Source organism: Amycolatopsis sp. NPDC043889 (assembly GCF_056435645.1).
This window is the reverse complement of sequence record NZ_JBWKEC010000001.1, coordinates 187,072-243,515: the sequence shown is the minus strand read 5'-3', so window position 1 is coordinate 243,515 and position 56,444 is coordinate 187,072. Positions and strand designations below refer to the sequence as shown.

Sequence of the window (56,444 nt, the reverse complement as noted above, 5' to 3'; positions counted from 1 at the left end):
TCCGGACCTGGCCGGAGCGGACGACGGTGATCCGCACGCCGAACTCGGACAGGGCCTCGCCGAGGCCCAGGTAGAAGCCGTCGAAACCGGCCTTGGAGGAGCCGTAGACGAAGTTCGACCGGCGGACCCGCTCACCGGCGACCGACGACAGCGCGATGACCTTGCCGTGGCCCTGCTTCTTGAGCTTGTTCGACAGCGCGACACCCACCGAAACCGCGGCCGAGTAGTTCACGGTGGCCGCCTCGACGGCCTTCGCGTGGTCCTGCCACAGCTCTTCCTGGTCGCCGAGCAGGCCGAACGCCACGACGGTGACGTCGATGTCGCCACCCTCGAACGCCTTGTCCAGCACGGCGGGGTGGGTGTCCATGGCCTTGGCGTCGAAGTCCACAGTGGACACCTCGGCGCCCTTGTCCTTCAGGCGCTGCGCGGCCGCGTCGAGCCGCGGCGACTGGCGTCCGGCCAGCACGACCCGGAGGGGCTTCTCGGACAGGTACTTCTCCGCGATCGCGAGCGCGATGTCGGAGGTGCCGCCGAGCAGCAGCAGGGACTGGGGGTTGCCCACAGCGTCGATCACAGTTCCAACCTTCGGGACATGTCAGAGGCGAAAACGCCTTCGGGGTCAACGGAAGCGCGAACCTTGCGCCACTCTTCGAGCCGCGGGTACATCTTCGCGAAGTTCTCCGCCGAGGTGCGCGAGTCCTTCGCCGTGTACAGACGGCCGCCGAGCGCGAGCACGTCCTCGTCGAGTTCCTGGCAGAACCGGCTCAGCCCGTCCTTGATCGGGAAGTCGAGGCAGACCATCCAGCCGGGATGCGGGAACGACAGCGGCGCCGCGTTGCCCTCGCCCATCTGCTTGAACACGTTGAGGAACGACACGTGCCCGGAATCCGCGACCTTCTGGATGATCCGGCGCAGCGGCTCGTGCGCGTTCAGCGGCGTGCTGAACTGGTACTGCAGGAAACCCTTGGTGCCATACGCGCGGTTCCACTCGCCGAAGAGATCCAGCGGGTGGTAGAAGGCGGTCAGGCTCTGGATCTGGTCGCGCGCGTTCTTCGCGGTCTTGCGGTAATACAGCTCGCCGATCGCGGTGAACGACAGCTTGTTCGCCAGCCCGTTCGGAAAGATGTCCGGCAGGGTCGCCAGGGTGCCCGGGTTGAACTTGAGCGGGTCGGCCCGCAGCTTGGGCGGCAGTTCGTCCAGCTTGGCGAGCGAGCCGCGCTGGAAGGCGGCGCGGCCGAGCTTCGCGCCACGGGAGATCGAGTCGAACCAGCCGGACGAGTACGTGTAGTTGGCCTCGGAGCCGTCGGTGACCAGCGCCAGGGTCTCGTCGAGGTTCGCCGTGCGCTGGATGTCGGCCTTGAAGTAGGCCGTCTCCGTCTTCGTCATCCGGATCTTGGCGCGGACGATGATGCCGGTCAGGCCGATGCCCGCCACGGTCGCCCAGAACAGCTCCGCGTCGGGGCCGTCCGGCGTGATCGTGCGCACCTGCCCGTCGGCGGTGACCAGGTCCATCGACACCACGTGGTTGCCGAAGCTGCCCGCCGAGTGGTGGTTCTTGCCGTGGATGTCGTTGGCGATCGCGCCGCCGATGGTGACCTGGCGCGTCCCCGGCAGCACCGGCACCCACAGCCCGTAGGGCAGGCCCTCGCGCATCAGCTTGTCGAGGCTGACGCCCGCGTCGAGGTCGACGATGCCGGAATCCGGGTCGACCGAGTGGATGCGGTCCAGCGCGGTCATGTCGATGACCAGGCCGCCCGCGTTCTGCGCCGGGTCGCCGTAGGACCGGCCGAGACCGCGCGCGATGACCCCGCGTTCCCCGGCCCGCGTCACCGCACGGGCGATGGCTTCCACATCGGGGGTGCTCAGGACGTCCGCGATACTCGGCGACGTCCTCGCCCAGCCCATGAGCGACTGCCGCTGTGTCTTGGGTGCTTGGGTCACGCCGACCAGGGTAACCACGCCGAACAATGCCCGGAACGTGACCCTGAAGTGCTCGCTTCTACACTTTGCGCATCAGCCCCAGCAGTTTATGAGGTAGAGCAGTGGTGGCGACCGACCCGAAAGCCGGCGTGACGGCAGCAGCGCCGTCCTCTCCTGGGCTGCTCGGGCAGCTCATCCGCTTCGGCCTCATCGGCGGCTTCTGTGCCCTGGTCGATTACGGTGTCTACCAGGGGCTTCGCGCCCTCGGAATGGACGCGACGCCGTGGGTGGACATCGCCCGCGCGCTCAGCTTCATCGTGGGCACCACGACCGCCTTCTTCCTGAACCGCAAGTTCACCTTCGCCGGTGGACGCCAGGAGGGCGCGCGTCAGATCGGTAGCTTCGTACTCCTGTACGCCGTGACGTTCCTCGTCGCCGTCGGCGTCAACCGCACGATGCTGCACGTCCTGCCGGAGTCGGCCTGGAAGGCCACCTTCGGTTGGGTCGTTTCGCAGGCAACCGCGACCATGATCAATTTCGTCATGCTCAAGTGGGTCGTCTTCCGTGAGCCCCGCGCCATCGCCACCAGCAAAGAGGAGAACTGAGGATTCATGCCCGGTAAAGCCGCCGTCACCGGAGAGGCCCCGAGCGCCATGGTGAGCACTGTCGACGACACCCGCTTCGCGGAACGCACCCCGCAGGGCCGTCTCACCGCGCAGCGCGGGCTCTATGCCGGCCCGGCCCCCATCGTCAGCAAGGACCTCTACGCCGAACTCGAATGGGGCACCGCCGTGCGCGAGCGCGCGGGCATCTCCATCGAGCCGGCGTCGAAGGTGTCCGGCAACACGTATTTCGGCCGTTTCCCCGCGAGCTACTGGCAGCGCTGGACCGACGTGACCGAGGTCCAGGTCGAGGCCGTCGTCACCGGTGACGGCCAGCTGTCCGTCGGCGCCTCCGACATCGAGGGCGACTCGCGTGTGGTCGCGGCCGAAGTCGTCGCGGGTGCGAAGCAGCGGAAGGTGACGCTCACCGCGAAGCTCGACAAGTTCTATGACGGCGGCGCGCTCTGGCTCGACCTCGAGACCGAGGGCGGCCAGTCGCTGCGTGTCGAGAAGGTCCGCTGGACGGTCGAAGCGCCGGAGAAGATCCGCCCGACCGCGGTGACCATCTGCACGATGAACCGCGCCGACGACTGCCTGTCGAACCTGCAGGCGCTCGCCGCCGACGTCTCCTCGCTGGAGACGCTCGACGCGATCTACGTCGCCGACCAGGGCACCGACCTCGTCGAGTCGCGTGACGGCTTCGAGCAGGTCGCGAAGGACCTCGGCGACAAGCTGCACTACATCAAGCAGCCGAACCTCGGCGGCGCCGGCGGGTTCACCCGCGGCCTCTACGAGGTCGCCGGGCACACCGAGACCGAGCACGCGAACGTCCTGTTCATGGACGACGACGTGCTGCTGGAGCCGGATCTGGTGATCCGGATGACCGCGTTCTCCAACCGCACGGTCAATCCGGTCATCGTCGGCGGGCAGATGCTGAACCTGCTGCACCCGAACCAGCTGCACGTCGGCGCCGAATACGCCCGGCTGAACACGCTGGAGCCCGGCCAGCCGGTGCAGCACTCGCTCTCGACCGCCGACCTGCTCGGCGTCGACGAGGAGACCCTCAAGCCGAACCGCCAGGAACGCCGCCTCGACGCCGGGTACAACGGCTGGTGGTCGTGCCTGATCCCGTACGAGGTCGTCAAGGCCACGGGCTACCCGCTGCCCTTCTTCTTCCAGTGGGACGACGCGGAGTACAGCTACCGTGCCCGCGCGCACGGCTTCCCGACGGTCACCCTTCCGGGCGCCGGCGTCTGGCACGCCGACTTCCACTGGAAGGACTGGGACGAGTGGCATCGCTACTTCAACCTGCGGAACTCGATCATCACCGCCGCGCTGCACTCGCCGTTCAACCTGAACCTGCTTTCGCGCGTGCTCATCGCGCAGCTGGTCCGGTACCTGCTCGGCATGCAGTACGGCCTGTCCGCCACGCTGATCAAGGCCGTCGAGGACTTCCTCGAGGGGCCGGAGGTCCTGCGTGACGGCGGCGTCGCCGCGATGAAGGAGATCCGCCGGATCCGCGACGAGTACCCCGAGACCAAACGGCACAAGGCCACCGACGTCCCGGGTATCGCGTCGAACGACATCGGCATCATCAACAGCGCGCCGCGGCCCAGCATGCAGCGCCTGGTGCTGATCAAGCGGATCCTCGACCGGGTGCTCGGCCGCAGCCGCCACTCGCTCGGCGCGATCCCGATCGACGAGGCCCACTGGTGGCACGTCGCGACCTTCGACACCGCCGTCGTCACCGACGCTTCGCAGGAAGGCGTGCGGGTCCGCTCGTACGACCGCGCGAAGATGTTCGACCTGGCGCGCCGGGGCGCGAAGGTGATCCAGCGGCTCCGCAAGGAAGGCGCGGCGGTGCAGGAGCAGTACAAGCGCGCCATGCCCGAGCTGACCTCGCGGGACAACTGGAAGCGCCTCTACAAGCTGTAGCACCCGCTTCGCGCGGCTTCGATGTCCCCAATGTCGCATTAGAGACGCTCAGTGTCTCCAATGCGACATTGGGGACACTGCTATCTGGGGGCTAAAAGGGGAGCAAGGGACCTTTAGTAACGCTAGCTTTCCTAGCGGCGCTAGACTCGCAACAGGTCAAGTAAGGGTAGCCTTACTCTCATGACGGATCTGGTCGCTCGAGCCCACGCCCTCGCCGATGATCTCCTCTTCCCCGCAGCCACCGAAGTCGACCTCAAGGGCGAAGTGCCTTCAAGTCACTTCGACGCCCTCGCGGCCGAAGGCTTCTACGGCCTCGCGGCGCCCAAGGAAGCCGGCGGTCCGGGTGCAGAACTCCCGGAGATCGTCCAGGTTCTCGAGGCACTGGCGGGCGGCTGCCTCAGCACGATGTTCACCTGGATCCAGCACCACGGCCTGGTCACGGCACTGACCGGCGCCGTCGACACCGAACTGCGTGATCGCTACCTCCCGTCGCTGATCAGCGGGGAACTCAAGGCCGGCGCCGCGTTCGCCGCGGTGATCCCGACTCCGCCCAGGCTGCGTGCGGAACGCGTCGACGGCGGCTACCTCCTCGACGGCGAGGCCCCCTTCGTCAGCGGGTGGGGCGTCATCGACCTGCTTCAGCTTTGCGCCCGCGACGGCGACACCGTCATCGGCGCGATCATCGATCCGGTCGCGGGGGAGCGGCTGGAGGTCCAGCCGCTCGACCTCGTCGCGGCGCAGGGCACGTCCACCGTGCACCTCGGCTTCACCCGCTTCTTCCTCGCCGACGACCGCGTCTACGGGAAGACCCCGCACGCGGACTTCGTCGCGGGCAACACCTTCGCCTCCCGCCTCAACGGCTGCGCGCCGCTCGGCCTGGCCGCCCGCGCCGCTCGGCTCATCGAGGACCTCGGGAAGGCCGACGTCGCCGCCGGGATCCGGGCCGAGATCGACGTCGTCCGCGGCAGGCTCGACGCGGCGCTCGCCGACCCGCCGTCGCTGCCCGCGGCCAGGGCGGCGGGCGCGGAACTCGCGTTCCGGGCCGCGGGCGCGCTGGTCGCGGCCAACGGCAGCACGTCGGTACTCGTCGGACGACACCCCCAGCGGCTCGTCCGGGAAGCCGTCTTCCTGATGGTCGCCGCCAGCCGCCCGGAGATCAAAACCGGTCTGCTGGAGCTCTTCTCCCGGAGTTGACCGCCTGGGCGAAAGCGCGAGTGCGGCGCCGCCACGTGGTCTAGTGGAGGCCGAACACGCGAGTCTTGCGGTTCAGGTCGTCGATGTAGGCGGCGGCGACGTGGGAGAAGTTGATCGCCACCTCGGAATCGTCTCTCGTCCGGATCGTCTGTACCGCGCCGGTGCGGACGAAATGCGAGAGATCCTTGGTCAGCCGTTCGGTTTCGTCCGCCGTGAGCGCGAAGAGCAGCGGCTCGCCGCCGGCGGCGAGATGGAGGACGAGCGCGGGTTTCTGGTCTGTCATGAATCCATGGCACCAGCGTTGATCACGGCCGGGCAAGCGGGTTCGCTGCGGGCGTATCGGGTGCGTGGACTACGTTCATCCCGACGAACAAGACACCCGCGGGGGGAAATGGCGATGCCGCATTCGTTCTCGCTGTCGCTGGCGGCGGTGGACATCCTGCTCGAACACGGCCGGTTCGGTCCGGCGCCCGTCCCGTTCGAGGTCCCGCACATCGGCACGACGACCGATCAGCGCGCGATGGTGCGCGAGGCCGTCTTCCGCGACCTCGAAGGCCGCGGCATGATGCGCGGCGGCAGGCTCGACGCCGACGTCGAACTCGCGCTCGCCACGTTCGTCACCCCGCAGCTCGCGGTCTGGGCGGTCGCGCAGATGGACAAGGACAAGCAGCTGTTCGCGCGGGCGGCGACGAACGGGCAGTTCGCGGTGCTGGTGCGCCAGGACGAGAACCTGCTTGTGTTCGAGGAGACCCGGCCGACCGCGATCGTCGCGTCGATCGTCGATCTCCTGCCCCTCACCCCGGCGGGCCCCGGCCAGTCGGTCACCATCGCGAAGCCGGTGAGCGCGCCGAAGCGCCCCCGGAACGACGACGCGTACGACCCCTTCGCGCAGGTCAGCGGGCCCCGGTCCCACGGATCGAACCCGCAGCAGCGGCAGGTGGAACGGATCTTCGAGAAGCCGATGAAGCGAGTGGGCCAGTTCAGCGTGTTCATCCGCGGTGGCCAGGTCTTCCCGCCGTTGGCGTGGTTCGACACCGAAGCGGGCCGGTTCATGATGACTTCGCGCCAGGCGACCGACGGGCAAAGCTGGCTGACCTACGCTCCCGCGGACAACGCGAGGATCGCGCAGCAGCTGTACGCCCAGCTCGAAGGCCAGTTCTGAACCTTCGGGAACCGGCGTGACGCCCGTTTCGTCACAGTTCCGGCGGGATCTCCGGTGATCGGGGAATCACCGTTGCGCTGAGTGCCCGGCTAGTAGACTTCCGGGCGAACGCACGGGCGAGCAGACGATGCAGTGGGGCGGGCGATGGCTTTCGAAGCGGACGGCGGACAGGCGGCACCGGACTTCTCGATCGGCTCCGCCATGGGGGCGGCGGCCAAGTACGTGGAGGCGGGTGGCCTGAACCAGGCCGCGATCGCCAAGGTGAGCGCCGAGACCCAGAAGCTGGTTTCGGCCGCCAAGAGCGGCGGCTTCAAGATCACCGCCGAAGGCGTCAAGCCGCTGCGTGAGGCGCTCGCGAACATGTCGGAAGAGCTCAGCGCACTCGGTAACCGGACGACGCGGCTTTCCGAGGCACCCCAGCTCGGCGACCACCCGTACGGCAAGGCCGTCGCGGCCCACGACCACAAGGGCGCCGCGCAGGCGAGCAACTCCGCGAGCGCGGTGCTCGAACAGTTCAAGCAGGTCGTCCGGGACGCAGACGAAGCGCTGGCCAGGGCCGCGGGGCTGTACAAGGGTGTCGAAGACCGCGCGATCGACGCCACCAAGAAGATTCAGGCCTGAGGGACGATGAAGAAACTCTGCGTGCTGCCGCTCGCCGCGGCCGCCCTGGTGTTGGCCGCGTGCTCCAGCGAGAAGCCGGGGAGCGCGAGCCCGGCACCGTCGGCGCCGCCCGCCCAGACCGGTGGATCCAGTTCGGCGCCCGCCACCGGCGGTGGTGACACCAAGTCGATCGATCCGTGCTCTCTGCTCAGCGCGGCCGACCTCTCGTCCTACGGGGCGTTCAAGGATCCGGTGACGCTGAACGAAGGCGGAGCCCGCGCCTGCCAGTTCTCCAAGGAGGCGGCGAGCGCCTCGGACAGCCTGACCGTCTCCGTCGACCTCCGGGACACGCAGAACATCGACAGCGTCAACGACGGCGGGAACGGCAAGACCACCGGGAACGTGAACGGGCGCAAAGCGGTGCTCGTGCCGAAACCGCCGTCCGGCTGCTTGATGGCACTCGAGCTCACCGCTTCGGCGCGGGCCGATGTCCTCGTGGACGCCACCGACCCGAAGCAGGCCTGTGAGGTCGCCGAGAAGGTCGCCGACACCGTCGAACCGAAGCTTCCGAAGGGCTAAGGGGGAACCAGGATGACCACCAAGACACCGAACCTGACCGAGCAGCAGGTCTCCGACCTTTCGCCGGCGGCTCGCGACGCGTACTTCCAGCAGAAGGCACAGGAGGGCGTCGACCCCAGTGACGGCTGGCTGTTCGGCGCGGTCAATCAGTTCATCGCCTCCGGCAGGGCCCACCAGCAGTCGCAGGAGGTCGGCGACAAGAATGTCGACCAGCTGACCAAGAACAAGGACGTCCAGTACGTCGAGGGCCTGGAGCCGTCGAACGCGGACTACCAGGGCTACGACCACGAGAAGCTCGAACAGTTCGTCAACAGCAATCTGAACGTCGAACAGGTCTCCGACGTCTCGACCGCCTACCACGAGATTCACAAGGCCTTCGACACCTTCGCGAAGACGATGGACCAAGCCGTCACCGCGTCGCAGGGCACTTGGGAAGGCGACGCGGCGGGCAACGCGCAGGGCTACTTCAAGAGCCTCAGCAAGTGGTCCGAGACGAACTCCCAGAACGCCAAGCTCGCGTCCGAGACGATCTACGACCAGGGCACCGCGGCGTCCACCGTGAAGAACACGATGCCCAAACCGATCCCCTTCAGCTGGAAGGAAGAGGTCGGGGGGTGGATGACGTCGAACCCGTTCAACCTCGGCGAGAACATCGACAAGTCCATCCAGAAGCAGAAGGACAGCCAGGAGGCGCACACCGAGGCGGCCTCCGCCATGCACAGCTACGACAAGGCGCTGTACGACGCCGCGTCGAAGCAGCCGGCCTTCGCCGAGCCGCCGAAGTTCGGCGAAGGCGGTGGCGAGGGGACAGGCAAGCCCGGCATCTACGAACTCCCGCCCGGGTCGAAAATGCCCTGGGACGAACAGCCTGGTGGCGGCAACACCTACATCCCGCCCGGCAGCGGCGGCGGGGGTAGCGGCGGCGGTGGAGGCGGTGGTGGCGGTTACGGCTCGCCCAACCTCCCCGGCCCCGGCAGCAGCACCGGCTCCGGCAGCATCCCGTCGGGGACGACGCCGTCCGGCTTCCAGAACGGGCCGGCGCCGATCAGCACTCCCGGCCCCAACAACAACACCGCGATGCCGGTGAGCCCCATGCCGATGGCGCCCATGATGGGTGGCGGCATGGGCGACTCGGACTACAACAGCCGCACCGGCCGTGGTGGAGGCGGAAGCGGGTTCGGTCCCGGCAGCGGTGCGGGCGGCTCCACGCCCGGCTCGGGCTCCGCGTCCGGCGCGGCCCGCCCCGGTGGTATCGGTGCCGCCGAAGCGGCGGCAGGCCGCGGTATGGGCGGTCTCGGCGGTGGCGCCGCCGGGCGCGGCGGACCGGGTATGGGTGGCGGCATGGGCGGCCGCGGTCAGCACGCGGACGGGGACGAGGACACCGAGCACCAGCGTCCGACGTATCTCGTCGAGGGTGACCCGGACGAGGTCTTCGGGACCGACATGCGCACCGCTCCGCCGGTCATCGGCGAGTAGACGTGACAGAAAGGCCCTTCCTCGCGCCACGCGCGAGGAAGGGCCTTTCTGCTGCCGACGGGTCACACGTTCGGCTGGTTGTGCCGGAGTTTTCCGGCGAACGCGCCCCCCATGCGGTTTGATGGTGCGGAAATTGACCGATGGGACAAGTGGCCGGTGCGGCCGATCGGGGTTGTGACGGTGAAGTGCACCGACCGGTGGCCGGCTCGATCGTCAGCGTCCATGCTGTGCGATGTACGGATCGCGGTCGTAGCGCAGACTGGACCGGCCGACCGAGTGCACGAGGTTGTTCCAGAACCGCTCTCCGGTCAGCGGCGCTCGCACGGAAGCCAGCATTTCCTGGATCTCGGGCCTGGCGAGGGAACGCCTCGCGGACGCGATCTCCTCCGCGGGTACCACCCCCTCCGTCGCCGCGGACAGCTCTTCCGGAGTGCCCCGGCCGGCGTCCGCGATAGTCCAGGCGACCGAGAGCAGCTTGTCGTGGCCCATCGGCCAGCCCGGGACCGAGATCGAGTGCGAGGCCAGCGGACTTGCCAGCCCGAGGTCGTCGACCACCTTGTTCTCGTAGGGCAGCAGCATGCCGGGGAAGCCGAGCGCGCCGGGAGACGAGACCACGGTCCGCTCCCGTGCCGGCACGACGAACCACCGGCCGCCGACCGACACGGCGACGACAGGCCCCTGCTTGCCTTCCATGGCCTTGGCCAACTCCGGCAGGTAGCCGGGGATCTGAGCGGCGTCCTCGGCCAGGATCGGGTGGGACCTGCCCGTGGTGTCGGCCCAGAAGACGCGGGAATCGGTGATGGCGTTGGCGCCGATCTTGTGCGTGATCGCCGAGGGCGCTCTCAACCAGCCTCCGCTCACCACGGCCCAGACGCCGAGCACCAGCAGGGGCACCGCGGTCCACTTGCTGAGTGGTACCGCGAGCACGGGGAGAAGAAGCAGCAAGAGCGACGGAAGCAGCATGCGGCCGTGCATGTAGTCACCGCCGACGCGGGTGACGTAGAAGAGCAGGCCGAGCGCCGCGACGACGGGCATCAGGACGACGATGGTCGTCGCGCGTGTCAGCTTCCGGAGCACCAACGCCGCGACGACCACCAGGGTGAGCAGCGGGATCACCAGCAGGTACGGGTCGAGCAGGTCGGCGATGTAGAAGAAGCCCCGGTCCCAGCGAGCCTTCGAGGCTTCCTTCGCCAGGGCGGTGTTCGGCGTGATCAGGCCGTAGTAGCCCATCCGGAAGATCTGGTAGCCGACCGGCAGGACGCCGGCGACGAGAATCCAGAGCAGGGCGCGTTTCCAGCCCGGCTTGACGATGAGAAGCAAAGCGACGCCGCCGAGCGCCGTCACCAGAGCGAATTCGGGGCGGACCAGCGGGCCGAGGCCGAGAATGAAGACCGTCGCCCAGGGGCGTGTGTCAGGACGGGTGGCATGGCGGACCAAGAGCCACCACACGCCGGCGAGCCAGCAGGTGACGAGGCCGGTTTCGAGACCGGATGTCGCGAAGTCCCAGAACGGGGAGAGGCCGAGAAGCACGAGGGCTCCGGCCGGGAGGATCAGTTTCGAGGGATGCAGGCGCCGCGCGCCGTCGAGGCCGAGCGCCATGCCGGCGACCGCGAAGAGCAGGCCGAGGATGACGGCCGCCCATTCGAGTCGTACGCCGAAGAGGCCGACAAGTGCGAGGATGTATGTCCACAGCGTGCTGGTGTTCGACTCGACGCGTTCACCGGCGTTGAACACCGGACCGTTGCCGTCCAGAAGGTTCTGCACCGTCCGCAGCACGATGAGTCCGTCGTCGCACACCCATCTTCGGTTCCACGCGATCACCGCGAAGAGGCCCACGACCAGCCCGATGGTGACGAAATTCCAGTCGAATCGAGATCTGGGTCTGTGTCTCGATCTAGGTCTCGCTTCGGGCGTTTCCGGAGCGAGTACGGTTGCGTCCACGATCTAACCCCTTAAAAGGTCCGAGCCTTGTACAAAGTGCTGTGCTGGTGCTCTGTGTTCACGACCGGAGCCGGACACAGGTTGCCTGTCCGCCGGATGTCCGGCGAACAGCTCCGGTTCCGTACGGCTCCCTGAGCGACAGCAGCCACCCGTGCCGCCGAGTTCCCTCGCCGGCACGGGTGGCCACTGTGATGTTCCCGTGTATCTCAGTAGCGGTAGAACTTCTCCCTGCGGCCCTGGCGCACGAGCTTGAGCCACTGCAGGAAAGCCTTCGGGTCCCGCTTCACGCCGACGAAGTACAGACCGAAACGCACCACTTCGAGCGCGCCGATCTTGCGCATGCCGGGCTGGGACAGCAGGTACCCGCGGTTGCGGTAGGTGTAGTAACGCTTGACCTCGTTCTCCGGGTCCTGCGCGTGGAACCGGCCGCCCAGCATCGGCTTGAACTCGTCCGAGCCGTCCGGGTGCAGGTACGCGGTCTTGAGCGAGGTGCCGAACGGCAGTCCGGAACGCACCAGGCGCCGGTGCAGTTCGACCTCGTCGCCGCGGAAGAACAGCCGCAGATCCGGCACGCCGACGACGTCCAAAGTGGACGCGCGGAACAACGCGCCGTTCATCAGCGAGGCGATCCCCGGCAGGAAGTCGACGCCCAGCTCCGACGACGAACGCTTCCAGGTCAGCCCGCGCCGCAACGGGAACGCGAGCCTGTCCGGCGCGTCGATGTTGGTGACCACCGGGGAGATCTCGGCCAGATCCCGCTTCTCGGCCTCGTCCAGCAGGATCGCGAGGACGTTCTCGTCGGCGGGACGGCCGTCGTCGTCGGCCAGCCAGACCCAGTCCGCGCCCATCGAGAGCGCGTGCAGCATGCCGAGCGCGAACCCGCCCGCGCCACCGAGGTTCCGGTGCGAGGGCAGGTACGTGAACGGAAGCGGGTAGTCCTCGACGATGTCCCGCGCCGACTTGTCCGGCCCGTTGTCGACCACGACGAGGTGGTCGACCGGGCGCGTCTGCGCGGCGATCACCTTGAGCGAGTCCGCGAGCAGTTCCCGCCGATGGCGCGTGACGACGACGCCGACGACGGCGCCTTCGGGCAACTGCCGGGTCTCGCTGGTCATCCTTGGCCACCGTTCGTCGTCGCCACCGGCTCGGTCTCGAGGCCGAACCGCTCCAGCGTTTCCTTGCTCATGTTCTCGAACGGGTCGCGCCCCTTGTAGCCGGTGAGCACGTCGCGCAGCGAACCGCGCTGCTTGACGTGGCCCTCGTCCATCCAGATGGCGGAGTCGCAGAGTTCGAAGAGGAACTCGTCCGAGTGGCTGGCGAACACCAGGATGCCCGAGCGCTTCACCAGGGCCTTCAACCGGTCCTTCGCCTTGTTGAGGAACGCCGCGTCGACCGCGCCGATGCCCTCGTCGAGGATCAGGATCTCCGGATCGATCGAGGTGACCACGCCCAGCGCCAGGCGCACCCGCATACCGGTCGAGTAGGTGCGCAGCGGCATCTGCAGGTAGTCGCCGAGTTCGGTGAACTCCGCGATGTCGTCGACGCGGGCTTCCATCTGCTTCGCGGTCATCCCGAGGAACAGACCGCGGATGATGATGTTCTCGAGCCCGGAGATCTCCGGGTCCATGCCGATGCCGAGGTCGAAGACCGGCGCGATCTTGCCGGAGATCTTCGCCGAACCGCGAGTGGGCTCGTAGATGCCGGACAGCAGCCGCAGCAGCGTCGACTTCCCGGCGCCGTTGTGGCCCACGAGGCCGACCCGGTCGCCTTCGCGGAGCTGGAGCGTCACGTCGTGGAGGGCCTCGATGATCGGCACCTTGGTCTCGGTGCCGATCTTGCCGCCGACCTTGCCCAGCACCTTCTTCTTCATGGAGCGGGTCTTCGCGTCGAAAATGGGGAAGTCGACGTAGGCGTTGTGCACATCAATGCTGACCATCTGTCACACCCAATAAGAGACGCGGGAACGGTAATTGCGCATCGCGACCAGCGCGAGGACCCAGCCGACGACGGTGATGCCGAGCACCACGTACCAGCTGTTGATGCTGACTTCCTGCCCGATCAGTGGTGCGCGCACGATCTGGATGAAGTGGAACAACGGGTTGCCGTGGACGAACGGCAGGGCCCACGAGGTCGCGGCCCGCGCGCCGCCCGCCAGCAGCTGGTCGATCGGCCACACGATCGGCGTCATGTAGAAGAGCAGCTGGATGAGCGAGTTGATCACCTGCGGGATGTCGCGGTAGCGGGTCGAGATGATGCCCAGCAGCAGGGTGACCCAGCCGGCGTTCAAGGCGAGCATGAAGAAACCGGGGATCGCGGTGAGCGAGTACCAGCCGATACCGGGGTGGCAGATACCGGAGAAGCCCTCGTTGCAGTTGCCGGTGTTCAGCGAGTACTGGTGGTTGAGCGAAGTGAAGAAGATCGAGACCACGATGACGTAGACGATCAGGTTGTGCATCAGCATCAGGGTCTGGCGCCACACCGTGCGCAGCACGTAGACAGAGAGTGGCGCAGGGAGCTGTTTGATCAGCCCCTCGTTGGAGATGAAGGTCTCCATGCCCTCGGACAGACAGCCGCTGATGAAGCCCCAGATGATGAAGCCCGTGCTGATGTAGGGCAGGAACGTCGACGTCGGCATGCCGAACAACTGTGAGTACAGGAGCCCGAGGCCCAGCGCGATGACACCCTGGCTGATCGTGATCCAGAACGGGCCGATCACCGAGCGGCGATAGCGCTGCTTGATGTCCTGCCAGCCGAGGTGTCCCCACAGCTCTTTGGCGGCGAAACCGGTCTTGATATCGGCGAACGCGCGCGAAAAGGTCTTGCTGTCCGAAATCGGCGGAACCGAGGTCGGCGCAGCACCGTCGGCGGCGTGAACCGTGCTGGTGGCATGCACGGGAACGAGGGTACCGATGGAGCCGTCGATGCCTGGGCCGCCCCGCCCCGACCACGGAAAGCTACCGTCGGATTCGAACCCGAACGCGGTGCGTGTGCTGGTACTTTCTGCCCTCATGACTGCTGCACTCGGCGACGCGAGCCTGATGGTCAATCTGCTCGCCGCATACGCCGACCGGCCGGAGCCCCGTTCGGTGGCCGTGGTCGGGAATCAGCCGCTTCCGCCGGATCCTCGGCGAGCGAAGGCCATCGACGCCTGTGACCTCGTGATCCGCGTCAACGGCTTCGTCGTGGACGAGCCGGGCGGCCCCGAAACGGTCGGCAGCCGGGTGCACGTCGTGGTGTTCAACCGCGCCGTCCGCGCCACCAAGCACGTCTTCCGTGACTACCGCAAGCGGCTCTACCTGCTGGTCGAGCCGGGCCGGATGCACTGGGAACCCGAAGACATCCCGGGCTGGTGGCCCGGTGACCTCGGCTACGTGCCGGTGCCGAACCGCGAGGTCGTCTTGCCGCTGTCCGACGCGCTCGGGCTGCCGAGCCGCGAGGAGGGCCTGTGGTCGACCACCGGGACGCTGGCCGCCTGGATAGCGCGCACGTCGTTCCCGCACGCCACGCTGGTCCTGTCCGGGTTCTCGTTCATCGACGACCCGGCTCAGACCCACTGGGAGCACGCCGCGGGCGACTCCTGCATCGTCGGACCCGAGCACCGCATCGCCGCCGAAGGCAGGCTGCTGGACTCGTGGACGAAGACCGGCGAAACCGAACTCCTGCGCTGAACTCCCAGCCAGCCCACCCCGAGAAGGAACACCCCATGGCAGTGCAGAAACTCCGCAGCGGCGTGATCGGCCGGATCGCCCGGCTCATCGACTTCCGGATCGACGAGCGGCTCCGCGACCTCAACGGGCGCGTCAACGACCTCGAACACGCCACCGCGGACCACCGCCGCCGGCTCGACGGCGCCGAGAGCGGCCTTGAGCACGCGCGGGGCGACCTGCGCTGGACCCGTGCCGAGCTGGATCGCCTGATCCCGAGCGTCGCGGCCCAGGAGGCCCAGCTGGAGGATCTGCGCGAGTCGCTGTCGCTGCCGGTGCACGCCGACAAGCCCGAGTTGGCCGAGGCGCGCAGCCTGATCCAGGAGATCCAGCGCCAGCACGCCCAGATCCGCGTGCGGCTCGCCGGTATCGCCCGGTACGAGGACCGGCTGCGCCGGATCGAAGACCGCCAGCGCGAAACCATCGAGCAGGCCCAGTAAGCCCGTGCTGGCTCGCGAGGCCACGGAGGCCGACGCCGGGTTGCTGCTGGACTGGCGGAACGACCCTCGAACCCGCCAGGCGTCCCGTTCGACCGGCTTGATCACGCTCGACGAGCATTCCGCCTGGCTGCGCGGGGTGCTGGCGTCGCCGGACAGGGTGCTGTACGTCGTCGAACTCGGCGGTGTGCCGGTCGGCACCGTCCGGTTCGATCGCGAGGACGACGGTGTCTGGGAGGTCAGCATCACTCTCGCGCCGGAAAGCCGGGGACGCGGCCTGTCGGGCGCGGTGCTGGCGGAAGGCGAGCGGGCCTTCACCGCCGGTAACCGGGTCCGGGTGGTGATGGCGGCCGTCCATCAGGACAACGCGGCATCGGCCGCGCTTTTCGACCGGGCCGGGTACACCGAGACCGCGCCTGCCGTCGACGGTTTCCGGAAGTTGCGTAAGACTGTGTCCTGACCAGATCGTCGTCAGGGAGGCGTTTCGTCCATGCCAGCACAGGAAGTCCGGATCGGCGCGCACCGCATCGGGGCCGGGCATCCGCCGTTCGTCATCGCCGAAATGTCCGGTAACCACAACGGTGAGCTCGGCCGGGCGCTGGAAATCGTCGACGCGATCGCTGAAACCGGCGCGCAGGCGGTCAAACTGCAGACCTATCGGCCGGACACGATCACCATCGACGTCGACACCCCCGCTTTCCGGGTCAGCGACTCACATTCGCTGTGGGGTGGAGAGAACCTCTACAAGCTCTACGAGCGCGCCCACACGCCGTGGGAATGGCACGAGCCGCTGTTCGAGCGCGCCCGCGCCCACGGTCTCGAGATCTTCTCCAGCCCGTTCGACCCCACCGCGGTCGACCTGCTGGAGTCGCTGGACGCGCCCGCGTACAAGATCGCGTCGTCGGAGATCGTCGACCTGCCGCTGATCGAACTGTGCGCGAAGACCGGCAAACCGCTGATCATCTCGACCGGGATGGCCAGCGTCGCCGAGATCGACGCGGCGGTCCGGACCGCGCGCGAGGCGGGCAACGACCAGCTGATCGTGCTCGGGTGCACCGCCAGCTACCCGGCGTCGCCCGCCGAGAGCAACCTGCGTGGTCTGCCCGTCCTGGCGGGTGTGACCGGGACGCTCGTCGGCCTGTCCGACCACACGCCCGGCATCGGTGCCCCGCTCGCGGCCGTCGCGCTCGGCGCCGTCGCCATCGAAAAGCACGTGACGCTGGCCAGGAGCGACGGCGGTGTCGACTCGGAGTTCTCCCTTGAACCCGCCGAACTGGCCGCGCTGGTCACCGAATCGCATCGCGCGTGGGAGGCGCTGGGCGCGGCGGTGATCGGGCCGCGCGAGAGCGAGAAGGAAGGCCTGCGGCTGCGGCGTTCCCTGTACGTCGTCGAAGACGTGCGTGCCGGGGACACGGTGACGCGGGAGAACGTCCGCTCGATCCGGCCCGCCGGTGGGCTGGCCCCCGCCGAGATCGTGAACGTGCTCGGCCGCACCTTCTCCTCCGATGTCCCGAAGGGCACCGCGCTCACCTGGGGCCTGATCTAGCGGAAGAAGCCGTGGACCTCGTCGATGACGCGGTCCACGTCGGCGTCGGTCAGCGCCGGGAACAGCGGCAGCGAGAGCTCCTGGCTGTAGTACAGCTCCGCGTTCGGGCACATCCCGCGCCGGTACCCGAGGTCCTCGAAAACCGGGTGCCAGTATGCGGGGATGTAGTTGACCTGTACGCCGATTCCCTTGGCGCGCAAGTGATCGAACAGTGCGCGGCGTCGTCCTTCGAGGACTCGCAGCGGGTACAGGTGCCACACCGGATCCGCGCCTTCACGCACGGCAGGCGTCAGCACTCCGTCCAATGAGGACAGTGCGGCGGTGTATCGCGCGTGGATCTCCGCGCGCCGCTTCTTGAACTCCGTGAGCCTGCGCAGCTGGCTGCTTCCCAAGGCGCACAACACATCCGGCAACCGGTAGTTGAGGCCGAACTCGTGCACCTCCTGATGCCAAGCGCCTTCGTCCGGATACCGCTGCGCCGCCTTGTCCCGCACCAGCCCGTGATTGCGGAAACCCCTCGCACGGGCCAGCAGCTCGTCCGAACCGGCGACCACCGCGCCGCCTTCGGCCGTGGTGAGGTTCTTGGTGGGGAAGAAGGAGAACGTCGTGAGATCGGCGAGCGAGCCGACCGGCCTGCCCTGCCAGTTTCCGCCCACCGAATGTGCGGCGTCCTCCAGCAGCAGTGCGCCGTTGTCGTGCGCGATCCGGCCGAGCTCGTCCAGCTCGGCAGGGTGGCCGGCGTAGTCCACGGCCGCGACGACCTTGGTGCGCGCGGTGACGGCCGCCGAAGCCGCCGCCGGATCGAGGTTCCCGGTGTCCGCCTCGACATCGGCGAACACGACCTTGCCGCCGAGCAGTGCGGCTGTCGCCGCGGTGGCGACGAAGGTCATCGGCGATGTGACGACCTCGTCACCGGGGCCGATCCCGGCCGCCGCGTACGCGACGTGCAACGCGGCCGTGCCCGAGGTGACGGCCACCGCCGGCGTGCCACCGGTGTGCTCGGCGAGGTCGGATTCGAAGCGCGTGACGGCGGGGCCGGTGGTCAGCCAGTCGCCGCGCAGCACCTCGGTGACGGCGGCGATGTCCTCGTCCGAAACGGACTGGCGGCCGTAGGGCAGGAAGTCAGCCATACTGCTCGACCAGGTCGCGCAGCTCGTCCGCGTCGAGCCACAGGTCGTTGGTGTCCGAGCGGTAGGCGAAGTTCTCCGGCACGGCCTCGCCGCCGGTCGGCGGTTCGTAACCCCAGCCCGCGATATGCGGCTGGACGACGTACCGGTCGCTCAGCCGCACGGTGCGGCGGGCGTCGTCGGGGGCGATCATCTCTTCGTGCAGCTTCTCGCCGGGACGGATGCCGACCTCGTGCATCGGCGAACCGGGCGCGATCGCCTGCGCGAGATCGACCAGCCGCATGCTCGGGATGCGCGGCACGTACAGCTCGCCGCCGTTCATCTGGTCGAAGGAATCGATCACGAACCGCACGGCCTGCGGGAGCGTGATCCAGAACCGGGTCATCTCCTTGTGCGTGATCGGCAGCGACTCGCCCTTGGCCGCGAGCGCGCGGAAGAACGGGATCACACTGCCGCGCGAGCCCATCACGTTGCCGTAGCGGACCACGGAGAACCTGGTCGGATGCGTCGCGGCGTAGTGGTTCGCGCTGATGAACATCCGGTCGGCGCACAGCTTCGTGGCGCCGTAGAGGTTGATCGGGCTGGACGCCTTGTCCGTCGACAGCGCGACGACCTTCTTCACCCCGGTGTCGATCGCGGCCTCGATGACGTGCTGCGAGCCGACGACGTTGGTCTGCACGAATTCGAACGGGTTGTACTCACCCGTGTCGACCTGCTTGAGCGCGGCGGCGTGCACCACGTAGTCGACGCCGTGCATGGCGCGCTCGAGTCGGCGGCGGTCCCGGATGTCACCGATGAACCAGCGCAGCCGCGGGTCGTTGTCGAACTGCTGGCGCGCTTCGTACTGCTTGAGCTCGTCGCGGGAGAGCACGACCAGCCGTCGCGGGTTCAGCTCGGCCAGGGCGTAGGTGATGAACGCCTTGCCGAACGAACCGGTCCCGCCGGTGAGCAGGATGCTGGAGCCATCCAGCTCGGACATCGTTGACCTCCGCGTTTCGGTGCTACTGCCGCAGGACATCATGTCACCCATGGATCCAGACCCCGGGGCCCACGTGGTCAACGCCGTCATCCAGGCACGCGCGTCGTCCACCCGGCTACCTGGCAAGGTGCTCCGCCCCCTGGCGGGCCGGAGCGTCCTCGGCTGGGTGGTCCGTGCCGCCGCCGCTTCGCCGGGGATCGACAACGTCGTGGTCGCGACCTCGACGGAGGCCGACGACGACGCGGTGGCAGAGGAGGCCGCCCGGCACGGCGCCCTGGTCGCCAGAGGTCCGCTCGACGACGTCCTCGCGCGGTTCGCGGTCGCTATCGAGTTCTACCCGGCCGACGCGGTGATACGGCTCACGGCGGACTGTCCGCTGCTGGATCCCCACCTCATCGGCCAGCTCGTGGCGCAGTGGCGCGCGCAGCCGTCGCTGGACTATCTGAGCACCGTGCTGGTGCGCACCCTGCCGCGCGGGTTCGACGCAGAGCTCGTGCGCACCGGGGTGCTCGCCGAACAGATCGAGACGGCCCGCGGCGCCGACCGCGAGCACGTCACCTCCGGTGTCTACGCGAACCCGGAGCGGTACTCGTGCGCCGGGATCGTCGTCAGCCCGCCCGCCGACGACCTGCGCGTGACGTTGGACACCCTCGAGGACTGGTCGGTCATCGAAGGAATCGTCGCCGAACTGGGCGACCGCGTCGGAGACTGGCGCGAGGTCGTCGCGGTGCTGCGGTCCCGGCCCGACCTGGTGAAGCTCAACGCGCACGTCGAACAGAAGAAGGTGGCCAGGTGACCCGGCTGCTGCTTCGAGCCGATGCCTCGCCGTCGATCGGCGCCGGCCACGTCGCGCGCATGGTCGCCTATGCCGAACGCGCCGTCGCGCGCGGCTGGGAGGTCGTGTTCGCGGGCCGGGTGGACAACGCCGAATGGCTGGCCGCCCGGTTCGGCGAGCTTTCGGTCCCGGTGGTGCCGTCCGCGCCCTTCGAGGGTTTCGACGCGGTGGTCGTCGATCACTACGGCCTCGGCGAACTGCGTGACGAGGTCAACGCCGCGGGCGCGCTGCTGGTGTCCATCGAGGACGACGTTTTCGGCAGGCGTGCGGCGGATCTCGTCGTCGACTGCGCCTTCGAGCCGAGGCCGCGTCCTGAGGACGGCTCGGGGGAGTTGCTGCGCGGCGTGCGCTACGCGCCGCTGAGGGAAGCCGTCGTGCGGGCGCGGGAAAAGCGGTCCCAGGGCCCGGCTGGGGAACGGCCGCGGATCACCGTCGTGCTGGGAGGAGGCGCGGAATGGGCCGAAACGGTCAGCGCGCTCCTACGCGCCCTTCGCGACACTTGTGCGCCCTTCGAAGCCGACGTGCTCGTACGCGGTGAGCCGACCGTGCCCGAACCGCTGTCCGGCCAGGAGTTCCGCATCGCGTCGCCGGGGCCGGGCCTGCTCGACCTGCTGGTGGAAACGGACGTGGCGATCAGCGCGGCGGGGGTGACCCTCCTCGAACTGTGCTGCCTCGGTGTGCCCACCGCCGTCGTCCGGCTCGTGGAGAACCAGGACGCGGGATATCGCGCGGCACTCGATCTCGGGCTGGCGGCCGGGCTGGGGAGCGCGGACGCGCTCGACGACCGGGCGACCGAGACGCTCAAGGTCCTGTTGTCGGACCCACTGGCGCGTAACGGTCTCTCCGGGACTTCGATGGCTCTTGTGGACGGCCGGGGAGTGGACCGTGTGCTGGACCGACTGGAGAAGACGAGGATGGCGGAATGACGACCACGGCGGAGCGACGTGAGGCTGACGCCGTTCCGGAACCGAAGCCACGTCGAGGATTTCTCGTCGTCCTGCTCGGGTTCGGAGTACTGTTCCTCGCCGGATGCTGGGCGGCTTGGTTCTTCACCATCGACGACGCCTTCATCACCTTCCGGTACTCCGGGAACATGGCGGACGGTCACGGTCCGGTGTGGAACGTGGGCGAAGACCCGATCGAGGGCTTCACGAACTTCCTCTGGATGCTCTGGCACGTCCCGTTCGCCCTCGCGGGCCTGCCGTTGGAGACCGTCGCCAAGGTGACGTCCGTCGTACTGGGCGGCTTGATCCTGGTGATGCTCGTCCGCGCCGGGCATCGCGCGGCGGGCGTCCTCGGCGCGCTCGTGGCGGGCGGCGCGCTGCTGCTGTTCGTGCCGACCTACTTCCACGTCACGGCCGGCCTGGAGACCATCGCGTTCGCCGCCGTGGTGCTGCGCGCCGCCATCGTCGGTGTGGACCTCGTCCAAGGCCGCGCGGTGCGCGACTGGGAACCGCCGCTCCTGCTGCTGCTCGCCGGGATGATCCGGCCCGAAGGTGTCCTCGCGACCTTCCCGGCCTTCCTGATCTGGCTGTGGCTCGGGCACGGACGACGGCGGACCTGGGCGCTGGCGGCCGCGGTCCTCGTCCTCGGCGGTGGATACTTCGCCTGGCGGTGGACCTACTTCGGGCATCTGTTCCCGAACACCTTCTACGTCAAGTTCGGCAACCTCGACGCCGGATCGGTCTGGCTGGAGACCACCGCCTGGCTCGTCCTCCCGCTGCTGGCACTGACCGCGTTCCTGCTGGTCCGCAAGGCGAGCAGGGGAGCGGGCCTGGTGCTGTCCTCGGTCGTCCTGCTGACCGGCATGACCTACGCGGTTTCCGGGCCGACCATGGACTACATCCACCGCTTCGCCTTCCACGCCTTCCCCGTGCTGTGCCTCGGCGCGGGGCTGGCCATGGCGCACCTCGGCCGCCGGTGGATCGCCGCGGTGTCCGGCGCGGTCGCGGTCGGCTGGGTCGCCGTCACCGGTGCCCAGTCGACGGATCTGCCGGTGATCGCCAACTACGGTCCCGATCTGCAGCGCGCCCACGTCGCCATCGGCAAGGGCCTCGCGAACGCCCAGGTGCCGGAGGCGGCACGGAGCCTGGCGGTCTCCGACGCGGGGGCGATCCCGTACTACAGCGGCTGGAAGTCGATCGACTACATCGGACTGAACGACGAGGCCATCGCGCACGGCGCCCCGCCGACGGACGTCGTCAAGGCCGTCCGCCCGACGGTCATCGTCGTCACCGCTCGCGATCGCGGCGCCACCCCCGGCTGGGCGTACGGCCTCGTCGTCCCCGACGCGGCGCGCGACTACGAGCTGGTCGCGGACGTCCAGATGCGCGAGGGCTACTTCCAGGAGGTCTTCGCGCTGCCCGAGCACGCCGCGCGGATCCGTGCGGCGCTCGACGAGTCCGTCGGCGAGGCACAGCGCCGGAACGACCCCGGCCGGTACGAGGACACCATCGACCGCTGGCTCGACCGGCTGCGTGCCCAACTGCCGGGAGGATGAGGGCATGGGGGCGAGTGCGGATTTCCGGACCCGCCTTCTGGAGCTCGTCGCCGCGGGTCTGACCATCTTCGAGATCCGGCCCCTGTTCGCCGCGGAGGTCGAGCGGGGTGTCTCGCGGGAGCGAGGATGTCGCCGACCTGATCTCGGACTGGGTTCGGCGGGAATTTCGTTTGTAGTGACGGAGACACTGGAGCCTGGTATTCGGATTCCAGGGGGCGACGGATGGCTGTGAGCGGCGATTTCCGCGAACGACTGCTCGACATCGTCACGAACAAGCTTTATGGCCAGGCCCGGCCGCTGCTCATCGAGGAACTCGAGTGCGGCACCTCTCGGGAGGACCTGTTCGAAGAGCTCATGGACCTCATGTTGTTCCTCCGCGCGGAGGGCCGAGAGGCCGACGAGGACGAAGTCGCCGAAATCGCGGAGCTGATGACCAATTGGGCTCTGCCGGAGTACCGGGTTTGACCAGAGTCGAGGACCGTAGCTGTCCTCGATCCTCCCTACCGTCGGCCGCATGACCGATGAGATCACGCCGTTCACGATCGCCGTCCCCCAGCGCGACCTCGACGACCTCGCCGCCCGCCTGGCGAACACCCGCTGGCCGGACGAGATCGACGGCGTCGGCTGGGGGCTCGGGACGCCGCTCGGGTACCTCCAGGAGCTCGCCGAGTACTGGCGGCTCCGCTACGACTGGCGCGCCCACGAGGAGCGGCTCAACGGGTTCCCGGGTTACCTGACGAACATCGACGGCGCGAACGTCCACTTCCTGCACGCGCGGTCACCGGAGCCGGACGCGATCCCGCTGGTGCTGACGCATGGCTGGCCGGGGTCCATTGTGGAATTCCTCGACGTCGTCGGCCCGCTCTCCGACCCGCGCGCGTACGGCGGCGACCCGGGGGAAGCGTTCCACGTCGTCGTGCCGTCGCTGCCGGGGTTCGGCTTCTCCGGGCCGACGACCGAGGTCGACTGGGGCACCGGCCGGATCGCGGACGCCTGGGCGGTGCTGATGTCGCGGCTCGGGTACGAGCGGTTCGGGCTGCACGGCGGCGACTGGGGCGCGATCGTTTCGCGCGACGTGGGCGTCCGGTGCCCAGAGCGGGTGATCGGCGCGCATCTGACGATGTTGCCGCACGCGGTGCCGGAATCCGAGGCCGATCTCGCGGGGCTCACCGGTGACGAACTCGCGCGGGGAGAGGCGGCGCTGGCGCGTGGGCGGGAGTTCCAGACCGGGGAGCTGGGCTACGCGATGATCCAGGCGACCAAACCGCAAACGCTTGCCTACGGGCTCACCGACTCACCGGCCGGGCAGCTCGGCTGGCTGGTGGAGAAGTTCAAATCCTATTCGGACTCGCGGGACGTCCCGGAAGACGCGATCGATCGCGACGATCTGCTCACCAATGTGATGCTCTACTGGCTCACCGGCACGGCGAACTCGTCTTCGCGGATTTACGCCGCGCTGGGTCCGGCTTGGGGCGAGGGGCCTGCGAAGTCCACAGTGCCCACCGGGGTGGCCGTGTTCCCGAAGGACACCGGCCTGCCGATCCGGCACCTCGCCGAGCGCACCGACGACATCGTGCACTGGTCCACTCCGGACCGCGGGGGTCACTTCCCCGGGCTGGAGGTGCCGGACCTGCTCATCGACGACCTGCGGACGTTCTTCCGGCCGCTGCGCTGACTCCCGGCTGCCATGAAAGGTCCTTTCCTTGCAAATTTCGCAAGGAAAGGACCTTTCATGGCGCGTGTCAGAGGTACTGGCCCGGCCCGTGCGACTCGCCGCCTGCCCCGTGCCCGCCGAGGGCGCCGCCCGCGGACGGCCCGGCCGGGAGCCCGCGCCGCATCTGCTCCAGCTGCACCCGCGCGGCCATCTGCTGCGCGAACAGCGCGGTCTGGATGCCGCTGAACAGCCCTTCCAGCCAGCCGACCAGCTGCGCCTGCGCGATCCGCAGTTCGGCATCGGACGGCGTCGAGTCCTCGGTGAACGGCCGCACCAGCCGCTCCAGCTCGTCCTGCAGCTCCGGCGCAAGCGCCTGCTCCAGTTCGCGGATGGAGGTCTGGTGGATCTCGCGCACGCGCGTGCGGCTGGCGTCGTCCAGCGGCGCGGCGCGGACCTCCTCCAGCAGCTGTTTGATCATCGTGCCGATGCGCATCACCTTGGCGGGCTCTTCGACGAGGTCGCCGAGCGACTCCTCCTGTGACGTCTCGTCGTCGGAGCCGGGGGAGGCGATGCGTGCGGTGCCGACCGGGGTGCCGTCGGGACCGACGACCACCACATGGTGTGGGGAGTCTCCGCCGCCGTCACCGGGGGTGGTCGATTCGCGGGAAACTGGGTCGGTCATGTGCTCCATCCTGGCCTACGTCGGGCACGAAGCGCAGTGTGGTTTTCGGCGCCGTCTCCGAGCGTAGCGGGAATCGTCGCACCCCGTGGTCAGGCAGCCAACCCCGGGTAAAGCGCCAAACCGCACGTCCGTACGGTGTCCCCATGGCGTTCGACGTCGCTCGTATCCGTGGGTTGTTTCCCGCGCTGGGTGACGGCTGGATTCACTTCGACGGCGCCGCCGGAATGCTCGTACCTGAACAGGTCGCTTCGGCCGTATCCACGGCCATGCGCGCTCCGGTGTCCGGGCCGGGTGGAGCGTTTCCGGCCTCCCAGCGTGCGGAAAGCATTGTCACGGCCGCTCGCCGGGCGGTCGCCGACCTGGTCGGCGCCGATCCGGCCGGGGTCGTGCTCGGCCCCAACGCGCCCGATCTCATCCGCCGTCTCGTCGACGCGATGGCCGATCGCTGGACGATCGGCGACGAGGTCGTCGTCTCCCGGCTCGACGAGGAGGCCAACCTCGCGCCGTGGCGCCGCGCGGCGAAACGCGTCGGCGCGGTCGTGCGCTGGGGCGAGATCGACATCGAGACCTGCGAGCTGCCCGCCTGGCAGTACGAGAACCTCGTTTCCGCGCGCACCAAGGCCGTCGCGGTGACGCTGGCCTCCGGTTCGGTCGGCACCCGGCCCGATGTCCCGACGGTGATCGAGTTCGCCAAACGGGTCGGCGCGCTGGTGGTCGTCGACGCGACGTACGCGGCGCCGTTCGTGCCGCTCGATCTCAACGAGCTCGGCGCCGACGTGATGGTGGTTTCGGCGCAGGCCTGGGGCGGGCCGTCGGTGGGGGCGCTGGTCTTCCGCGATCCCGAGCTGCTCGAACGCCTGCCGTCGGTGTCGCTCGATCCGGCCGCGCGCGGTCCGGCCCGGATGGAGCTGGGGCCGCACGCGTACCCGTTGCTGGCCGGTCTGATCGCGTCGATCGACTATCTGGCCGGTTTGGACGACGCCGCGATGGGCTCGCGGCGCGAGAAGCTGGTGACGTCGCTGGGTTCGGCGAAGTCGTACCACGCGGGACTTCTGGCGCAGCTGTCCACGGAACTGCGTTCGCTGCGGCACGTCATGGTCATCGGTGACGCCATGCGCAGGATCCCCGCGCTCGCGTTCGCCGTCGCGGGGAAGAAGGCGCCCGAGGTCGCCGAATACCTGGCGTCCCAGGGACTCTGCGCCTTCGCCGACGACGGTACGAGCGGTGTCTTCGGGTCGCTCGGCGCCGCCGAAGTCGGCGGCGCCGTCCGCATCGGACTCGCGCACTACTCGAACGTCTTCGAGGTCAATCAGCTCGTCCGGGTGCTGGAAGAGATCCGTTAGGACTTCGCCGCCAGCAAGACCTTGCCGAAAACCGTGCCTTCTTCGAGCGCGCGGTGCGCGGCGGCGGCTTCGGCCATCGGGACGACCTGTCCGACGATCGGCTTCACCGACCCCTGCGCCACCAACGGCCACAGCCGCTCGCGGACGTCGGCGACGATCGCCGCCTTCTGCTCCAGCGGCCGCGACCGCAGGCCCGCGCCATAGAGGCTCGCGCGTTTGCCCATCACCTTGCCGATGTTGAGCTCGCCCTTGACCCCGCCCTGCATGCCGATGATCACGAGCCTGCCGTCCATGGCCAGCGCGTCGATGTTGCGGCCGAGGTACTTGGCGCCCATGTTGTCGAGGATGACGTTCGCGCCGCCGGTCTCGGCGCGCAGGACCTCGACGAAGTCCTGCTCCTTGTAGTTGATCGCGATGTCGGCGCCGAGCTGGCGGCAGCTCTCCAGCCGGTCTTCGGAGCCCGCTGTCACCGCGACCGTCGCGCCGAGTGCCTTGGCGACCTGGATCGCGTGCGTGCCGATGCCACCCGCGCCGCCGTGGACGAGCAGGACCTCACCCTCGGACAGGCCGGCGTGCATCACCACATTCGCCCAAACCGTGCACGCGACTTCGGGCAGTCCGGCGGCCGCGAGCAATTCGACTTCGGCGGGCAGCGGAAGCAGTTGTCCGGCCGGGACGGCGACCTTTTCCCCATAGCCACCACCGGCGAGCAAAGCACAAACTTCATCGCCGATTCGCCATCCTTCGACGCCTTCGCCGATTTCGGCGATCGTGCCCGAACATTCGAGTCCGATGATTTCGCTCGCGCCCGGCGGAGGCGGATAGTTCCCCTGGCGCTGCAGCAGGTCAGCCCGGTTGACGGCGCTCGCGGCGACCTCGATGACGACTTCGCCTTCAGCGGCCACGGGATCGGGGACCTCGGTCCATTCGAGAACATCGGGATCGCCAGGCTCACGGATGGTGATCGCGTACATACGAACGACCCTATCCCGGTGTCATAAAGTCCGCCGAACGTCGGTTGACCTGTGGCGCAAACCACACAAAGGTGACGCCCATGTCATATTCGCGAAGAAGCATTGTTCCCTCGATCGTGGTGGCGGCCACCGCCGCGCTCACGGTCGGAATGGCTCCCGCTGCGACAGCCGCCACGGGGATCGACGGTCCCGCACTGGCGAAGCAGCTCGTCAACAAGGTCAACGTGAACAACGTCAATCGGCACCTGGTCGCGTTCCAGCGGATCTCGGACGCCACCGGTGGCCGTCGCGCCGCCAGCACCGAGGGCCACAAGAGGTCCGCGGAGTACATCGCCACCAAGCTGGAGCAGGCGGGCTTCGCGGTCACCCGGCAGGAGTTCCCCTTCACCTACGCGGAGACCCTCGCGGAGGAACTGACGGTCGCGGGCGCCGACGTCCCGGTCATCATCATGGCCTACAGCCCGTCGACGCCCGCGGGCGGAATCACCGCGCCGCTCGCGGTGGTCCCGGTCGACGACACCAGCGGCTGCGAGGCGGCCGACTACGCCGGCGGGGTCGCCGGCAAGATCGCGCTGATCCAGCGCGGTGGCTGCTCCTTCGCGCAGAAGCAGGCGACGGCCGCCGAGTCGGGCGCCCTCGGCGCGATCGTCTACAACAACGTCCCTGGTCCGGTCAACGGCACCCTGGGCGACCCGGCCGCGGGCAAGATCCCGACCGGTGGCATCACCCAGGCCGACGGCCAGGCGCTCGCCACCAAGGCCGGCTCCTCGGTCACCCTCGACCTGCGTGCCTTCCAGGAGGAGCGGACCAGCTACAACGTCCTCGCCGAGACCAAGAGCGGCCGCAAGGACAACGTCGTGATGCTCGGCGCCCACCTCGACAGCGTCACCGAGGGCCCCGGCATCAACGACAACGGCACCGGTTCCGCCGCGCTGCTGGAGACCGCGCTGCAGCTGGGCAGCAAACCCAAGGCCAACAACGCCGTCCGCTTCGGCTGGTGGAGCGCCGAGGAGTTCGGGCTCGTCGGCTCGACGCACTACGTCAACTCGCTGACCTTCGAGCAGCAGCTCGACATCGCGCTCTACTACAACTACGACATGATCGGTTCGCCGAACGCGGCGTACTTCGCGTACGACGGTGACAACTCCGACGGTGTCGGCGAGGGCGCGGGACCGTACGGCTCGGGTCAGCTCGAAAAGACCTTGGTCGACTACCTGCAGCTCGGCAAGGGCGTCCCGGTCGAGGGCACGGACTTCACCGGCCGCTCGGATTACCAGGGCTTCATCCGCGCCGGTATCCCGGCCGGTGGCCTGTTCACCGGTGCCGAAGGCGTGAAGACCGCCGCACAGGCCGCCAAGTGGGGCGGTAGCGCCAACGTTCCTTACGACAAGTGCTACCACCAGGCGTGCGACAACCTCGGCAACGTCGACCGCGTCGCGCTCGAGCGCAACTCGGACGCCGTCGCCTGGGCGCTGGGCGTGTACGCGATCAGCACGGAGAACATCAACGGTGTCTCGGGTGCCAAGGCCACGAAGGTGCAGGCACTGCGCGCGGCCGAGCGGTCGCAGCAGCGAAGCCTGACGGCTTCGGTCCACGCTGACGACCACCACGTCGCCGCCTGATCCACAAGATGCCTCGTGAGTGGTAAGGACGGTTAGAACCGTCCTTACCACTCACGAGGCTTTCAGCCCAGGCTGTTGGTCGCGAAGGTGTCGCACCGTGCCGGCTCGCCGGTCTGGAAGCCGGTGGTGAACCACTTCTTCCGCTGCGCCGAAGTGCCGTGGCTGAACTTCGACTCGTCGACCCGGCCGCCGCCGAGCTTCGACTGGATGTAGTCGTCACCGATCCGCGAAGCGGTGTCCAGCGCGGAGTCGATGTCCCCCTGGCTGACCTCGGTGATCAGCGGCCGCCCGGATTCGGTCGGGGTGGTGGTGGCGTGGTTCGCCCAGACGCCGGCGTAGCAGTCGGCCTGCAGTTCGAGCCGCACCGAGCCGGACGTCGGCCCGCTCCCGGTGCCCTTTTTGGACACTCCGGTGAGGTTCTGTACGTGGTGTCCGTATTCGTGGGCCAGCACGTACGCCTCCGCGAACGGCCCGCCCTGTGCGCCGAACCGGGTGCGGAGTTCGTTGAAGAAGCCGAGGTCGATGTAGACCTCGGAGTCGCCAGGGCAGTAGAACGGCCCGACGTCCGAAGTCGCGTTGCCGCAGGCGGTGTTCACGCCGCCGTTGAAGAAGTTGGTGACGGCCTTGCGGTAGGTCGACCCGGACCGCTGGAACTCCTGCGCCCAGTAGTCCTGGATCGAGTTGATGACGGCGACGATCGCGCAGTCGTGGTTCCGGTTCGCGTCCGCGCCGGTCTTGCACTCCTGCGACAGCGACGTGTTGTCCATCTGCTGCCCGGAGCCCACGCCGCCGAGACTGCCCGAAGACGGGTTCAGGCTCACGCCGCCGAACTGGGAGATGAGGAAGTAGATGACGAGGCCGACCACGCTGAGCCCGCCGCCGCCGAGGGCCACCCGGCCGCCGATACCACCGCCGCCACCACCTCCGCGCAGGTCCTCGACCTCGGAGGTGTCCAGTCCCGCGCCTTCGTCGAATCGCACCGGGAAAGCGTAGCCGGAAGACCCCGGATATGCCTGGGTGCGGCCACCGGAGTGGCCGCACCCAGGACTACCGAGGTTGTCTTGTTCCGATCGCCGGTTGGCCGCGATCACCGGGCCGGCGCCGGGCACTGCCGAGGCGGTCGAAGAGGCCGCGAACCCGAAACAGGCCGGAGTGACGCCGAATGCGCGAGAATTGTCGAGCGCATCTTGAGATGCCCGCGCTCATCGCTGTTCTCAGTCGCGACCGACCCGGTCCTTTCCGTTCCGGTCGCGGGGACACAGCAGGCGGTCAACCGCGAGAATCACCCGCCATACCACCACCTGACCCTTCCCGGCTGGGGAGCAGGTCCGGCGACCCTTCGAGGAGATCGCCCGTTACTTGCCCGACCATCCGCTGACAAGCAGAATGCGCCTTTTCGCGCCGAGTCTCAACCTTTTCGTAACCCTCCTTCGGGCGAATGTCCCACCGGGTTTTTCACGGGCCGAAAAGTGACCGGTGGGTATGCGCCTTGTGCGATCAACGCTCTACTCTGCGTGGATGGCGGTGAAGCAGAAGGAAGTGCGCTGGCTGTCCGAGTCCGAGATGGTCGCTTGGCGCTCGTACATCGTCGCCACCATGCGGCTGCGGCAGCGCCTGCATCGCGAGCTCTCCGAGCGCCATGGCGTCACCCTCGCCGACTACGAGGTCCTGGTCTGTCTTTCGCTCCAGCTCGACCGGCGGATGCGGATGACGGAGCTGGCGAGCATGCTCGGCTCGACCAAGAGCAGGCTTTCGCACCAGATGGTCCGGCTGGAGGCCGACGGGCTCATCCGCCGCACGCGTGACCCGGCGGACAAACGCGGTGTCGTCGCGGAGATGACGGAACGCGGCGCGGAACTGCTGGAGGGTGCCGCGCCGACGCACGTCGAGGGGGTCCGGGAGCATCTGATCGACCTGCTGAGCCCCGAAGAGCAGCGGGTGCTGGGGCAGGCTTTCGGGCGGGTGCTGGATCACCTGTCGGAGATCGACGGCCTTCCGCGCCTGCCGCCGATCACTTCTTGAGGGCGTTGAGCCGCGCGGCCTGACGGGTCAGGTGCGCGCGCTCGGCCAGGTTGGCCGCCTTGTCGGCCGCCTCGCCGTACCGCCGTCGCCAAGTCGCCGTCGCGCTCGTGCAGGTACGCCGCCACCGCCGCGTACCGGGGCAGCGTGTCGTCCAGTTCCGCGAGCGCGGCCAGGCCCGCGCGCGGTCCGTCCGCCTCGCCGACGGCCACCGCGCGGTTGAGCCGGACGACCGGGCTGCCGGTCAGTCGCGCGAGCTCGTCGTACCACTCGACGATCTGCACCCAGTCGGTCTCCCCGCGACGGTGACGAGCCAGCCTTTCGGGTCCTTCGGCGGGTCGCCGGGCCACACGCGGACGGCTTCGATCAGCGCTTCCCTGCCGAGGACGTTCGGTGTGAGGCTCCGGAGCAGGGCCTCGTCCAGCTCGGTGTTCACTCCGTGATGACGAGCTGCTCGCTCAGGAGCGGACGCAGTTCGAGCCACTCGTGGATCGGCGTCGGCCGTAGCTGTCGACGTCGATCACCATGAAGCCGGCGATGAGGTCCTTGGTCTCGGCGAAAGGGCCGTCGGTGACCGGCGGCTTGCCCTCGCCGTCGTACCGGACGAAGGTGCCTTCGGGGGCGAGAGCCTGCTCCTGGACGAACTCGCCGGTCTCCACGAGCCGGGCGGCGAAGTCCTTCATGTAGTTCATATGCGCCGTGATCTCGTCCGGAGCCCAGTGGTCCATCGGCACGTCGTTGACCGCCGCCGGAGCGCCGCGGTAGGGCTTGAGCAGCAGGTACTCGGGCATGCCGGAAGGGTAGTGGCAGTCTGCCGGTTTTTCTTCCTGGTGGTCTATACCTCCGACCTCTAGCGTCCTTGTCGCGTTCCTCCCTCGCGAAAGGAAGAGCCCTTGTCGAAGGCGAAACGGCTGCTGGTCCTGGTCGGTCTCCTCGGTGGTTTGCTCGTCGGTGAGGCCGCGGCCTCCGATAAATTCGCTGCATTCGCGGTTTCCGTGGCCAAGGACCACAGCCATCCGCTGCCACCCGGCGCGGCCCCCGTGGCCCCGCTCGCTCCCGCCGTCGCTCAGGCGCAGGTCGCCGCCAATCCGGTGGTCTGCGAGGGCGACGGGGTTTCCGGCAAACGCGTCGAGCTGGTCTACGTCCGCGAGGCCGGTCAGCCCGACCGGTACGCGACCGTCGTGCCGTCTCTGCGCGCCTACGCGTCCGGGGTCGACGACGCGTTCAACGACAGCGCCGCCGCGACAGGCGGCAGCAGGCACCTCCGGTACGTGACGACCGCGGGCGCGGGCTGCCAGGTCGCCGTCGCGAACCTCGTGGTGCCCGACGGCACGTACCTGTCCGGCGCCATCCGCGACCGCGCCATCCAGGCCGGTTTCTTCAACGCGGACCGCGATTACATGCTGTTCTCCGACAACCCGCACACTTGCGCGGGAACCTGGGGCGACAGCGACGACCAGCCCGGTCCCGCCAACGCCTTCAACAACGGCAGGCACTACACGGAGATCGCCGTCCCCTGCTGGGGTGTCAACGCCGCCGCCCACGAACTGGGCCACATGCTCGGCGCCGTCCTGCCGGGCGCCCCGCACTACCAGGGCGGCGGGCACTGCTCCCAGGAATGGGATCTGATGTGTTACGGCGACACGCAGTCCTTCGACTGCACGGAACGCGATTTCGATCGGCTGCTGGACTGCGGCAACGACGACTACTTCAGCACGAACCCCACGCCGGGCAGCTGGCTCGCGACGCACTGGAACGTCGCGAACAGCGCCTTCCTGATCAAGAAGGACGCCCCCGACAACGACGACGGGCACGCTCGGGGCGGGAAGACCTACGTCATCACCGGTGCGAACGGCGACGCCATCGACGTCGTGGGTTCTTCGACCGGCGGCCTCGCCGACCTCAGTCACCGGCCGCGCAACGACTCCATGAGCCAGAAGTGGATCCTCGGGTACAACACCGGATTGCAGCTGGTCAACGCCAACAGCCAGCTGTGCGCCGACAGTGCGCAGAGCGGGACGGCGCCCGGCACGCCGATCCTCCAGTACAACTGCAACGGCCAGAACGGCATGCGGTGGGCGTTCCAGCCGCTCGGCAACGGCAAGGTGGCGATCTTCAACTACCTGACCGGCTACGCGATCACCGACGGCGGCGCGTACCCGGCGCCGTTGGTCCAGCGGCCCTACACCGGGGCGGCCGACCAGCAGTGGACGCTGAACCCCGTCACCGACCCCGGCCCGAAGGCGGGCAAGAAGTACTACCTGACGGTCGCCACCAACGGCAACAGCGCGGCGGTCGTCGACGGTTCGTCGTCGGCGGGCGCGAAGATCACCAACGTCGCGCGGCAGAACGACAACGGCCAGAAGTGGCGGCTCACCGACGCGGGCGGCGGGTACTGGAAGATCTCCAACGAGCGCAGCGGTCAGTGCCTGCGGCCGGTCTCCGGCAGCACCGCGGAGGGCGCGCTCCTGGAACAGACGCACTGCGGCTCGGCCACCGACCAGCAGTGGAAGCTGCTCCGCAGCGCCGACATGCGCTACGGACTGGTGAACCGGGCGAGCAAGCTGGCGGTGCGGCAGGTCAACAACGGGACGGCTTCGCTGCTGGAGCAGCGGCCCTTCCACGGCGGCCGCGGCGACGAGACCATCTGGGCTCTCGTACCCGCGTAAACGCGATGCTCCCCAGGTCTGTGGACCTGGGGAGCGTCGGTTTCAAGACTGGCGGTAGCGGTGGGATTCGAACCCACGGAGGACAGAGCCCTCGCATGTTTTCAAGACATGTTCCTTCGGCCGCTCGGACACGCTACCGCTGTCGAGGGTATCCGACGGCTTGTACTCGGAATGCTTCGGATCCAGTCGAAGCGCGGCTTTCCGTTGGACTAGTCGAAGTCCCAGTCGGTCAGGATCCCCACGAAGATGAAGCCCGCCAAGAGCAGGACGACGATGGCGACGCCGATGTAGCCGATGATGATCGCCGCGAGCGCCATTCCCTGGCCGCCGGCTTCCCCGCGTTTGGCCTTGGAATGCGCGATATGCCCCATGATGACGCCCGCGATCGACGGCAGCCCGCTGCAGGCGACCAGGCTGGCGATCGACACGACGAGTGCCGCGATGGCCAGGCCCTGTTCCTGCGGCGGTTGCGGCGGGCCGTACCCATAGCCCGGTTGCTGGTACGGCTGCCCGTACGGGGGTTGCTGGCCGTAGGGCTGCTGGTGACCGTAGGGGTCTTGCGGGTATGTCACCCGCTCACCGTAACCGCCGGAGTTCAGGAAGCTTGGCTCTTCGCGGCCTTCGCCGCGATTCGCGCCTGGACTTCGGGGCGGCGCAACGGTGGCACCGTCGTCGGCGGCTGACGGCGTGCGGGCAGTTCGGCCAGCAGCCGCCGGGTGATCTCGGTGACCTCGGCGACGGCGGCCTCGAAGGGCTCGCGGGTGGCGTCGGACAGGCTCTGCACCCCGGACACCTTGCGGACGTACTGGCGGGCGGCGGCCTCGATCTCGTCCGGCGTCGCCGCCGGCTCAAGCCCTCGAAGCGTCGTGATGTTCCGGCACATGGCCCGATGGTACGTCCGCCCACCGACGTTTCCGAGTGCTTCGATCACACAGTCGGTTAGAAGCTGCCCTGGTTCGTTGACGCCGAAAAACGCGGTTGGGCACCCTCGGCGGAGTGCCCCTCAGACCCCGCTCTCTTCGCCGTGCGCCCGTCGAGCCGATCCCCGAACCGGCCGAACCCTCCCCGATTCCGGAACAAGTCTGGCAGCGTGTCCCGATCGACGCCCTGATCGACCTGGTCACCGAGGTCTTCACCGCGCACGATCTGCCGTGGTCGCGCGCCAGAATGGCCGCCGAGGCGTTGTGCCATGGCGATCTCACCGGAACGCCGGAGTCCGGCGTCGCCGAGCTGACCCGGCTGCACCTGCCGATGCTGGTCGACGGCACGGTGCGGCCGAGGGCCGAACCGCTGATGATCGCCGACCGCGGCGCCGCGGCCCTGATCGACTACCGCCGCGCGCCCGGGCTGTGGGCCGTCGGCGACGCGATGGACCGGGCGGTGTCCCGGGCGGGCCGATACGGCGTCGGGCTCATGTCGGTCCGCGGCGTCGGTCCGTTCGGCCGTGCCGGGCACCATGCGGCGAGGGCGTTGCCGCACACCATGATCGGGCTCGTCATGGCGGCGGGCGGTGAGCTCGGGAAGGCCGCGAACCCGCTCGGGATGGCCGCCCCCGCGGGCGCGTACCCGGAGTTCGTCCTCGACCTCGACACCCTGGCGGATGTCGACAGCGCCGCCGTCGCCGGCTTCGCCCTGCTGGTGGAGATCTTCGCCGGGGTGCTTTCGGGCGTCGGCGACCACGATCACGACACCGGCCTGATGGTGATGGCCATCGCGCCGACGACGCTCCGCAGCGCCGACGGGTTCTACAAAGCCGCCAGCGCGCTGTTCGGCAGCCTGCTCGGCTGGGAGGGCGGCACGCCGGTCCGCTACCCGGGCTGGCGCGAGGCGCAGTACCTCGAACAGTGCCAGGCGCTGGGTGTCCCGCTGAACGAGCCGGTGCACCGCGAGCTCGAAGAACTCGCGAGGGCGTTGCGCCTGGCTCCGCTGCAGGGCCGCTAGTTTCGCGTGATCAGACGGACGACATGGCGATCGAGGGCACGCGCAGCTAGCCCAGGACGACGCGGCCGCCTTCGCCGCCGACCTTCACGACGTCGCCGTTCGTCAGCTGACGGCCGCGCCGGACCTCCACCTCGCCGTTGACCGTGACCTCTTCGGCGTCGAGGAGGTCTTTGGCGTGCGAGCCGTCTTCGGCCAGGTTGGCCAGTTTGAGGAACTGACCGAGGCGGATCGGCTCGCCGGTGATCGGGACGTCGTGGATGCTCATGGGGAGATCATCCCCGTGCGTCCATTTTCCGGTACAAGGTGGCGACGTCGGTGTCGAAGTAGCTGCTGTAGGACGTGTCCGGATCGTCCCCGCCGTACAGGTAGCCGCCGATCACGCCGACGACGGTGCCGAGTTCGGTCGCCGGGTCGGCGCCGACCACCCACGGGCCGCCGCTGGTACCGGTCGTGAAGCCGGGGCACGCGACGCGCATCTGGTAGATGTCGGCCTGTGCGCTGGAGCCGTGGCAGACGACCGGCGCCTCTCGTTCGTCGGGATAACCGGTCAGGGTGATCGCATGGGCGAAGCCGCCGCCGGTCAGCAGCGTGTTGGCGCCTGTGATGCTTTCGAGGGGCTTCGTGGTGCCCGCCTGGTGGGCGGTCGCGAAGCCGACGTCGAGGTCCGGATCGGAGGACTCGGCCCAGCCGTCGGGAACCTGCGGATCCGAGACGTCCCAATAGCCGTAGGGCGCGACACCGTCGTGATAGCCGGGCGCGAACGAGATCCCCGTCGCGTACTGGCCGCCTTCGCCGTCGTGGAGGCAATGCGCCGCCGTGAGCAGGAGGTCGCCGGGGGCGCTGTGGACGACGCTGGCCGTGCAGAAATGCGTTCCGTCGACGAAGAGCGCGCCGATCGCCGGATTGGTCCGCGGCGCGGCGGGCGTGGCCGCCACCGTCGCGCCGGCGCTGTCGCCTTCGGTCGCGGCAGGATCCGGCACGGCGGAGCAACCGGACAGAACGACACAGAGCACGAGCAACAGGGCGCGGCGCATCGCCTTCCTTTCGCTCGTCCACGGCCGTCCGGGTTCCAGATCACCATAAGTGGTATGCGAACACAGCCCGAATCGATCAACGCACAGCAAGCTCACAGCCGTAGTATGTGTTACCTCCGGTAACAGTCGAGCGGGTTGGAGCGGGTATGAAGTCGTTCACGGACAAGGTCGTGGTGATCACGGGCGCGGGCTCGGGGATCGGCAAGGCGCTCGCGATCGAACTGGCGGGGCGGGGCGCCAGGCTGGCGCTCTCCGATGTCGACGCCGTCCGTGCGGCGGGCACCGTGGCGGAGTGCGAGAAGGCCGGCGCGACCGCGAAGGCGTACGCACTCGACGTCGCCGATCGTGACGCCGTCCTCGCGCACGCCGAGGAGGTCGCCGTCGATTTCGGGGGCGCCAACGTCGTGGTGAACAACGCCGGGGTCGCGCTCGGGGCCACGGTCGAGGAAATGACCTGGGACGACTACGACTGGCTGATGGGGATCAATCTCGGCGGCGTGGTCAACGGCACGAAAGCCTTTCTGCCGCAGGTGATCGCTTCGGGTGACGGGCATATCGTCAACCTTTCGAGCGTGTTCGGCTTCATCGGCGTGCCCACGCAGAGCGCTTACAACGCGGCGAAATTCGGGGTGCGGGGGTTCACCGAGGCGCTGCGGCAGGAAATGTTGATCGCCCGGCATCCGGTCAAGGTCAGCTGCGTGCATCCCGGTGGCATCAAGACGAATATCGCCCGTGACGCGCGGGGCGGCGTCGAGCGGGACATCGACAAAGCCGCCGAAGGATTCGAAAAGATCGCGAGGACGACGCCGGAGAAGGCCGCGCAGACCATCGTGCGCGGTATCGAACGGGGGACGGCGCGCATCCTGATCGGTCCGGACGCGTACGCCATCGACGTGATTCCCCGCGTGCTCGGCTCCTTTTACCAGCGGCCGCTCGCCCTGTTGGGGCGCTTGGGAATGAAACGGCTCTGAATGGAGTAACCCTCCGTGGTCCGGACGGCTCGGGATAACTCGATCGGGGTGCGTTACTTACGGCGGCGTCGGAAATGCACCACAATGCTCAAGTTCGTGATTCCGCTTCCGGAGGTCCCCATGCCGCGCGCCGCCCAGCGCCGTCCGTCGACCGACGCTTTCTCGGCGCCTGTCGAAACCGTCGAACTCCTGGACCGGACGGGGATCATCGCGGCGAGCCTGCCGAAGCGGCGGCGCAGCCCGGAGAACGAACCCGAGCCAGAGCCGATGCCGGTGCGTCCCCCGGTCTGCGAACCGGTCGTGGACAAGGATCTGCGGCCCAAGGCCGTCGTCATCCACCGTCGCGCCCGCTCGTGGCTGGTCGGCGGGGCGGGGGTGGCGCTGCTCGCGATCGGCTGGTTCGCCGGCACCTTCACCGTCGAGCCGGTCGACGACACCGCCTTGCCCGAGCAGCCGCTGCCCGCCGTGGCGACGCAGCAGGCGCCGCCGCCCGCGCAGCCCGCGCCGCAGGCCGCCCCGGTGACCGTCTACGTCCCGGTCACCGTGAAACAGCAAGCGCCCGTGACGAAGAAGAAGCCCGCCAAGGAGCAGGTCGTCGCCCTGCCGCCCGCCGAGACCAAACCGCCGGAGCAGCCGCGTTCCGACATCGGATCGCGGGACAAGGCGGCGGACGGTCTCCGGAGCATGATGGATCCCGTCGTGGCGAGTTCTCTGGCGATGGAGATGGCGCAGGGGATGATGAGTTACGGCCGCTGACCCGTCAGCGCGGCGGCCAGCGCGGAGCCCTCGCGGGGGTCGCCGTGCACGAGTTCGGTGCGGTGCACCACGCGCGGCGAGGACAAGGAAAGCGTGCTCACGCCGGTGAGCACGTCCGCCGGGAGCAGCGCCAGTCCCTGACCGGCGGCGACCAGGCCGAGCAGCCCGCGGACGTCGGTCCCGGTGTACCGCAGCCGACCGCGGAACCCGTCGGTCGAGGCGGCCTTCCTCAAGCGCTCCAAGGGAATCGCGGTGTCCGGTGCGTCGATCCAGCCCGCGTCGGCGAGTTCGGCCAGCCGGACGGTCCGTCCCGTCATCGGATGGTCGGCGGGTACCGCGACCGCGAGCGGGCGTTCGCCGACGACGGTGGTGCTGAGCGGGCCGACGTCCGGCAGCGGCAGCGGATCGCTCGGCGCGGTCATCCCGTCGACGAGACCGAGGTCCAGTGCGCCCGCCGCGACCTCAGTCAGCACGTCTTCGCGGCCCAGGACGCGCACGTCGGTGCCGCGCGGCACGGCGGCGGCGACTTCGGCGGTGAGCGACAGCGGGGTCAGCCCGAGGACGACCCGGCCGGTGGGCGCCGCGGTGAGCCTGGCGAGATCCGCGCGGGCGGCGTCGAGCCGCGTCAGCAACGGGCCGGCGTGTTCGAGGAGACGTTCCCCGGCACGGGTCGGCGCGACGGGCCGCCGGGTCAGCAGTGTGGTGCCGAGATCCTGTTCGAGCGTGGCGATGTGCTGGGAAATCGCGGACTGCGTGTAGCCGAGGTCGCGGGCGGCGCGCGAGAACGAGCCGCCGCGCGCCACCGCCACGAAGGTGCGGAGCAAGTGGGTCTCCATGGTCATCAGTATCGCTTATCGATCCAGCATGGATCATCGTTGGCGCTGAACTCGGTTCGCGGGTCAGGATGGTCGCATGACAGAGAAAGCCCGGGTCGCCCTGGTCGGTGACCGTTCGGACGGCGTCCGCTCCCACGTCCGGATCCCGATGCTCTTCGCCCGTCTCGCCGAGCGTGACGGCATCGAACTCGACGCCTACTGGCTCCCGACGGACGCCGTCGGCGACCTCGCCGGTTTCGACGGCGTCTGGCTGGTGCCCGGCAGCCCCTACCGGTCCGAAGCCGGCGCGGTGGACGCCGTGCGCGCCGCCCGCGAGAACGGCATCCCGTTCCTCGGCACCTGCGCCGGCTTCCAGCACGCGCTGCTGGAATTCGCGCGGAACGTCTGCGGTCTCGGCGGGATCGGGCACGCGGAGAACGCGCCGGAGTCGGCCGAGCGGCTGATCGTCCCGCTGGCGTGTTCGCTCGTCGGGCACGAGGGTGCCGTCCACGTCACGCCGGACACCCTGGCGGCGCGGATCCTCAGGGCGGAACGTTCCGTTGAGCGGTACCACTGTTCGTACGGCCTCGACGCCCGGCATCTGGACAACTTGGCGGCGAACGGGGTTGTCTTCAGTGGATTCGACGGCGAGGGCGACGCGCGGATCGCGGAACTTCCGGAGCATCCGTTCTTCCTGGCGACGCTGTTCCAGCCGGAACTCGCCGGTGACGGAACCCGGCCGCATCCGCTCGTCCAGGCCTTCGCCCGCGCCGCCGTGGAACACGCGAAACTGTCTGTCCATAGTGGACACTGACGGACGTCGTGGTCCGGATGGCCGCTGACACTGCGGAAGTGATCGACTACCGTGAGCCAAGGGGAGGGGCTCATGGAGAAGGGGGATTCCGCTCGGAGCACCGCGTTCAAGGCCGCTTTCGCGGTCGGCGAGTTCCGTGCGTTGTGGGCGGCCGAGGGGCTTTCGCAGGCCGGTGACCAGCTGGCAAGGGTCGCGTTGTCGGTGCTGGTCTGGGAAAGAACGGCGTCGGCGGGGCTGACCGGGCTCACCTACGGCCTGACGTACCTGCCGACGCTGATCGGGGGCACCCTGTTCGCCGGTTTGGCGGACCGGTATCCGCGGCGGACGGTGATGATCGTCTGCGACCTGCTGCGCGCGGTGATCGCGGCGCTGATGGCCGTACCGGGAATGCCGCTCTCGGTGCTGGCCGGACTGCTCGTGATCCTGACGATGGCGGGCGGTCCCTTCCGGGCGGCGCAGCTCGCGTTGCTTCCGGACGTCCTCGAAGGCGACCGGTACGTCGCCGGGCTCGCGGTCCGCACGATCACCATCCAAACGGCACAGCTCGCCGGATTCGGTGGTGGCGGGCTGGTGATCGGGTTCGTGACGCCCTACTGGGGCCTGGTGATCGACGCGGTGACCTTTGTGGTCTCTGCGCTGCTGGTGTCCACAGGGGTTCGCCGCCGGAAGCCCGTCGCCACGGAATCTTCGGTGAAAAGCCGGGTGGCACGGGCTTTCAGTGGTGAAGGTGCCCGAGAACTGTGGCAGGGCAAGGGAATCCGGGTGCTCTTCGGGCTGAAGATGCTCGCCGGGTTCGCCATCGCGCCGGAAGGGCTCGCGGCGCCGCTCGCAGTCGGTCTCGGGGCGGGGACTTTCGCGGTCGGGCTTATTCTCGCGGCTGATCCGGTGGGTTCGGTAATCGGGTCGTGGATCTTCACGAAATGGGTTCCGGCGCGACGGAAAACGCGAATTGTCGGCATTCTCGCCATCGCATCCGTCGTTCCTTTGGTCTTTCTCTTCTTTCGCCCGTCGCTGCCGGTGTGCCTGGGGTTGATCGGGCTCAGCGGCGCCTTCGCGGCGCCGTACCACCTGCAGGCCGTCGCGTTGATGGCCCGCGCGGTGCCCGACGGTGTCCGGGCACAGGTGATGGGCCTGACCTCGACGAGTTTGGTTACCGTGCAAGGAATCGGGATCATGCTCGCGGGCGGTCTCGCCCAGTTGACCGGTCCGTTCGTGGCCGTCGGGGTGGCCGCGACGGTGGCCGTGGCCTCGGCGGGGCCGATGGCGATGGCCTGGAAACGCGCCATCGCCACCGGACCCGATGTGTGGCTCCCTGCCGGGAGCCGGACCGGCTGAATTGGTGGGATCAGTCCTCGCGACCGTTCATGATGGTCCTCCCTCCCACTGCTCCATCTGTGTGTTCCGGAATTGACTCGAGCCACCCTCAGTACTACCTCGGATACATTGAATTATGTACGGAAGGGGGACCGGTGACGATGATTATGGGGGATACGGAACTCGCCGGAGAAGGGGCCGGTACACGTCTGAGAGCCTGGGTCCGGCACTGGGACTTGTGGTCCGGACCACGCGGTGTCCCCGCGGTTTTTCTTGTGGTGGAAGGACTCGCGGCGGCAGTCGCCGTAATCGCCCTGCTCCGATCGAACTACGAGACTACGGAATTCGTCCGATTTGGATCACTGCTCGGCCTCGCCATCCTGCAGGCCGAGCTTTCGCGTTCGGTGGAACGGTTACGGCGCACGCTTTGTGACCGGCCGCATATCAACATGACTTCGGTGTGGACGTTCGCGGGGGTGCTCGTCCTGCCGCAGGGGCTCGCGCTGGCCCTCGGACTGCTCATCTACCTGCATCTTTGGCTCCGGGTGTGGCGGGGGATGAGCCACCGCCCGGCGTACCGCGTGGTGTACTGCGCGGCGGCCATCGTGATCTCCTGCCTGGCGTCGGGCGCCATCGTCTCCGGGTGGAACGGCCTGCCCGTCGGGTTCGCCGGCTCGCTGAAGATCGTCGAGGCGGCGGCCGTGTTCACCGTGGTCAACGCCTTCATCGTGGCGCTCTCGGTGTACCTGCACACCGGGGCAAGGGCCCCGCGTGCGCTGTTCGGCACGGGCGACGACAACCTGCTGGAGATCACCACCCTGGTGCTCGGCACCTCGACCGCGCTGGGCATCGTGCATGCGCCGGCGCTCGTCCCGTTCGTTCTGCTGCCGGTGCTGGTGCTGCACCGCAGTGTGCTGGTGCGGCAGCTGGAGATCGCGGCGAACATCGACGGCAAGACCGGCGTCCTGAACGCGCACGCGTGGCACGCGCTGAGCGAGCGGGAACTCACGTCGGCGGCCAGGGCGAAGAGCAAACTCGGCGTGCTGATGCTCGATCTCGACCATTTCAAGCAGGTCAACGACGTCTACGGGCATCTCGCCGGCGACGTCGTGCTCAAGGCCGTCGCGAAGACGATCTCCGAGCATGTACGCGACTACGACTCCGTCGGCCGCTTCGGTGGCGAGGAGTTCGTCGTGCTGCTTCCCGGCGCGACGGAGACCGACGTGCTCCCCGTGGCCGAGCGCGTGCGGCGGGCGGTGATGGCGCTCGAGGTCGAGGTCGCGACCGCTTCGGGGCCGCGCGTCGTGCGGGGGCTTTCGGTGTCGATCGGCGCCGCGGTCTACCCGTCCGGCGGGACCGTGCTGGAACGGCTGCTGCACGTCGCCGACTCCGCGCTCTACCAGGCGAAGAACAGCGGGCGGAACCGCGTCGTCGCGCTCGCCGCCGCCTGACGACCCGCATTCAGTCCTCTGGATGCGGTCCTTGCGCGTGCAACTACCTTCTTCGTCGGCTTCGAGGGCTGACACGAGGAAATCGACAACGCCCTAAATGTCTGTCTGATGCCTATATGCGCGATTTGCCGGGTAAGGCACTGTCCATAAAGGACGCTAGTGGAGATCAAGATGTCCGATTTAGGTGCTTTGCGCGGCTTTGGGGTCGGGTCGTGAGTGATAAAGAGGGTTCTAACCCTCCTTGCCACTCACGACCCCTGGAAAATCGTACGTAAGGGCATCAATCGGGCATCAAGTCGCCAGGAAGTGTCCTCTGTGGACACATCGGGTACGAAGAAGGCCATCCGGCAGTCGCTCCACCACGACACCCTTGCCTCGCCATCCAGTCACGCGAAAACCGGGACGTCAGTCCACGTCCATCGCGTTCGGGTCCTTCTTGCCGGTGTCGAGCGGTCCGAAGCCGCCGGCGTCGAGCTTTTCCCAGTCTTCCTTGGTCGGCTTCTTGTACGTCTCTTCGTGGATCCGATCGACTTCCTGCTCGTAGGTCTCGCGGTTCTGCCGCTTCATCTCCTCGGGCCAGTCCCCGTCCCGGATGGTGTCCCGGGTCATGTGCAGTTCCTTGACGTCGTGGCTGGACAGCGGCGGGGTGGTCGCGGTCGTACCGGGGCCGGTCGAGTAGGTGAGGCCCTTGCCGCTGGCGTGCGCGTCGTCGATCATCTTGTGGTACGAGTCGTCCGCGATCTTGCCGTCGAGGGTGCCGTCGGTGTTCTTGAACCCGTCCCGGAAGGCGTAGTCGAGCTGGTTGAGCTGGATCGCGGTGTTCGGGTCGCCGCCTTCCAGCGCGTTGCGCTCGGAGTCGCGGTAGTCCTGGCTGTTCTTGAAGCCGCTCGGCTTCGCCGAACCTTCGGTCAGGTCCTGGTCGCCCTTGTTACCGGTACCGATATGCGACGCGTGCGCGGGTTTGGCCTCCTGATACGCCCAAGCGTGGTTCTCCAGGTCCTTTTGGTCGTGACTCGAACCCCGTGCGCCGCCACTGCCACGGCCGATCGCCTCGTAGGGGACCGGGTGCTCGGACTCGTGGGAATCTCCGGAGACCTTCTCCCGGCCGTCGGCCTTGAGATCGTTGTCGTACTTCGCCGTGAGCCGGTTCTGCTCACGCTTCTTCGCGCCGTGCGTGCCGTCGAGGTAGCTCTGCGGCGGACGCCGCGGCTTCTTCGGGCCCGGCGTCGGCTTCGGCTTGGTGACCCGGTTGCCCGAAGATTTCGTCTTGCCGCCGCCTCCGCGGGTCCCCTTGCCGCAGGTGCCCGTTTTCGGTTTCGTCGGTGCCAGGCCGAGCGGGTCGATCATGTCCGTCGGGTTGCCGACGTAGGCCAGCGAATCCGACGCCGGTTCGAGGCCGAGCGGGTCGTGCGAGAGGTACCGCCCGGTGGCCGGGTCGTAGTAGCGCTTGAAGTTGTAGTGCAGCCCGGTTTCCGGGTCGTGGTACTGGCCGGGGAACCGCAACGGCGTGTACGCCTGCCCCGGCGGCGAGAGCACCTTGCCCCACAGCGAGGTGTGCAGATGCCAGGCGACATCGCCGGATTCGTCGAGCAGTTCGCTCGGTGATCCGACGAGGTCGGTGACGACGGCGTGGAACCGGGCGTCCTGTCCGGGGATCCGTTCGAGCTGCGTGATCGGCCGGTCCGTGCCCGGCTCCAGGTCCCAGACGACGGCGGTGCCGCCACGGATCTCTTCGGCGAGCTTCGAGCCGTCCCAGGTGAAGTCGATCTGTTCGAGGATCCGGCCGTGGACGTCGAGGTGCTGCTTGGCGATCCGCCGTCCGAGCGCGTCGTAGTGGTAGAGCCAGCGCTCGCCGTCCGGGGTGACCACGCCGGTCAGCCGGTCGTCGGAATTCCACTGATACGTCCAGGCGCGGCCGGGCTCGCGGCGCGCGATCGTGCGGCCTTCGGTGTCGTGCAGGTACGACGTCGCCCCGGCGCCGGTCATCAGGGTGCCCTGATAGCGCCGCGGTCCGACGGCCGGATCCGCACCCGGCCAGCCCGCCTGCGTGATCGCGCCCGCGAGGTTGTAGCCGTAGCTCTCCCGCCAGCCCTGACCCTGGACGTCGACCACGCGGCCCGCCCGGTCGACCCGCAGCGACCGCGGCCCGGACAGCGAATCCGAGATCGACGAGACGAGCCCGTCCCGCAGGTACCCGTACTCGCGGTGCTGGACGACACCCCTGCCGGTGGAAACGGTCTGGGAGGTCAGCCTGTCGGCGGCGTCCCAGCCTTGGCGCAGCTCGACCGGCGTGCCCTCCAGCCGCCGCGACACTTCCCGGCCTGCCGGGTCGTACTCGAAAAGCATGGTGCGCCCGGCGGTCCGCAGCGCGACGGGGCGGCTCGCCGCGTCGTAGGCGAAGAACGACTCGGCGCCCGAAGGGGTGCGCCGCGCGACGCGACGGCCGATGGCGTCGTATTCCGAGCGGACTGCCCGGCCGTTGAGGGTTTCCGAGACGATCCGGCCCAGCGCGTCGTAGGTGATGGTGACTTCGGAATGCGCGTTGCGTGCCGAGGTCATCCGGTCGGCGCCGTCGTAGGTGAACGTGGCGACGTCGTCGCCCGCCCGGCGGGCGACGACCCGGCCGAGCGCGTCGCGTTCGATGACGACCGTCTGGCCGAGACTGTTGGTACGCGACACCATCCGCCCGGCGGCGTCGTAGCCGTAGCGGGTGGTGCGACCGTTGAAATCGGTCTCGCCGACCAGGTTCCCGGCCGGGTCGTAGTCGTAGCGCCAGACGAGACCGTGTTCGTTGGTGACCGACACCAGTCGCAGCTCGGTGTCGTACACATAGGACAGTCGATCGCCGTCCGGGCCGATTTCGGCGGTGGGCAGGTCGAACTGCGAGTACTCGGTGCGCACCGCGAGCCCGCGGGCGTCCACGGCTTCGTCGGCCGAACCCGCCGTGGTGCGGTTCCAGCGCCAGACGGAGCCGTCGGGGTCGATCTGCTCGGCGATCTCGCCGAAGCCGTCCCACTTCGTCCGGGTGACGCCGCCGAGCGGGTCGGTGACCGAGGTGGTCTGCCCGAACTCGTCGTAGGTGTACCGCGTGACCGCGCCGAGCGGGTCGGTGACGGAGACCGGCAGGCCCGCCGCGTTCGACTCGATCAGGGTGACGCCACCGAGCGCGTCGGTCACGACCGCGACGTTGCCCGCGTCGTCGTAGCCGTAGGTGGTGGTGGCGCCGGTCGGATCCGTGGCAAGCACGAGCTTTCCCCGCTCGTCGTACTCGCGGCGCCAGACGGCGCCGTCCGGCCCGGTCCTGCTGGTCCAGCGGCCCGGCGCGGAGTACTCGGCGAGCGCGCGGCCGCCGTCCGGCTGCAGCACGGTGACGACGTTCCCGTCATCGTCCATCTCCCACCGCGTGGTGCGGCCCAAGGCGTCGGTGCGGCTGAGCAGCTTGCCGAAGCGGTCGATTTCGGACCGCGTGGTGTTGCCCAGCGGATCGGTCTCCGCGACGATCCGGTGCAGATCGTCGAGCTGATACCGGGTGACGTGCCCGAGCGAGTTCGTGACCGAGGTGACCAGGTTTTCCCGGTCGTACTCGATGTCGACGTCGAGGAAGCCGCCGGTGCCCTGCGCTCGCACGACGCGGCCTTCGGAGTCGAAGCCGTATCCGTACCAGCGCCCGTTGACGTCCTCCCAGCGCACGATCCGGCCTTCGGCGTCATAGGTGAACCGCAGGGGCTGACCGGCGACGTCGGCGATCTCGACCAGGCGGCGCCGCTCGTCGTACCGGTAGCTCCGCAGCGCGGTTTCCGCGCCGGGCAGCCGAAGGGCCGTGACGAGTCCGTCCTTCGACTCGACGAGCAGGCGGTAGCCCGCGGAGTGTTCCAGCTCGCGGGGGACGCCGTTGTCGTCGTAGTGCACGGAGATCCGGTGACCGTCGCCGTCCACGATCGCGCGCAGGGGAAGGCTGTCCCCGGGGCCGGAGAAGAACAGCATTCCGTCCGGAGTGGTCACTCCGTAGCCGTCGTCCACTTTGGACAAGGGGAGCCGCTGCCCGGATTCCGGGAGGACAGGGCGGTCGGAAAGCGTTACGGGGTAAGAAAGAAGTGTCCCGTCGGCGAGCGCGAGGTGCAGGCCGTCGTCCTCGATCTCGATCCGCTGATCCACAGTGGACGCCCAGGATGAGCCGAAGAACCGGCCGAGGCGGTACGACGAGAGATGCGTCCGCGACACGGTCAGCGGGAGGACGCCGGCGAACACGACGTCGTCCTGCGTCAGCATCATCGAGCCGGTCGCGACGTCGATGGGGTCGCCGCAGCCGCCGCGGTCCTTGGGCGGGACGCGGTCCCCCGGGGTGGTTTCGTTGTCCTTGATCCGGTTGTTCGTCTCGGGTTTCGGGGCGCCGCGGTCCTTGGGCGGCGGAGGCGGCGAGCCGGACGGCGTGGTCGATCCGTCCGGGGTCTCGTTCTTCGGCGGAGGCGGCGGATCCGACTTCACCGGCGGTGGATCGCTCTTCGGCGGCGCGCCGGACGGTGTCGTGCCGTCGCCGTCGGGGCTGCTCTTGGGCGTCGTGCCCTCGTCCAGCTTGTTCGGCTTCGGCGCGGGCGCGCCCTTACCCGGCTGAAGCTTCCTCAGCGCCTTCGCCGCGCTGTCGAACAGGTCGTCCGCTCGCTTCAGCAGCGGCATCAGTGCCTGGAGCGCCTTGACGGTCTTCTTCGTCAGGTTCGCGATCTTGCTCGCGGTCTTCGCCACGGCGTTGACCACCTGCGGGACCACCCAGGTCAGGCCGATGCCGAGGGTGAACAGCACCTGGAGCGCCCAGCTGATCAGATGCCCGATCAGCTCGGCGATGATGTCGCGCACCAGCGCGCGGATGGCGGCGACGACCTCGCCCGCCGTCTTCACACCGCTGGAGGCGCCCTCGCACCCCGCCTTCGCCGACTCCAGCAGCGTGACCGTGTCCTTGGCCTGGGCACGGTAGGCGTCGGCCGAGACCCCGGTCCAGCTCTGCAGATCGGCGGAGACCATCCCGGCCAGATCCGCGCCGACGTCACCGAGTTCGGTCGCGATGTTCATCCAGGTCTCGGCGTTCGCGGCGATCTCGTCGGCGTTGCCGGTGAGCGCGTCGAGCGCTTCCTTGAGCGGGCCGACGTGCTCCATCAGCCAGCCGACGCCGTTCGCGAGGATCGCGCCGAAAGGGTCCATGGCCATCGACAGCGCGTCGAGCGCGGTCCCGACCGCGCCCAGCGCCACCGACGCCCAGTCGCCGCTTTCGATGGCCGATTTCAGCTCGAACGCCGACTCCAGCAGTGACGAGCCGGTGTACGCCTTCGTCGAGTCCTTTACGTCGGCGACAAGCGGGTTACCCACGGCGACCTTCCTCGTGTTTCAAGGACGAGGACCTCACCAGGGCGAGTTTTCCTCGTCGTCCGGCGCTTCGTGACGCTTCTCGCGAGGCGCTTGCGGCGGGGGCGGCGTGTCGGTGGACGACGCCGGGGGAGCGGGCGGGTCCGAAGACTCTTCCTCTTCGATCTCGGGGAAGCGGCTGCGCAGGGTGCCGATCATCAGCGCCCTGGTCTCCTGGTCCTCGTCGCCGAGCGATTCCTGCATGACCTCGGCGACCTGGCCCGCGATCCCGGACTGCGCCTTGTGCATGGTCTGGAGGATCTGCCGCGACAGTTCCTCCAGCGGATAGGTCCTGGCCTTGTTCCCGAACTCGATGTCCGTCACGCCGCCGTCGGCCCCGACGGTGATCTTGACGGCGCCGTCGGAGCTGGACGCGGTCAGCCGCAGCTGCTCCGTCCGCTCCTGCGCGGCCGCGTAACGCTGGGCCTTCTCTTCCAGCCCCGCGGCCCATCGGTCCATTTTGCGCTGGGCCTCGTCGGGGTCCAGCATGAGCTCGCCGAGCTCGTTCCCGCCGGTCACTGCTTTCCTCCGATGTCCAAGGCCTTGAAGTCCGCCTTGAACGGTTCCGCGTTGGTCTTGTCACCGTCTACATAGGACTTGGCCGCGGTGCGGACGTTGTCCGCCGTGGACTGGATGCCTTCGGCGGCCGCCTTGATCGTCTCCGCCGCGCGTTCGCCCGCCGGGTTGACGATCGGCGGCAGGAACGCGCACAGCAGGCCGTACGCGTCCGAAGACATCGCCGAACCGGTCGCGCCGTGCGCGGTGTTCAGCCGGTCGACGAGCCCTTCGAGATGGCTCGCGTGCGCGGTCAGGTCGTCCGGATCGACCTCGAACGAGGCGGTCACTTCCAGTCCTTGTTCTTCCAGTCGCCGATCACCGGCGGCGCCACGACCTCGTCGGCGGCGAAGAAGGACGGGTCGTCGGACTCGACGTAGTCGGCGACCTTGTGCTCCTTGTCCTCCTGGCCCTGTCCCTTGCCGGCACCGGGGGCCATGCCGCCCATCGGGGCCATGCCGCCGGGCGTACCCGGCTTGCCACCGGAGCCCGCCGCACGGGCCGCGGCGGCCTCGGCGTCCATCGCGCCCGCGCCGACGGCGCCGCCCATGCCGAGCGAGCCCGTCGCCCGTCCGGCCCCGCCGAGACCTCCGCCGCCCGCGCCACCGGCACCGCCCGTGCCGGCACCGCCACCGCCGAAGCTGCTGGTGCCACCGGTGCCGCCACCGCCGGGGATGTTCGGCATGCCGAGCTTGGGCGCGTTGTACGGCGTGCCCTTGTAGGAGTTGCCGTCCGGGAACGAGGGGCCGGTGAGCCGCTCGCCGATACCGCCGGGACGCGGCATCGGCGGGATGTTCGGCATGACCGGCCTCGGCCCGCCGCTGTTGGGCCCGTTCGGGACGGGGATGTTCGGCGGCGTGAACGGAAGACCGCCACCGGGCCGCGGGCCGCCGCTCTCCGGGATGGGGATGTTCGGCGGGGTGAACGACGGCGGGGTGACGGACGGCGGGGTGTAGCCCGTGGTCCGCGTGCCGTCGTCGATCTTGGGCATGTTCGGGAGGTGGGGGCTCGTCGACGCCGCGGGCTTGTAGGTCTCGCCGCCGGTCGGCCCGTTCGGGATGCCGATGTTGGGCATGGTCGGGCTGGAGCCGGGGCCGCCGCTACCGGGACCGCCGCCGGGGAAGCCACCGGGGCCGCCGCCCGGACCACCACCGGGGCCGCCGCCCGGTCCGCCGTTCGGCGAGCTGAACGGCGACACGCCGCCAGGACCACCGGCCCCGCCCTGCGGCGTGCCGTCCATCGAAGCGACGAGGCCGTCCGGGCGCGTACGGTCCGAGGCGGCGTTGAAGGGGCTGAGCTGCCCGTCGGCGCCTTCGGGCGACATCCGGTCGCGAAGCGTGCCGGCGGGCGAACCCGCGCCACCGCCGGCGGGGCTGCCTTGGAGCTGCCTGGTCGCCGTCGCCAGCTTCGGCGGGGCGGGGAACGCCGGGGTGGCGATCGCCGAGCCGACCGTGGTGTCGAACTCGGTCATCACCTTCGCGGCCTGGTCCCGCGCGTCCTGCTGCTTCTTGAAGGTGGTGAGGTCCTTCCCGAGCTGTGCCATGTACACGTACGGGTCGGTGATCTTCTGCAGGTTGGCGTTGGCCTCCTGCACGTTGAACGCCACCGGCGGGTTCGCCGCCATCTGCTTCTGCGTCTCGTTGAGCGTCTGCGAGTGAATCTGCTGCTGCCGTCCGGCCAGCGTCGCGCCGTTCGCGGTCGAGCCGAGCCATTTGCCGACACCGGCGAGGTGCTCGCGGGCCGCGTCGCCGCCCTCGCCCTCCCAGTTGGCCGTGCTCGCGCTGATCGCCTTCGCCAGGTTGCGCTGATGCGAGGCCAGGTCGTTGCCCGCCCGGATCCACTCCTCGGAGGTCTCGGCCACCGCGGCCGGATCCGCGTTGTCCGCGATCGCGGTCTGCATCTGTTCGTGGGTGGCGTTCGCCCAGATCGTGGACGGCGGCTCGCCGGGTTTGCGGATGTCCAGGTTCTTGTCGAGACCCTCGCGCGCCTTCTCCAGCTGCCCCTCGTACATCTTCTGCGTGAACATGTCCTTGAAGCCGTTGAGCGCCTTGTCACCCCAGCCGAGGATGTTGAAGAGAAGGTCCGTCCCGGCCGAGGCCCCGGCCCGGATCTCGTCGCCGGAGGCGGCCTTGTCCGCCAGCGGCCCGACGTAGTAGTCGGACGACGAGTCGGCGGTCGGGTCGTAGTGCGAGTCGAGCTTGTTGTAGTCGGGCGAGTTCGGGTCGGAGACCTTCGCCGTCTTCTCCTCGGATTCGGTCACGGGTCTCTCCTTCAGATCTCGGTGTCGATCTGCTTCAGGTCGCGCTGGTTCTGGGTGTCGCGTTCCCGGTAGTTCCGCTGGGCGAGTTCGATCGCCTCGATGTAGGTCGGGAACTCGGCGCGAGCGGACTGGAGCTGGGTGAGCAGACCTTGAGCGTCGGTCGCGGTGCCGTGCATGTGCTCGGACACCCAGCGGGCGGTCGCGGTGGAGCTCATCGGCGGCGACTTCTGAAGTTTGGTCAGCGCGCTCCAGCGCTCTTCGAGGCTGTCGATCACGCCCTGGAGTGAACGGATCATCTCCTGGCCGGTGGTCTCGTCGACGGCGAAGCCACCTTGCACCGCCATGCGCTTCAGCTGCGTGCCCGAGAGCGCGACCTGCGCGGGGGCAAACGCCGCCGCCGGCTTCAGTTCTTGTGCTTCCTCGGTCAACGGAGGGTCCTCTCGCCGGGTTCAGGAGGGGTCAGTAGATGTCCGCGATGGCGTCCCGGATCGCGTTCGCCACACCCGACTGACTGGCCGGGTCGTAGTGACCGATCACGGCGCCGGAGGCTTCGTCGGTCTCGGTCCAGACCAGGTACCGGCCGTCTTCGGTGTCGAGCCAGCTCAACGGTGTCGACCGGAGCCGTTCGCCGCGGCGGCCGATACCGCTCACGATGATGTACCCGCCGCCGAGGCGGGTCCCTGACAGCACCTTCTCCAAGACCTCGACGTCGCTCTCGTCGCTGCGCGGTGCCGGGGCCTCCGGCCGGGCGCGGACGACGCCGGTGAACTGGAGGTTGCCGAACGCGTCGGTCTCTTCCTCGTCGAACTCGGCTTCGGCCTGGCGGCGCGCGGCCATCGCGGAGACGGCGCGCTCCTCCTTCTGCACGATCGTGCGGCGGCCGGTCGACGCGGGGCGCATCCGCGGCAGCACCCCGGAGAGGACCTCGACCAGCTCTTCGTCGGAGAAGAGCGCGAACTGCAGGAGGTCTTCGCCGTGGGCCTGCGTGATGCCGAGCGCCTGCCTGCCATCGGTGAGCGCGAGGACGGCGATGTCCTGGCCGATACCGTCGATACCGTTGATCGAAACGGTGATCCGGTGGTTCCCGAGCAGCGCGAACGCGGTGCGGACGGCCTGGTTCAGCTCGCCGTCGATCGACAGGCGGCGCCGTTCGAGATCGGTGTAGACCTTCCGGACGATCGCGGCGTACCGCTCCGGGTCGATCGAAGTGTTCTGGACGCGCAAGGGAAACAAGCGGGCATCGACGCCAAGCGCCCGCCCGACCACTGTCGCCTCGACCGTCCCCAGCGCGAAATCGGCTCGCTCAGCCATGCTTCTGCGCTACTCCCTCACGGGGTCGGGCCCCGACTTTGTTAATGGCCAAAACAAACTAGCACAGCGCATGAACCTACGGAACCATACGCACACCGCTGAACCCGATGGAATGGATCACCGTGCCCGATCGGGCACTTTTCTTGCCCCTAAAGGAATAAGCCCGGGTGGGCGATTTCGCGAGGGGGTCGTGGGTGGCGTTTCGGGTTAGAACCCGAAACGCCACTCACGACCAACCCGACCCACGACCAGAGCCGAAGCCCCTTCGTCGCATCAGACGCAGCGAAGTGAGCCTTCACCCCACCTGCCAACCTCGCCCAAGATCAACTTAAGCTACGTGACATTGGGTTGGAACCACCCTCGCCACTCACGACCCCCTCGCGAACCTGCACATATAGGCCATCCAGCCGCCAGAAAGTGTCCCTTGTGGACACCCGCGACCCGGTCGGCTGCCTCTGCCGGCAGCCGACGATGTCCCGTTCGAGTGGCCAGGAGCGCCGCCGACCAGCGGTTATGTGACTTTGCCGTGCCACGGGGGCCGAATTCAGCGGTCGGCCCCCGCCGGGGCGTAGGTCGTCATCCGGCGGGCCACGTCCGTCCGCGAACGAGCCCCGAGTTTCCTCAGGACTTTGGCGACGTGCTGTTCGACCGTACGCGGCGAAAGGAACAACCCGTCCGCTATCTCCCGGTTCGTCCGTCCGTCGGAAAGCATTCGCGCGACCTCGAGTTCGCGGGGTGAGAGCTCCTGGCCGTAGCCGCGCCGTCCGCGCTGTGAGGGGGCCCACGCGCCGTGTTCCCGCAGCTGGTGGCGGCAGCGGCCGGCGTCCCTGGTCGCGCCGAGCCGCTCGTAGGCCTCCGCGGCCGCCGCGAGCTCCTCGATCGCCTTGCGGTCGCCCGCGGTGTGACGACCCGCGTTGAGCCGGGACAGGGCCGCCCGCTCCCGGGCGCCGATCGCCTGATACGGCATCGGCAGCGCCTCGTAGCCCGCTGCCGCCTCGTCGAAAACCGTTGCCGCGGCGGGATGTTTGCCGCGCGCGTCGAGCAGGATCGCCTGGCCGGCGAGCAGCGCGACCCGGGAGACCGGCGAGTCCTTGCCGTCGATCCCGCGGGCGAATTCCTCGACCACGGCGTCCGCCTCCGACCAGCGCCCCGCCCGCGTGTAGGCCTCGGCCGCGGCGGGGACCAGCGCCGCCGCCCACACCCAGACACCCTTGCGCCGGGCCGCCGCGACGGCGTTGTCGGCCGCCGCGCACGCGCCGTCGACGTCGTCCGTCGCGAGGAGCACCCTGATCAGGACCCCCGCGGCCGAGAGGACGACGGGGATGGGCCCGTGTTCCGGGGCGTGGACGCCCGCCGCGGCCAGATGTCGTTGCGCGGCGGCGAATTCCCCGCGAACGGCGGACAACCCGCCGAGGACGAGCGAGCACTCCATGACGATCGGGCCGAGGTCGGGATAGGCGTCGCGCAGCTGTTCGGTGGCCTCCGCGAGGCCGGACCAGTCGCCGCGCACCCAGTCGAGCCGGACGCGGGTGCCCTGCGCGAGCCCGGCGGCGTAGAGCGCGCCGGCGTCGGTCGCGCGGCGGATCCCTTCCGAGACCAGTTTTTCCGCTCTGGCCAGATGGCCTGCCCAGGACTGCGCGTCGGCGAGGTTGCACCACAGCCGCGCCAGCTGGACCCGCTCGGCGACCCCGCTGCCCTGGTCCGGCAGCTCGGTGAACTCGGTCCAGGCCGACCCGTCGCCGATATGCGCCTGGGTGGAGATCCGGTCGCCGAGGAGTGCGAGCCGCAGTTCCGGGTCTTCGATCCGGCCGAAGACCTCGCGTGCCCGCTCCATCCAGACCTCGTGCCAGGACAACGGGGTCAGCCCGTCGATCGGCTGGGCGAGCAGGTTGATCCCGCGGGCGGCCAGCTCCGGCTCGTCGACCAGTTCGGTGATCGCCTTCTCCACCTCGACCCGGCCGCGGCCGAGGCGCCCGATCGTGCGGACCAGCAGCATCCCGAGGCTGAGCCGGATCGTCCCGCGCACGCTCGGGCGCAGGCCAGTGAGGTCTTCGAGGATTCGCTCCAGTGTCTCGATGACGTCCGGGCGGAACCCGCGCAGCGCGACCTGGCTGAGCTTCGTGGCCAGCCGGGCGATGTCGTCCTCGCCGAGCCCCGCCTCGGCGAGCACGGACTGGAGCAGGTCGATGGCCCGTGACGTGTCGCCGTGGGCGATGGCCTCGTCGGCGGCGGCTTCGGCGTAGTGGCGCCACTGTTCGGCCCGCCCCGCCGCGCGCGAGTGGTTCGCCAGCAGGGTGAGCGGCGGGACCGGCTGACCGGCGAGCACCTGGATGGCGCGCGAATGCAGCAGGGTGCGCTCCGGGCCGCTCACCGTGTCGTAAACGGCCTTGCGGGCCAACGGATGCCGGAAGCCGTAGCGGTCGCCGCCGAGTTCGCCGAGGACACCGCCATCCAAAGTGGACAAAAGGGCCGCGCGGAGCGCGTCGCCGTCGAGGCAGGCGAGTTCGCCGATCACCGCGGGCTCGGACGGGACGGCGAGCACCGCCGCCGCGCGGGCCAGCCGGACGGCGGGCTCGGGCAGCGCTTCGAGCCGTTCGGTGATGGCCTCGCGCAGGGAGACCGGGACCTCGAGGCTTTCCAGCAGCCGGTCGCTCAGCACCTCCCCGATCGGCAGGCGGCCGGCCGCGTCGCGCAGCGCCCGCAGGGTCTCCTCGACCACGAACGGGATCCCGGCGGTGCTTTCGTGGAGCTTCGCGGTGAACGGCGCGGAGACCCGCGGCAGGTCCAGCAGTTCCTCGGCCAGCTTCCCGACGGCTTCGACGTCGAGCGGGCCCAGCGTCACGCGGGCGGTCTGGACGTTCGGCGGGGTGCGGAACGGGATCCCCGCGCCTCCGTGTCCCGACGGCGAGCCGGTCCGGTACGCCGCGACGACGGCCAGTTCGGAGGGCATGGCCGCGGCGAGGAACCGCATGAGGTCACGGGTGCCTTCGTCGGCCCACTGGAGGTCGTCGATCAGGACGAGCGCGGGCCCGCAGGCGATCAGGAGCTCGCGGACGGCGCGGAACTGGCGGTGCCGTTCGGCGCACGGGTCGGCGAGTGGTTCCGGTTGGGGCGGAAGGCTTTCCGCCAGTTCGGGCAACAAGGGTCTCAGCACCCCGGCCACCGGGCTGAGTGGACCGAGCGGCCGGTCGCCCGCCGAACGCAGCGCTTCGAGCACCGGTCCGAACGGGAACGGCTCGCGCATCGGCTGGCAGGCTCCCGAGAGCACCCGGCCCGCCGCGAACTCACGGCGTCCGGCCAGCTCTGCGAGCAGCCTGCTGCGGCCCATCCCGGGTTCGCCTTCGATCAGCACGGCGGCGGGACGGCGCAGCAGGATCTTCACGATCGCCGAGACCTCGACGTCGCGGCCCACGAGCGCCGTCGATCCGGCGCGGACCGAAACCGAGGTCGGGCGAGGGGTGGCAAGCCACATCATGCGCTCCTCGGTGGGGAGTTCCCGCTGAGCCCGACACGATCTCGTGCGTTGTCCTGCGGAGCCTAAGCACTGCCTACCGGGTCGTAAACCACCCAACACGGACACCCCGGGCACCCCCTGAGGCCGTTCGTGGACACAGCGTCACCAGTTGGCTGACGGATCGTCGGTTGGAAAATCACCGGACACCCGAAACGTCGGCGAAAAACCCGATTCGGCGATTCATCCCACGTTCAGGGGGTGGCCATGACTACGCAAGGTATTTGCTTCGAAACCCTACTTACGGACGTGCCCGTCCGGGTGCCTGCACTAGGTGGCCGCTCGTGGAGCAGGGGATTCGGTTCCAGAAGAATGGGTATACCTATCCCGCGCCGACCCGGATTGCGGCCTTCGTCCGAGTCCAGAATTCTCACCCGTCAGGGGAGGGCCATCGCATGGCGAACCGGAGCCGTGCGTGATGACGAGGGAGAAGCATGAAGATCACGAAGCTCCTCGGTGTGGCCGCCACGGCAGCACTGGCCACCGGCGCGCTCGTCACGGGTACCCCCGCGGCAGCGTCCTCGGACACTCTGCTCAATCAAGACATGGTTCCCGCCCTGCAACGGGACCTCGGCCTGACCGCCGGCCAGGCACTCGCCCGGATCCAGAGCGAGACGGCCGCCGGCGCTCTCGAACAGTCACTCGCCTCGGCGCTCGCCGGCAGCTTCGGCGGCGCCAGCTACAACGAGGCCACCGGCAAGCTCCGCGTCGGCGTCACGGACGCGGCGAAACTGGGCCAGGTCCTCGCCAGCGGCGCGGAAGCGGAACTCGTGCGCTTCTCGGCCGCCCAGCTGGATTCCACTGTGGACAAACTGAA

At 68.9% G+C, this 56,444-nt stretch carries 51 protein-coding genes, 1 tRNA gene and 2 pseudogenes (2 of these 54 only partly in view); 27 read left to right on the top strand and 27 right to left on the bottom strand.

The window, feature by feature from the left end; translation table 11 throughout:
* Together AC0685_RS01300 and AC0685_RS01295 are read right to left on the bottom strand one after the other, a co-directional pair.
* A protein-coding gene (locus tag AC0685_RS01300; RefSeq protein ID WP_340685883.1) for an SDR family NAD(P)-dependent oxidoreductase crosses the window boundary here: on the bottom strand, positions 1–574 show its 5' portion. It extends 182 nt beyond the left edge of the window; only the first 574 of its 756 coding nucleotides appear in the window; its start codon is at positions 572–574; its stop codon lies off the left edge, out of view.
* Complete coding sequence (locus tag AC0685_RS01295; RefSeq protein ID WP_478223730.1) at positions 571–1,941, bottom strand: FAD-binding protein; 1,371 nt, start codon at positions 1,939–1,941, stop codon at positions 571–573. The genes AC0685_RS01300 and AC0685_RS01295 overlap by 4 nt, the downstream gene beginning before the upstream one ends.
* Positions 1,942–2,042: 101 nt before the next feature.
* Between AC0685_RS01295 and AC0685_RS01290 the strand changes: the two genes are divergently transcribed.
* From AC0685_RS01290 to AC0685_RS01280, 3 genes are all read left to right on the top strand, one after another.
* The gene (locus AC0685_RS01290; protein ID WP_478223729.1) at positions 2,043–2,525 is read left to right on the top strand and encodes a GtrA family protein; all 483 of its coding nucleotides are present in this window, start codon (positions 2,043–2,045) and stop codon (positions 2,523–2,525) included.
* A gap of 6 nt (positions 2,526–2,531) precedes the next feature.
* Positions 2,532–4,457, top strand: coding sequence for a glycosyltransferase (locus AC0685_RS01285; RefSeq protein ID WP_478223728.1), 1,926 nt, complete (start codon positions 2,532–2,534; stop codon positions 4,455–4,457).
* A gap of 180 nt (positions 4,458–4,637) precedes the next feature.
* On the top strand, positions 4,638–5,651 hold the full coding sequence (locus tag AC0685_RS01280) for an acyl-CoA dehydrogenase family protein (protein ID WP_478223727.1): 1,014 nt from the start codon (positions 4,638–4,640) through the stop codon (positions 5,649–5,651).
* Positions 5,652–5,691: 40 nt separating this feature from the next.
* On the opposite strand, the gene AC0685_RS01275 is transcribed toward AC0685_RS01280, so the two are convergent.
* Entirely contained in the window at positions 5,692–5,934 is a 243-nt protein-coding gene (locus AC0685_RS01275) for a hypothetical protein (protein WP_478223726.1), read from the bottom strand.
* 114 nt (positions 5,935–6,048) lie between these two features.
* Between AC0685_RS01275 and AC0685_RS01270 the strand changes: the two genes are divergently transcribed.
* The 4 genes from AC0685_RS01270 (at position 6,049) to AC0685_RS01255 (ending at position 9,468) form a co-directional block, all read left to right on the top strand.
* Positions 6,049–6,813 carry an ESX secretion-associated protein EspG gene (locus tag AC0685_RS01270; RefSeq protein ID WP_340685877.1) on the top strand — a complete coding sequence of 255 codons (765 nt, stop codon included), beginning with the start codon at positions 6,049–6,051 and terminating at the stop codon, positions 6,811–6,813.
* 144 nt (positions 6,814–6,957) lie between these two features.
* Complete coding sequence (locus AC0685_RS01265) at positions 6,958–7,434, top strand: hypothetical protein (RefSeq protein WP_340685876.1); 477 nt, start codon at positions 6,958–6,960, stop codon at positions 7,432–7,434.
* A 6-nt stretch (positions 7,435–7,440) separates the two neighbouring features.
* Positions 7,441–7,992: a DUF3558 family protein gene (locus AC0685_RS01260; protein WP_478223725.1), complete on the top strand. Its 552-nt coding sequence runs from the start codon at positions 7,441–7,443 to the stop codon at positions 7,990–7,992.
* A gap of 12 nt (positions 7,993–8,004) precedes the next feature.
* Positions 8,005–9,468, top strand: a complete 1,464-nt coding sequence (locus AC0685_RS01255; RefSeq protein ID WP_478223724.1) for a hypothetical protein — start codon at positions 8,005–8,007, stop codon at positions 9,466–9,468.
* A 213-nt stretch (positions 9,469–9,681) separates the two neighbouring features.
* Here the strand turns inward: AC0685_RS01255 and AC0685_RS01250 are convergent, their stop codons facing one another.
* The 4 genes from AC0685_RS01250 to wzm form a co-directional block, all read right to left on the bottom strand.
* Complete coding sequence (locus AC0685_RS01250; protein WP_478223723.1) at positions 9,682–11,304, bottom strand: arabinofuranosyltransferase AftB family protein; 1,623 nt, start codon at positions 11,302–11,304, stop codon at positions 9,682–9,684.
* A 311-nt stretch (positions 11,305–11,615) separates the two neighbouring features.
* Positions 11,616–12,524, bottom strand: a complete 909-nt coding sequence (gene glfT1 / locus AC0685_RS01245) for a galactofuranosyltransferase GlfT1 (protein ID WP_478223722.1) — start codon at positions 12,522–12,524, stop codon at positions 11,616–11,618.
* Positions 12,521–13,345 carry a galactan export ABC transporter ATP-binding subunit Wzt/RfbE gene (gene wzt / locus AC0685_RS01240; protein ID WP_340685871.1) on the bottom strand — a complete coding sequence of 275 codons (825 nt, stop codon included), beginning with the start codon at positions 13,343–13,345 and terminating at the stop codon, positions 12,521–12,523. The genes glfT1 and wzt overlap by 4 nt, the downstream gene beginning before the upstream one ends.
* A gap of 3 nt (positions 13,346–13,348) precedes the next feature.
* The gene (wzm, locus tag AC0685_RS01235; protein WP_478223721.1) at positions 13,349–14,302 is read right to left on the bottom strand and encodes a galactan export ABC transporter permease subunit Wzm/RfbD; all 954 of its coding nucleotides are present in this window, start codon (positions 14,300–14,302) and stop codon (positions 13,349–13,351) included.
* A 145-nt stretch (positions 14,303–14,447) separates the two neighbouring features.
* Between wzm and AC0685_RS01230 the strand changes: the two genes are divergently transcribed.
* Genes AC0685_RS01230 through pseI form a run of 4 tightly spaced genes read left to right on the top strand, consistent with a single transcriptional unit; the run spans position 14,448 to position 17,096 of the window.
* On the top strand, positions 14,448–15,077 hold the full coding sequence (locus AC0685_RS01230; RefSeq protein ID WP_038507558.1) for a hypothetical protein: 630 nt from the start codon (positions 14,448–14,450) through the stop codon (positions 15,075–15,077).
* A 35-nt stretch (positions 15,078–15,112) separates the two neighbouring features.
* The gene (locus AC0685_RS01225; protein ID WP_478223720.1) at positions 15,113–15,553 is read left to right on the top strand and encodes a hypothetical protein; all 441 of its coding nucleotides are present in this window, start codon (positions 15,113–15,115) and stop codon (positions 15,551–15,553) included.
* Positions 15,554–15,557: 4 nt separating this feature from the next.
* The gene (locus tag AC0685_RS01220) at positions 15,558–16,010 is read left to right on the top strand and encodes an N-acetyltransferase family protein (RefSeq protein ID WP_478223719.1); all 453 of its coding nucleotides are present in this window, start codon (positions 15,558–15,560) and stop codon (positions 16,008–16,010) included.
* A gap of 30 nt (positions 16,011–16,040) precedes the next feature.
* Positions 16,041–17,096 carry a pseudaminic acid synthase gene (pseI, locus tag AC0685_RS01215; protein WP_478223718.1) on the top strand — a complete coding sequence of 352 codons (1,056 nt, stop codon included), beginning with the start codon at positions 16,041–16,043 and terminating at the stop codon, positions 17,094–17,096.
* Here the strand turns inward: pseI and AC0685_RS01210 are convergent.
* Positions 17,093–18,226 (bottom strand): DegT/DnrJ/EryC1/StrS family aminotransferase, encoded by a 1,134-nt coding sequence (locus tag AC0685_RS01210; RefSeq protein ID WP_478223717.1) that lies wholly within the window; start codon positions 18,224–18,226, stop codon positions 17,093–17,095. The genes pseI and AC0685_RS01210 overlap by 4 nt on opposite strands.
* A complete protein-coding gene (gene pseB, locus AC0685_RS01205; protein WP_478223716.1) occupies positions 18,219–19,202 on the bottom strand; it encodes a UDP-N-acetylglucosamine 4,6-dehydratase (inverting) in 984 nt (327 codons plus the stop codon). The genes AC0685_RS01210 and pseB overlap by 8 nt, the downstream gene beginning before the upstream one ends.
* Positions 19,203–19,251: 49 nt before the next feature.
* Between pseB and AC0685_RS01200 the strand changes: the two genes are divergently transcribed.
* The 5 genes from AC0685_RS01200 (at position 19,252) to AC0685_RS01180 (ending at position 24,212) form a co-directional block, all read left to right on the top strand.
* A complete protein-coding gene (locus AC0685_RS01200) occupies positions 19,252–19,998 on the top strand; it encodes a cytidylyltransferase domain-containing protein (RefSeq protein WP_478223715.1) in 747 nt (248 codons plus the stop codon).
* The gene (locus tag AC0685_RS01195; RefSeq protein ID WP_478223714.1) at positions 19,995–20,963 is read left to right on the top strand and encodes a spore coat protein; all 969 of its coding nucleotides are present in this window, start codon (positions 19,995–19,997) and stop codon (positions 20,961–20,963) included. The genes AC0685_RS01200 and AC0685_RS01195 overlap by 4 nt, the downstream gene beginning before the upstream one ends.
* Positions 20,960–22,537, top strand: coding sequence for a hypothetical protein (locus AC0685_RS01190; RefSeq protein ID WP_478223713.1), 1,578 nt, complete (start codon positions 20,960–20,962; stop codon positions 22,535–22,537). Before AC0685_RS01195 ends, AC0685_RS01190 begins: the two co-directional genes overlap by 4 nt.
* A gap of 222 nt (positions 22,538–22,759) precedes the next feature.
* Entirely contained in the window at positions 22,760–23,002 is a 243-nt protein-coding gene (locus tag AC0685_RS01185; protein ID WP_478223712.1) for a hypothetical protein, read from the top strand.
* A 49-nt stretch (positions 23,003–23,051) separates the two neighbouring features.
* Positions 23,052–24,212 carry an epoxide hydrolase family protein gene (locus tag AC0685_RS01180; RefSeq protein ID WP_478223711.1) on the top strand — a complete coding sequence of 387 codons (1,161 nt, stop codon included), beginning with the start codon at positions 23,052–23,054 and terminating at the stop codon, positions 24,210–24,212.
* Between the two features lie 67 nt (positions 24,213–24,279).
* Here the strand turns inward: AC0685_RS01180 and AC0685_RS01175 are convergent, their stop codons facing one another.
* A complete protein-coding gene (locus AC0685_RS01175; RefSeq protein WP_478223710.1) occupies positions 24,280–24,882 on the bottom strand; it encodes a bacterial proteasome activator family protein in 603 nt (200 codons plus the stop codon).
* 134 nt (positions 24,883–25,016) lie between these two features.
* Between AC0685_RS01175 and AC0685_RS01170 the strand changes: the two genes are divergently transcribed.
* Positions 25,017–26,216 (top strand): cysteine desulfurase-like protein, encoded by a 1,200-nt coding sequence (locus AC0685_RS01170; RefSeq protein ID WP_340685860.1) that lies wholly within the window; start codon positions 25,017–25,019, stop codon positions 26,214–26,216.
* Here the strand turns inward: AC0685_RS01170 and AC0685_RS01165 are convergent.
* Positions 26,213–27,190 (bottom strand): NAD(P)H-quinone oxidoreductase, encoded by a 978-nt coding sequence (locus AC0685_RS01165; protein ID WP_478223709.1) that lies wholly within the window; start codon positions 27,188–27,190, stop codon positions 26,213–26,215. The two genes, AC0685_RS01170 and AC0685_RS01165, sit on opposite strands and share 4 nt — an antisense overlap.
* Before the next feature lie 80 nt (positions 27,191–27,270).
* On the opposite strand from AC0685_RS01165, the gene AC0685_RS01160 reads away from it, so the two are divergent.
* Positions 27,271–28,812 carry a M28 family peptidase gene (locus tag AC0685_RS01160; RefSeq protein WP_478223708.1) on the top strand — a complete coding sequence of 514 codons (1,542 nt, stop codon included), beginning with the start codon at positions 27,271–27,273 and terminating at the stop codon, positions 28,810–28,812.
* Between the two features lie 62 nt (positions 28,813–28,874).
* Here AC0685_RS01160 and ypfJ read toward each other — a convergent pair whose 3' ends face one another.
* Positions 28,875–29,792, bottom strand: a complete 918-nt coding sequence (gene ypfJ / locus AC0685_RS01155) for a KPN_02809 family neutral zinc metallopeptidase (RefSeq protein WP_478223707.1) — start codon at positions 29,790–29,792, stop codon at positions 28,875–28,877.
* Positions 29,793–30,330: 538 nt separating this feature from the next.
* Between ypfJ and AC0685_RS01150 the strand changes: the two genes are divergently transcribed.
* The gene (locus AC0685_RS01150; RefSeq protein WP_478223706.1) at positions 30,331–30,834 is read left to right on the top strand and encodes a MarR family winged helix-turn-helix transcriptional regulator; all 504 of its coding nucleotides are present in this window, start codon (positions 30,331–30,333) and stop codon (positions 30,832–30,834) included.
* Here the strand turns inward: AC0685_RS01150 and AC0685_RS01145 are convergent.
* Together AC0685_RS01145 and AC0685_RS01140 are read right to left on the bottom strand one after the other, a co-directional pair.
* Positions 30,824–31,127, bottom strand: a pseudogene (locus AC0685_RS01145) (RNA polymerase subunit sigma-24); the annotation flags it as partial. The gene AC0685_RS01150 and the pseudogene AC0685_RS01145 overlap by 11 nt on opposite strands.
* A gap of 136 nt (positions 31,128–31,263) precedes the next feature.
* A pseudogene (locus AC0685_RS01140) lies at positions 31,264–31,622 on the bottom strand (YciI family protein).
* A 102-nt stretch (positions 31,623–31,724) separates the two neighbouring features.
* On the opposite strand from AC0685_RS01140, the gene AC0685_RS01135 reads away from it, so the two are divergent.
* Positions 31,725–33,500: an RICIN domain-containing protein gene (locus AC0685_RS01135; protein WP_478223705.1), complete on the top strand. Its 1,776-nt coding sequence runs from the start codon at positions 31,725–31,727 to the stop codon at positions 33,498–33,500.
* A gap of 49 nt (positions 33,501–33,549) precedes the next feature.
* Here AC0685_RS01135 and AC0685_RS01130 read toward each other — a convergent pair.
* The 3 genes from AC0685_RS01130 to AC0685_RS01120 form a co-directional block, all read right to left on the bottom strand.
* Positions 33,550–33,638: transfer RNA gene (locus AC0685_RS01130), tRNA-Ser, on the bottom strand.
* Positions 33,639–33,709: 71 nt separating this feature from the next.
* Positions 33,710–34,072 carry a DUF4190 domain-containing protein gene (locus tag AC0685_RS01125; protein ID WP_340686671.1) on the bottom strand — a complete coding sequence of 121 codons (363 nt, stop codon included), beginning with the start codon at positions 34,070–34,072 and terminating at the stop codon, positions 33,710–33,712.
* A 23-nt stretch (positions 34,073–34,095) separates the two neighbouring features.
* Positions 34,096–34,383, bottom strand: a complete 288-nt coding sequence (locus AC0685_RS01120; protein WP_478223704.1) for a DUF2277 domain-containing protein — start codon at positions 34,381–34,383, stop codon at positions 34,096–34,098.
* Between the two features lie 113 nt (positions 34,384–34,496).
* Between AC0685_RS01120 and AC0685_RS01115 the strand changes: the two genes are divergently transcribed.
* On the top strand, positions 34,497–35,441 hold the full coding sequence (locus tag AC0685_RS01115; protein WP_340686673.1) for an Ldh family oxidoreductase: 945 nt from the start codon (positions 34,497–34,499) through the stop codon (positions 35,439–35,441).
* Positions 35,442–35,487: 46 nt separating this feature from the next.
* Here the strand turns inward: AC0685_RS01115 and AC0685_RS01110 are convergent, their stop codons facing one another.
* Entirely contained in the window at positions 35,488–35,706 is a 219-nt protein-coding gene (locus AC0685_RS01110; RefSeq protein WP_478223703.1) for an RNA-binding S4 domain-containing protein, read from the bottom strand.
* 7 nt (positions 35,707–35,713) lie between these two features.
* Positions 35,714–36,475: a trypsin-like serine peptidase gene (locus tag AC0685_RS01105; RefSeq protein WP_478223702.1), complete on the bottom strand. Its 762-nt coding sequence runs from the start codon at positions 36,473–36,475 to the stop codon at positions 35,714–35,716.
* A 146-nt stretch (positions 36,476–36,621) separates the two neighbouring features.
* Here AC0685_RS01105 and AC0685_RS01100 point away from each other — a divergent pair, with 146 nt between their 5' ends.
* Both AC0685_RS01100 and AC0685_RS01095 read left to right on the top strand, forming a co-directional pair.
* On the top strand, positions 36,622–37,446 hold the full coding sequence (locus AC0685_RS01100) for an SDR family NAD(P)-dependent oxidoreductase (RefSeq protein ID WP_340686675.1): 825 nt from the start codon (positions 36,622–36,624) through the stop codon (positions 37,444–37,446).
* 96 nt (positions 37,447–37,542) lie between these two features.
* Positions 37,543–38,202: a hypothetical protein gene (locus tag AC0685_RS01095; RefSeq protein WP_478223701.1), complete on the top strand. Its 660-nt coding sequence runs from the start codon at positions 37,543–37,545 to the stop codon at positions 38,200–38,202.
* Here the strand turns inward: AC0685_RS01095 and AC0685_RS01090 are convergent.
* Entirely contained in the window at positions 38,190–39,038 is an 849-nt protein-coding gene (locus AC0685_RS01090) for a LysR family transcriptional regulator (protein ID WP_340686677.1), read from the bottom strand. The genes AC0685_RS01095 and AC0685_RS01090 overlap by 13 nt on opposite strands.
* 76 nt (positions 39,039–39,114) lie before the next feature.
* Between AC0685_RS01090 and AC0685_RS01085 the strand changes: the two genes are divergently transcribed.
* From AC0685_RS01085 to AC0685_RS01075, 3 genes are all read left to right on the top strand, one after another.
* Positions 39,115–39,831, top strand: a complete 717-nt coding sequence (locus tag AC0685_RS01085; protein WP_478223700.1) for a CTP synthase C-terminal region-related (seleno)protein — start codon at positions 39,115–39,117, stop codon at positions 39,829–39,831.
* A 72-nt stretch (positions 39,832–39,903) separates the two neighbouring features.
* Positions 39,904–41,166 carry an MFS transporter gene (locus AC0685_RS01080; protein ID WP_478223699.1) on the top strand — a complete coding sequence of 421 codons (1,263 nt, stop codon included), beginning with the start codon at positions 39,904–39,906 and terminating at the stop codon, positions 41,164–41,166.
* A 254-nt stretch (positions 41,167–41,420) separates the two neighbouring features.
* Complete coding sequence (locus AC0685_RS01075) at positions 41,421–42,596, top strand: GGDEF domain-containing protein (protein ID WP_478223698.1); 1,176 nt, start codon at positions 41,421–41,423, stop codon at positions 42,594–42,596.
* Positions 42,597–43,001: 405 nt separating this feature from the next.
* Here AC0685_RS01075 and AC0685_RS01070 read toward each other — a convergent pair whose 3' ends face one another.
* The 7 genes from AC0685_RS01070 to AC0685_RS01040 all read right to left on the bottom strand — a co-directional run bounded on the left by AC0685_RS01070 (position 43,002) and on the right by AC0685_RS01040 (position 55,588).
* The gene (locus tag AC0685_RS01070; RefSeq protein ID WP_478223697.1) at positions 43,002–47,954 is read right to left on the bottom strand and encodes an RHS repeat-associated core domain-containing protein; all 4,953 of its coding nucleotides are present in this window, start codon (positions 47,952–47,954) and stop codon (positions 43,002–43,004) included.
* A gap of 33 nt (positions 47,955–47,987) precedes the next feature.
* Positions 47,988–48,509 (bottom strand): YbaB/EbfC family nucleoid-associated protein, encoded by a 522-nt coding sequence (locus AC0685_RS01065; RefSeq protein WP_478223696.1) that lies wholly within the window; start codon positions 48,507–48,509, stop codon positions 47,988–47,990.
* Positions 48,506–48,835, bottom strand: a complete 330-nt coding sequence (locus AC0685_RS01060; protein WP_034309855.1) for a type VII secretion target — start codon at positions 48,833–48,835, stop codon at positions 48,506–48,508. Before AC0685_RS01060 ends, AC0685_RS01065 begins: the two co-directional genes overlap by 4 nt.
* Entirely contained in the window at positions 48,832–50,805 is a 1,974-nt protein-coding gene (locus AC0685_RS01055) for a WXG100 family type VII secretion target (protein WP_478223695.1), read from the bottom strand. The genes AC0685_RS01060 and AC0685_RS01055 overlap by 4 nt, the downstream gene beginning before the upstream one ends.
* Before the next feature lie 11 nt (positions 50,806–50,816).
* Entirely contained in the window at positions 50,817–51,233 is a 417-nt protein-coding gene (locus tag AC0685_RS01050; protein ID WP_478223694.1) for a hypothetical protein, read from the bottom strand.
* A gap of 31 nt (positions 51,234–51,264) precedes the next feature.
* Positions 51,265–52,116 carry an ESX secretion-associated protein EspG gene (locus tag AC0685_RS01045; RefSeq protein ID WP_340686686.1) on the bottom strand — a complete coding sequence of 284 codons (852 nt, stop codon included), beginning with the start codon at positions 52,114–52,116 and terminating at the stop codon, positions 51,265–51,267.
* Between the two features lie 544 nt (positions 52,117–52,660).
* Positions 52,661–55,588 (bottom strand): helix-turn-helix transcriptional regulator, encoded by a 2,928-nt coding sequence (locus AC0685_RS01040; protein ID WP_478224431.1) that lies wholly within the window; start codon positions 55,586–55,588, stop codon positions 52,661–52,663.
* 473 nt (positions 55,589–56,061) lie between these two features.
* Between AC0685_RS01040 and AC0685_RS01035 the strand changes: the two genes are divergently transcribed.
* Positions 56,062–56,444 carry the beginning of a S1 family peptidase gene (locus AC0685_RS01035; RefSeq protein WP_478223693.1) on the top strand. It continues 712 nt past the right edge of the window, so only the first 383 of its 1,095 coding nucleotides appear in the window; its start codon is at positions 56,062–56,064; the stop codon falls past the right edge of the window.

Coding starts and splice junctions, on each gene's coding strand:
- AC0685_RS01255 (WP_478223724.1), top strand. CDS start 8,005: ATGACCACCAAGACACCGAACCTGACCGAGCAGCAGGTCTCCGACCTT.
- AC0685_RS01230 (WP_038507558.1), top strand. CDS start 14,448: ATGGTCAATCTGCTCGCCGCATACGCCGACCGGCCGGAGCCCCGTTCG.
- AC0685_RS01260 (WP_478223725.1), top strand. CDS start 7,441: ATGAAGAAACTCTGCGTGCTGCCGCTCGCCGCGGCCGCCCTGGTGTTG.
- AC0685_RS01045 (WP_340686686.1), bottom strand. CDS start 52,116: ATGGCTGAGCGAGCCGATTTCGCGCTGGGGACGGTCGAGGCGACAGTG.
- AC0685_RS01185 (WP_478223712.1), top strand. CDS start 22,760: ATGGCTGTGAGCGGCGATTTCCGCGAACGACTGCTCGACATCGTCACG.
- AC0685_RS01285 (WP_478223728.1), top strand. CDS start 2,532: ATGCCCGGTAAAGCCGCCGTCACCGGAGAGGCCCCGAGCGCCATGGTG.
- AC0685_RS01120 (WP_478223704.1), bottom strand. CDS start 34,383: ATGTGCCGGAACATCACGACGCTTCGAGGGCTTGAGCCGGCGGCGACG.
- AC0685_RS01040 (WP_478224431.1), bottom strand. CDS start 55,588: ATGTGGCTTGCCACCCCTCGCCCGACCTCGGTTTCGGTCCGCGCCGGA.
- AC0685_RS01085 (WP_478223700.1), top strand. CDS start 39,115: ATGACAGAGAAAGCCCGGGTCGCCCTGGTCGGTGACCGTTCGGACGGC.
- AC0685_RS01275 (WP_478223726.1), bottom strand. CDS start 5,934: ATGACAGACCAGAAACCCGCGCTCGTCCTCCATCTCGCCGCCGGCGGC.
- AC0685_RS01265 (WP_340685876.1), top strand. CDS start 6,958: ATGGCTTTCGAAGCGGACGGCGGACAGGCGGCACCGGACTTCTCGATC.
- pseI (WP_478223718.1), top strand. CDS start 16,041: ATGCCAGCACAGGAAGTCCGGATCGGCGCGCACCGCATCGGGGCCGGG.
- AC0685_RS01105 (WP_478223702.1), bottom strand. CDS start 36,475: ATGCGCCGCGCCCTGTTGCTCGTGCTCTGTGTCGTTCTGTCCGGTTGC.
- AC0685_RS01160 (WP_478223708.1), top strand. CDS start 27,271: ATGTCATATTCGCGAAGAAGCATTGTTCCCTCGATCGTGGTGGCGGCC.
- AC0685_RS01110 (WP_478223703.1), bottom strand. CDS start 35,706: ATGAGCATCCACGACGTCCCGATCACCGGCGAGCCGATCCGCCTCGGT.
- pseB (WP_478223716.1), bottom strand. CDS start 19,202: ATGTCCGAGCTGGATGGCTCCAGCATCCTGCTCACCGGCGGGACCGGT.
- AC0685_RS01150 (WP_478223706.1), top strand. CDS start 30,331: ATGGCGGTGAAGCAGAAGGAAGTGCGCTGGCTGTCCGAGTCCGAGATG.
- AC0685_RS01170 (WP_340685860.1), top strand. CDS start 25,017: ATGGCGTTCGACGTCGCTCGTATCCGTGGGTTGTTTCCCGCGCTGGGT.
- AC0685_RS01090 (WP_340686677.1), bottom strand. CDS start 39,038: ATGGAGACCCACTTGCTCCGCACCTTCGTGGCGGTGGCGCGCGGCGGC.
- AC0685_RS01100 (WP_340686675.1), top strand. CDS start 36,622: ATGAAGTCGTTCACGGACAAGGTCGTGGTGATCACGGGCGCGGGCTCG.
- AC0685_RS01270 (WP_340685877.1), top strand. CDS start 6,049: ATGCCGCATTCGTTCTCGCTGTCGCTGGCGGCGGTGGACATCCTGCTC.
- AC0685_RS01080 (WP_478223699.1), top strand. CDS start 39,904: ATGGAGAAGGGGGATTCCGCTCGGAGCACCGCGTTCAAGGCCGCTTTC.
- AC0685_RS01200 (WP_478223715.1), top strand. CDS start 19,252: ATGGATCCAGACCCCGGGGCCCACGTGGTCAACGCCGTCATCCAGGCA.
- AC0685_RS01190 (WP_478223713.1), top strand. CDS start 20,960: ATGACGACCACGGCGGAGCGACGTGAGGCTGACGCCGTTCCGGAACCG.
- AC0685_RS01210 (WP_478223717.1), bottom strand. CDS start 18,226: ATGGCTGACTTCCTGCCCTACGGCCGCCAGTCCGTTTCGGACGAGGAC.
- wzt (WP_340685871.1), bottom strand. CDS start 13,345: ATGGTCAGCATTGATGTGCACAACGCCTACGTCGACTTCCCCATTTTC.
- AC0685_RS01165 (WP_478223709.1), bottom strand. CDS start 27,190: ATGTACGCGATCACCATCCGTGAGCCTGGCGATCCCGATGTTCTCGAA.
- AC0685_RS01225 (WP_478223720.1), top strand. CDS start 15,113: ATGGCAGTGCAGAAACTCCGCAGCGGCGTGATCGGCCGGATCGCCCGG.
- AC0685_RS01280 (WP_478223727.1), top strand. CDS start 4,638: ATGACGGATCTGGTCGCTCGAGCCCACGCCCTCGCCGATGATCTCCTC.
- AC0685_RS01180 (WP_478223711.1), top strand. CDS start 23,052: ATGACCGATGAGATCACGCCGTTCACGATCGCCGTCCCCCAGCGCGAC.
- glfT1 (WP_478223722.1), bottom strand. CDS start 12,524: ATGACCAGCGAGACCCGGCAGTTGCCCGAAGGCGCCGTCGTCGGCGTC.
- AC0685_RS01175 (WP_478223710.1), bottom strand. CDS start 24,882: ATGGAGCACATGACCGACCCAGTTTCCCGCGAATCGACCACCCCCGGT.